Genomic DNA, 57,671 nt, shown 5'->3' on the forward strand with positions numbered 1-57,671 from the left:
CACCACATTGACCTTACCAAAACGTGAGGCTTCCTTGATAGCCAGCTTGGACCAGTGCCCGGTATTCACGTAATCGGCCGAGGCTTTGCCCGCCAGCAGATTCATCGGCACCATGGCAAACTGCTGCGAGGCCCCGCCTTGTAAAAACAGCACCTTATAACCCGCCGGCACCGCCATCAACTGCCTGAGATCCTGCTCGGCATCATGGATGATTTCCATGAATTCGCGTCCGCGATGGCTCATTTCCATCACCGACATGCCAGAGCCATGCCAGTCCAGCATATCGGCCTGCGCCTCGGCCAGTACCGCATGCGGCAGCACCGCAGGACCTGCAGAAAAGTTGAACAGCTTTGTCATGAACCGCTTCCTTTGTCTTGTCGGTTTAGCCGGTCGCGAGCAAGAAGTGCGCGCGCGCAACGGCCACAGGTTGGGCCCGGTCTTCCTGCCAGGCTTCAATCAGTACATGGGCAACCCGTTTGCCCTGCTTGGTAATTTCACAACTGGCATACAGCGTCTGCGCCCGCCCCGAGCGCAGATAGTCCAGCGAAAAGTCGACGATTTTCGGCGCCTCCAGCGAGTCCCGATTCCACATCAGATGGATCAACGCCGCATTTTCCAGAAAGCCGCCAATCAAGCCGCCATGCAAGGCCGGCAACATGGTGTTACCGATATTGCGTTCATGAAAAGGCAAGGAAAACAGCAATCCATCTTCGCCAGACTCGCTGAACTCAACCCCCATCAACCGGGCATAGGGAATGGCATCAATCACACCAACACAATCGCCGGCATCACGCAAAGCAGCAAAACGCTGCATAAACGCGCTCATGACTTATCCCCCTCGTCCACCATCGGCACCCGGCTGGAGCCTCGCATAAAAGTCGCCACACCGTGGGCGATAGGCAGATCGATACTGTCCTGATAACAGATGGCGCGGGTAAAGGCGATCTGTCCGGCCAGGCGGTAACACTCGGCCGAACAAAAAATAGGCTGCCCAGGTTTGGCAGCCGTCAGATAGTCGATACGCAGATCCAGCGTGGCGATGGTTTCATAGTCAGACAGATTGGCGGTCACGGCCATCGCGCTGGTGGTGTCCACCAGCGAGGTAATCACCCCGCCGTGGATCACGCCACTGGCCGGATTACCGACCAGATCTTCACGCCAGTCTATCCTGAGTGTGGGTTTGCGCCCTTCGACACCCACCCACTCCATGCCCAGTGTCTGGCAATGCGGCAAGGACACGAAGAGTTGCCCCATCGTCTCCAGTACTTGCGGATTGACGGGGCCGAGACTCATTCCTTAGCGCCTTCTTCGGTGCTGTCGCCTGCCACGGTCGCATCAGGCGCATCCACACCGTCTTCCAGTTCGGCATCCGCCTCTACATCTGCCTCGGCGACCTTCTCCAGACCGATCAGCGTTTCACCTTCGTCCAGATTGATCAGACGCACACCCTGCGCTGCCCGGCCGGTTTCGCGCACCTGCGACACCTTGGTACGAATCAGTACACCGCCGGTGGTGATCAGCATCACGTCGTCGGATTCTTCCACCAGTGTCGCAGCCACCAGCTTGCCGTTACGCTCGCCGGTATCGATGGCGATTACGCCTTGCGTGCCGCGGCTGGTCAGGCGGTAATCGCCGACCGGCGTACGCTTGCCGTAACCGTTCTCGGTGGCGGTCAGCACCTGCTGCTCTTCAGCCGTGGTCACCAGCAGCGAAATCACCTGCTGGCCATCCTGCAAGGCCATGCCACGGACACCGGTCGCGTTACGCCCCATGGCGCGCACGGCATTTTCGTTGAAGCGCACCGATTTGCCGGCGTCGGAGAACAACATCACCTCGTCGTCACCGCCAGTCAGCGCCACACCGATCAGCTTGTCGCCTTCGTCCAGATTCACCGCGATGATGCCGGAAGTCCGCGGTCGGGAGAAATCGGTCAGCGGTGTCTTCTTCACGGTACCGTTGCCGGTCGCCATAAAGACATACTGGTCTTCGCGGAACTCTTTCACCGGCAGCACCGCATTGATGCGCTCACCCTCGGCCAGCGCCAATACGTTGACCATAGGCTTGCCGCGGCTGGTACGCCCACCCTGCGGTACGTTGTACACCTTGATCCAGTAACAGCGCCCCAGACTGGAGTAGCACAACAGGAAGTCATGGGTATTGGCAACAAACAGGGTTTCAACGAAGTCGGCATCCTTGGTGGCTGCCGCCAGCTTGCCGCGGCCACCGCGACGCTGACTCTGGTAATCACCGACCGGCTGCGCCTTGATGTAACCGGTGTGCGAAATCGTGACCACCATATCCTGCGGCGTAATCAGGTCTTCGATATTGATATCGGCACCGAAAGGCTCGATCTCGGAGCGGCGCGCATCCCCAAACTGGGTTTTGATCGCGTTCATCTCGTCGGCAATAATCTGATTCACCCGCTCCGGATGCGCCAGAATATCGATCAGATCCAGAATCACGTCCATGATTTCGCGATACTCGCCAACGATCTTGTCCTGCTCAAGCCCGGTCAGACGCTGCAAACGCAGCTCCAGAATGGCCTGTGCCTGGATATCGGACAGATGGTAGCCATCGTCTTTCAAGCCGTATTCCGGCGACAAGGTTTCCGGACGCGCCATAGTCTGATCGACACGCGCCAGCATGTCCTCGACCAGCGACGAGCGCCATGGACGTGCCATCAGGCCGGCTTTCGCCAGAGGCGGCGCCTCCGAGGCCTTGATCAGCGCAATGATTTCATCAACATTGGACAGGGCAACGGCCAGGCCTTCGAGAATATGCCCCCGGTCACGCGCTTTTTTCAGCTCGAAAATGGTACGGCGGGTGATCACTTCACGGCGATGGCGCAGGAACTCGTCCAGCATCTGCTTGAGGTTCAACAGGCGTGGCTGGCCATCGACCAGTGCCACCATATTCATCCCGAAGCTGTCCTGCAGCTGGGTCAGCTTGTACAGCTGGTTGAGCACCACCTCGGGCATTTCGCCACGCTTAAGCTCGATCACCATGCGCATGCCGGATTTGTCCGACTCGTCACGCAGATCGGAAATGCCTTCGATCAGTTTTTCACGCACCAGCTCGCTGATACGCTCCAGCAGACGCGCCTTGTTGACCTGGTACGGCAGCTCGTCGACGATAATCGCCTGACGGTCGCCCTTGCCGATGTCTTCGAAGTGCGCGCGGGCACGCATAATCACGCGGCCACGACCGGTGCGGTAGCCTTCCTTGACGCCGGCCACACCATAGATAATGCCGGCCGTCGGAAAGTCCGGCGCAGGAATGATGTCGATCAGCTCGTCGATGGTGATCTCGGCATTGCCAAGCAAAGCCAGGCAGCCGTCAATGACTTCATTCAGGTTATGCGGCGGGATATTAGTTGCCATGCCGACCGCGATACCCGAACTGCCGTTAATCAGCAGGTTGGGGATCTTGGCCGGCATGACCAGCGGCTCGTGTTCCGAGCCGTCGTAGTTGGGGCCGAAATCGACGGTTTCTTTTTCGAGATCGGACAAGAGTTCATGCGCGATGCGCGCCATACGGATTTCGGTATATCGCATGGCCGCAGCGTTATCGCCGTCGACCGAACCGAAGTTGCCCTGACCATCGACCAAGGGATAACGCAGCGAAAAATCCTGCGCCATACGGACGATGGTGTCGTATACAGCGGTGTCACCGTGCGGGTGATATTTACCGATCACATCGCCGACAATACGGGCGGACTTTTTGTAGGCACGGTTCCAGTCATTGGAAAGCTCGTGCATGGCAAAAAGCACCCGGCGGTGCACCGGCTTGAGGCCGTCACGGACATCCGGAAGCGCGCGCCCCACGATCACGCTCATGGCGTAATCGAGATAGGAGCGACGCATTTCTTCTTCCAGGCTGACCGGGATCGTTTCCTTGGCGAAAAGCTGATCTGTCATGGGTTAGCGCACTGTCTTCTTTTGATGGCAATAGAGGGTCATTCTACCATGGCAACGCCCCTGACGCATGCCACAGCCAAGCAAAAGGCCAGCGCAAGGCCGGCCCGGGTGCAACAATGACGCAGTTAACTCAGCGCGAGGCGAGCTGATAGTGCTTTTCCAGCCGGGACAAGCCCCAGGCCATCAACATGGTCAGCGCCAAATACATAAACGAGATGGTCAGATACGGCTCCCAATAGCGCGAGTACACCCCTGCCACCGTACGCGCAGCAAAAGCCAGCTCAGCCAGACCAATGGCAGACACCAGCGACGAATCCTTAAGCAGCATGATCGCCTCATTCCCCAAAGGCGGCAACATACGGCGAAACGCCTGCGGCACAACCACAAAGCGCATAGCCTGACCATAAGTCAGCCCCAGCGAACGCGCAGCCTCGACCTGCCCTTTGTCTATGGACTGGATACCTGCACGGAAAATCTCGGTAATGTACGCACCCGCGTTCAGCGTCAACGCCAGCAAACCGGAAATGAAAGCGCCGTAATTCTGACGGATTTCGCGCGCCAGATCTCCATCAATCAGCAGACCATCAACCGGATGGATCAAGGCCGGCATTAAAGCGAAATGTGCCAGCAGGATCTGGACAAACAAGGGTGTACCACGGAAAAAGGTCACATAAGCCGTGGCCGGCCATTTGACAAAGTACTCAAGGAAAAACCGGGCAAAACCGTGCGGCGCCGATGCCAGGCGCGCCATTCCCATAAACAAGCCGATCAGGCTACCAAATACCACCGCAATCAAGGTGATAACCAGAGTCATCACAGCGCCGTCGATAAACAGCGGTGCGTACTCAACAATCATTCCCCAACGCATTTCCATACTCTTCTCCGAGAGTGTACAGGCCGGCACAAACACCATACCGGCCCTCAAACCTAATTACTTGGCACCAAAGTACTTGGCGTGAATCTTGTCGTACGTCCCGTCAGCCTTGATAGCCTGAATGCCTGCATTCAGCTTGTCCAGCAAGGCCTGATTACCCTTCTTCACCGCCATACCGTAAAACTCCGGCTGGAAGCTCTGGGTATCCTCAACCATACGCAGATTGCTGCTCGGGTTATTGGACACATAGTTTTGCACCACGCCATTGTCACCGACTACAGCCTGCACACCACCGTTCTCAAGCTCCTTCAGTGCTAGCGGCGTACTCTCGAAGCGCTTGATATCGACACTGGTCTTACCCAGCAGGTTCTGCACCACCTCGTCGCCGGTCGTACCCGTCTGCACGGCAACCTTCTTGCCCTTCAGATCCTGAAAGGACTTGATCGTTTCCCCGCCCTTGCCGGTTGCAATCAACTGGCGCGCCTCAAAATAAGGCGAAGAAAAATCCATCGACTGCTTGCGCTCATCGGTAATCGTCACAGAGGACACAATAATGTCGCGATCTCCCTGCTCCAGCGTGGCAAAAATACCCTCCCATGGCGTATTGATGACCTTAACCTTGAATCCGCCTTTTTCAGCAACCGCATTCAGCACATCCATATCAAAACCGACCACCTCACCCTTATCGTTCTGGAACTCGAAGGGCGCATACGCCGCATCGGACCCCACCACATAGGTTTTCACTTCGGTGCTCGCTTGTGGCGCGCTTGCGCCACCTTGGGTTTGAGCATCCTGCTTCTGACCACACCCCACCAGAAACAGCGACCCCATCAACAAGGTTGCCAGAACACTTCTTCTTGTTTGCTTCATCTTCTATGCCCCCTCAGGTTTGGTAACATAACAGAGCGCAACGGCCCTGCGTGTTACTATAACAACGTGTCCATCACATAACAATGCATTGGCATAACATTCCAACATTCACTCAAATATCACCATTTCCATGCTTCTCCGTACTTTTTTTACTGCCCTTATATCGCTCGCCCTACTCAGCCCCTTTACCACCCTAGCAGAAGACCTCCCTCTGCCGGGCGATACACAAATGACGTACAGCACAAAACGTGCCACTACCCCGCAAAAAAAGCCCACCCCCTCCCTAACTCGCAAGGCTACTGACAAGCACAAAGCCAGTAAAACCCGCAGTATCAACACGCGCAAAGCCAAAGCAAAAAAGCCTGCCCAGCAACGTACAGGCAAGCGTGTAAGCAGCAAAAAACGTGCTACGACAACAAAAGCAAGTAGCAGGACGCAGCTTTCTCCACACAAAAAAAGCACGCTCAAAAAAACCCGGGCATCAAGCAAACGTAAGCTCGCCGGCGCGGCCAAGGGCAGCAAAAAACAGCTGGCACACGCCAAAGCGCGCAAAAAAACAAACACCAGAAAAAAATAAAACAATTATCGGGCTTGCCAAATAAAAAAAATCAGGGCATAATTCTTCACCTAAGCCGACTTAGCTCAGTTGGTAGAGCAACTGCCTTGTAATCAGTAGGTCACCAGTTCGATTCCGGTAGTCGGCACCACCGTATGTAAGTTGTTGAATAGTAACAATAGTTCAACGACTCTAAGGCTCCCATGCCCAGAGTGCTCCAAAATGATCCAACCGAAAGGCGATCATCAAGGAGTCCACGATGGAACCATGGGAGCCTTTTCATTTGGTCAAAACAGTAGCGCTAGCAGCACCAACGACCTCCCCTCCCTCAGCTTCAAGCCCGATGAGTTCGCCCAGCACCTGAGGCTTCGCGGTTCAACCTACTATTTCCGACAGGTCTTTCCGAGACTTGGAGAAGTCACCCTGAGCCTTCGCACAGGCGACCGTAGGACTGCCAAGGGTCTTTCCAGTAAAATAAGCAGATCCTTATCCGCAAGATTCATTACCGCAACGACCATGCCCGCCAGCAGAAATACCCAGCAACGACTAGAAGAAATCCTTAGGGAGCTTCGGGAAGATGCCAAAGACACCCTTCGCACCTGCATAACGGATGAGCACGAAGACCCGCACTCCGTCCAAGAAGTCTATACGTCAGTCCTTCAGCGCATACAACATGGCACTGGGGAACCTGAAGACTTCATCAAGTGGCACGCACAACTGGAATACCTCAAGGCCATGAAAGCCAAGATGGACGGGAACGCCATACCCATGGTCAAACTCGCCACCCAAGGGGCATCAGGGCAACTTCAGGAGCTTCTTGAAGCCTATACACCAGCAGCACCACAGCAAGCACCAGCGCCAGTTACAACCCCTGCATCAAGCCCTAGCAGCGACCACGCAGACGGCTATACCTTTGCCCAACTGACCGAGCAATATATAGGCGAGCAAAAGCTGAAGGGTAAATGGTCTGACAAGAGCGAGCTTGAAGCCGAAGCAGCCATTCGGGTACTGATTGCCCTCGTCCCTCCCCAGCCGGTCGATACATTGACCCGCAAGGACTTTGTGCGTGTATCGGAGTTAATCAGCAACTTCCCTGCTCAGGCCAGCAAGCGATTCCCAGATGTAAGCGACCTCATGCAGCTTGCACTAATGGAACACGCCCCCAGTGCCCTGATGAGCATCACCACACAGAACAAGCACACGAACCGACTATCGACCATTCTCAAGTGGGCAGAGATAAACGGCCTCATCAAGAAGAACCTTGCAGAAGGATTAGGCAAGGCAGATACCGGCAGAGCCTCCGAAGAACGGGATGCCTTCACCAATGATGACCTGCGCTTGATCTTCAAATGCATAGCTGACAAACGCACCCCGAAGCCCGTCAAGCGAGGCACAGCAACCTTGCAGGAATTCCACTATTGGATTCCCCTACTGGGCTACTACACAGGCGCAAGGGTCAATGAGATAGCCTCACTACGCCCTCAGGACATTCGAAAGATGGATGACGTGTGGTGCATAGACATTTGCCAGCAGAACGATGGCACCAAGAAAACAAAGTCCAAGGCCGGAGACCGTATCGTCCCAATCCACCCTGAGCTATTGCGCCTCGGACTGGTCGAGTACGCCCTTGAAGCAGCCATGCAGGGAAACTCCAGGCTGTTTATGGAGCTGAAGATGACCCACAACGGGTACGGGGGCATGGTCTCCAACTGGTTTAACGGCCATCCCGATAAATCGCACAGCATGTACCTACGCGCAGGCGTAAAGGGTGACAACCTGTCCTTCCATTCCCTCCGACACTCGTTCACCACGAACATGGAAAGAGCCAAAGTGGAACCGATCACGCTCAAGCGCCTTGTAGGACACAGCATGGATGACATGACCTATGGCCGCTACAGCAAGGGCATTGACCCCATGATGGCCTTCGAAGAACTCGCCAAGTTACCCAGCCTCAGTAGCGACATCTTGGAACCTTTCGAAGCATGGCGAACACGCGCATAACCTGAGGGCGCAGGTGCGCTGATTTGAATGTTTGTGGTCTACCACCCGAGAAAACCACGAAGATTCATTTTGAAGCGCACCAAGATCAACCACATGCAAAACCTCAAGACCATTACCGTAAACGCCGTGACCTTGCCCCAAGTGACCTACAAGGGGCTGCCTGTAGTGACCGCTGGCGCGATTGCAGCTATCCACCACTTGCGGGACGCTAGTAACGTTCGAACAGCCTTTAACCTTAACAGGGCGCGTTTTACGGAGGGTCGAGACTACTTCAAGCTATCCCCTGCTGAAGCTAAGGAACTGGGCTTTGTACATACCTCTACAAAACTTGAGGGAGTAAAACTAACCCAAGATTTTACATTCTTCAGGTATGCAAGCGCGGGTATGGTCTTGTTTACGAAGGCTGGGTATCTGATGCTGACCAAGACCTTCAGGGATGATACCGCGTGGGCTATTCAGCGCCAGTTGGTCGATTACTTCACCCTAGAAGCCTCTACAAAGCATTCTGATGTACGCAGTAGAGTCTACCAATCACCGGCACTAGCTGGGATCGCCCTACAGGATACCCCTAGCTTGCCCGATGGTGACCATCTACGCACTGCTATGGCCTTGCCGGTAAACCGCATGGCGACCCTACAAGAAGCCACTACAGGCGCTTATCAGAAAGCTGATGCCCTGCTGCATAGCTTGACCCTAGTTAATTACGCGCACCTACAGATTAAGGGATGACTTGAAATCGACTCATGGCCTTTCCAGTCTGTCAAGTTTTTATGGGTGGTTATTAGAGGGGATTTGAGACGGATTGAATTAAGTAACACATGAGGCAGAAGGAACTCACTCATCACTTACTTAAGGGAACTCATACCAATGACTGCAACCACTATCACCGTAGCCGCAACGACCACCACCAAGAATCCTAAGGGCGCAGGCCGCAAACCGATCATCTTCAACAATACATATACGGCTAAGGCCATACGAATCATTAAAACTAGCGGAGCAAATCATACCCTCTGCCGCATTGATGACGTAATCACTGGCGCGTGCAATCTCGACCTTAGAGGAAATACCCGGCCAATTCGCAAAAATACCCTACTGACAATCCTTATGCGTCTTGACTTTATCACCTCAGAAAGCGTTGCCGAACTTCTCCAAGTATCACCTGCACATGCTAGAGATTTGGCAGCACTTGCACGAGTTTCATCCGTTGCCATTCGAAACACATTAGATAAATGTCAATGGGTCATACCCGAAGATGATGAGTTCGACTATCTCGCCCCTATGGATCGCTTCGATAGAGAACTACATTAGCCCTAGAAGCCGCATCGGCCAGCCTTTTTAATTACGCGCACCTATATAAAAGGGCAACAAAAAGATATTCAGAATTCCCTTGGATTGTCAAGCACATACAAGTACCTCCAAGGGCTTCGAAGAAATTTAATTAAGTAACACATAAGGGAGAAGACCCATCAAGTCATACCCTTAAGGAAACCTTCAAGGCACTATAAGGCACTAGGAAGCAGGTATAAGGATAAAGATACGAATGATAATGAGAAAAGAGAATACTAGAAATAACCTTTAAGTAAACTAAACACACCTATAGGGTGATTGTTTTCTTACCACATACCAAAGACCAGCACAATAGAAACCGATAATAATTATTGCATAGACCAGATAGTAGGGTCTTCAAATGAATCCCTTATCAGGGGGATGATTTCATCATTATATCCCCTCGCCTTAGAGCAGCCTTCAATAAGCGTCAGAGAGTAATATAACGAGGTCTCCTGAATTACTCGGATCACACATGCCTCCTGCATGTCACCTTGAAAATACTAGGGAAAAATCTTTGAACCCATATCTAGTAGAAAGACCGCAGGACTCCCCCCTGTACCCCTAGCCGTAGACCAGTAGCAGGCATCAGATCACCCCAAGGCCGCTAAGACACTCTTGCAGGGTCATGGAAGCATGGCATCACAGGGCGCTACAGGGTCAGCCATAAGGCCACGACAGGGCACTCTTGCAGGGTCATGGAGGTGAACCAATGCTTACACGGCAGTCGCCCTTCAAGGTGTATCAAAAGGTTCTCCTTACGGACACCCCACTAAGCAGCCTCCTATGCATGCACTAAAGTATCTTTGCAAATTATGTACATGTACGTTATTGTGCAGCCACCTTATGCAACATCTTGGAGGCACTTCACATGACGACCATCGCTTACCTTCGCGTTTCCACAGATGATCAGACCGTAGCTAACCAGCGCCTACAGATCGAGGCGAAGGGCTACAAGATCGACAGGGAGTTCTCGGACGATGCCATCAGCGGGTCTACAAGTGCCTCTGAGCGCCCACAGTTCAAAGCCATGCTGGACTACCTCCGTGATGGAGATACGCTTGTAGTGGCCGCTATTGACCGTCTAGGACGCAACACGATTGATGTACTGCAAACCGTAGAGACTCTAAGGAACAAAGGCGTGTCTGTGATAAGCCTTCGGGAGTCATTCGACCTGACCACGCCAACAGGCCAGATGATGCTAACTATGCTTGCGGGACTAGCTCAGATGGAAAAGGCGATTATTGCCGAGCGTAGGGAAGCCGGTATGGCACGCGCTAGGGCAGAAGGTAAGCACATGGGCAGACCAAGGGAAACGCCTGTAAAGGCCATCCTTGATGCACTACATAGCAACGGGGGGAATGTATCGGCAACGGCAAGGGAACTCGGAGTATCTCGGGCAACAATAATTCGCGCTAAAAGTACAGGAGGCGCTCTGATGCTTTGATAAAGCTCAAGGCTCAGACTGGAAGGCAGGAGAATATCTTCGATCCACTTGCGAGGCTTTATCTCCTCAACGCATGAACACGCTTGAACAACTTTGAAACGACCGCTAGAAGCAGGAAGTATATCGACAGCTTGATTAGCGGTATCCCATAGAAGCAGTGACAACCTATCCCTATGCTCAACTAACCCTTGTCTACCCTTAATCGCCTCTAGTGCTAGCTCTAAGTAAGCTAACATATGATTATCATGATCGTAGTCGCCAAATAAGTTCAAGTAAAAAAATCCTCTTTGGACGTGCCAGGGATGCTCTATGTCTGCTTCAAGCATCCTTTTTACGAGGGAGGACTACCCCTCAATCAATAAACTTAGGTCAAACAGCAGCGCTACAAGTCTTTACATTTGTCAACTTTTTTCATCCCTTTCCGTGAAAACTTGTTTTTGACAATGCTTGCAACAGTAACAACAAAAAATGCAGTTCTGCACAGCGCTTCCTCGTACCGTTCGGAGTGTATCGCCTCCAATATGTAAATAAGTTGTATTCGTTTAGAGCGTGCAGCCTCAATAACAGCCACAACAAGACTCCAGAGATTCAGCAAAACAGTTTTCAAACACCCTCCTAGAAAGAAGCAGGAGGGGAAGACCGTTTCGTTTATTCAGTGGCTGATGGCACGTCACCCTATCAACCACTACATGTATGGTAACACAAGCGAATCACACACCACATATGCGAGACAAAAACATCATGGCCGTTGTTGCGGAAATACAAATTTACAAGAAAAGTGCGATACGGCAGATGCCTATTTATTAAGCAGATTCACATCTGTACTTCCCCGCTTTCGGCAGGGCTTTGCTACGAGCCGTCAGTTGTTAAAACACATCAACACAAAAGCCTGATGCCCCTTCTTGACGCATGCTCCAAAGCAATACAAAATCACCCAATCGCATAACATTTACCAATAAAATCATATGCTTAAGTCGTCTCCGGTAGTCGGCACCAGCATTCACAGGCCTTACAGCAATGTAAGGCCTGTTTCATTTTCTATACGACCTACACATCTAAACCCTCTTATCTCTACAACGTAAATACACCACCGCTCGTTTTTATACACTACGACACAGACGCAGGCTGCGATGAAATAGCTCTGCTCATTTCCTTAGTCTGCATATGCTCAAGCCAAGCCTGAAACATCAAAACATTCCACAACTGCAAGGGCCAATGACGGCGTCCGGAAAGATGTTCTTGCCACGCAGTACGCACCAACTCCACATTAAAATACCCTTCAGCCCGCAAGCGCTGCTCATCCAGCAAAGCTTCTGCCCAAGCACGCAAAGGCCCACGCAACCAGGCTCCAACAGGAACACTAAAACCTTGCTTAGGCCTATCTATCAGTGACGCGGGGACATGGCGATACAATATCTGACGCAGTATCCACTTGCCTTTCCCTTCTCGGATTTTCATGGACAAGGGCAGTCTCCAAGCAAACTCAGCTACTCGATGATCCAGCATCGGCACGCGAGTCTCTAGGCCAACCGCCATTGCAGCACGGTCTACCTTGACCAACATGTCATCTTGCAGATAAGTCTGACTATCTATTGCCATCATCCAATCGACGAATACCCGATCGCTGCTCGGCTTATTACCAAATAAAGTTGAAGGCTCTTCAGATTGCAACACAAGCTGTGATGGATTCTTCCATATAGACATCACACCACAGTACAGATCCTGAGGACTTGACGCCTCAAAGGAGTCTGCCATTTTGTGAAGCTTGTCCCCCAAGTGCGCCATCTTGAGCGAACTTGGCAATATCGGTTTTAACCAGTCATTCAAACCATCCCACCTGGCAACAGGTATGCCAACCATACCACGTGCCAACCAATGCCGGGTTGAAACAGGTAGCTTTTGCAGCTTCTGCTCGACCTTCTGTACCCATTGATAACGGTTATAACCACCAAACAATTCATCCCCTCCGTCTCCTGACAACGAAACCGTCACCTTTTGTCGCGCAAGCTGGGCAACCAGAAACGTCGGTATCTGCGATGGATCTGCAAATGGCTCATCGAATATTTCTGGCAACTTGGGAATGATTTGCAAGGCAGTTTCTGGCTTTACATAAAGCTCAGTGTGATCCGTACCTAAATGCAGTGCAACATTCTTCGCATAAACTGCCTCATCAAACTCGTTCTCCGCAAAACCGATAGCAAATGTTTTGACCGGCCGTTGACTCTGAGCCTGCATCAAAGCCACCACCGTCGAGGAATCAACACCACCAGAAAGAAAAGCGCCAACAGGTACATCCGCCAGTTGTTGTTGACTGATAGCTCGCGTAAGCACCAACTCCAGCTCATCGATAGCTTCGGCCTCATTGCCGATAAATGGATTACGCACCCCTGCAGCCATTGCTTCATTTACCGTCCAATATGGCTGCGAACGTGAAGACCCTGCATGCTCATTATTTTGATTTGGCGAAATGGTCAACATATGACCTGAGGACAGCTTTGCCATACCACGGTATATAGCGTAAGGAGCAGGAACATGACCGAAGCGCATCATCAACGCTAATGCATCCCTATCAATTTCAGATCTAAAACCTGGAAATACAACACACGATTTCAGCTCAGACGCAAAAATTAGACTATGACCTTGCCAACCATAGTAAAGAGGTTTTTCACCATAGCGATCACGCGCCAATATCAGCTCATGCTGCTGTCGATCCCATACCGCCAAGGCAAACATACCGACACACTGGCACAGCATGTCTTTAATTCCCCACCTTTCAAATCCTGCCAGCAGCGTTTCAGTATCGGAGTGCCCCCGCCATGGTAAAGAGCACCCGGCAAGCTTCTCAATCCTCTCCCTTAGATCAAGATGGTTGTAAATCTCACCATTGAATACCATTACATATCGACCACTTGGCGACGCCATGGGCTGATGCCCTGCCGGGGATAAATCAAGAATAGATAAACGCGTATGTCCCAACGCGATACCCTGCCTTGCATCCATCCAGTGTCCGCGGTCATCCGGGCCACGATGTTTTAACTGCGCGGTCATCACATCAATACATACCTCACCCGTACCGATCTCAAAGCCGCCTTGCGTAAAAAATCCAGCAATTCCGCACATAGTTTTTACCCAACCTTTGTGATTCGATGCCTAGCAATGAATGACGACACACCCAACTGGCGCCCCTTCTATTCCCAAGAACACTACAGGCGCCATACCATCAAACCGGCTTCATACAACGCAGCCGAATCAAACATAGACTTGACATCAATTACCACACCTCCTTTGACGACGCGACCAGACAGCACCTCCAAGGCCAACTCGGCATACTGAGCATGGGCAACGGCAGCAACCAATACATCTGCACATGGCAATTCGTCCCAGCATGTGAGCTGTAATCCATATTCAGCCTGCACCTCAAGTGGATTTGCGTATGGGTCATGAACATGTACCTCCATCCCATAACTTTGCAACTCATGAATTATATCAATGACTTTTGTATTTCTAACATCTGCACAATTCTCTTTGAACGTTAATCCAAGTATCACTGCACGAGCACCTTTTACATAGCGCCCTGATGCAATTAATTTTTTTACGGCCTGTTCTGCAATATACTTACCCATACCATCATTGATACGGCGCCCAGCCAAAATGACCTGAGGGTGATAACCCATCATTTCCGCCTTATGTGTCAGATAATATGGGTCTACACCGATGCAATGCCCACCAACTAACCCTGGGCTGAATCGCAAAAAATTCCACTTAGAACCGGCAGCCTGCAATACCTCATGCGTATCAATCCCTATTTTGTCAAAAATAATAGCCAATTCATTCATTAATGCAATATTCAAATCACGCTGGGTATTCTCTATCACCTTGCAAGCCTCTGCAGTTTTTATGGAGCTACAACGATGCACGCCTGGCAGCACGATAGACTCATATAAATATGCAACTTTTTCCAGCGTTTCTGGACTATCACCAGATACTACTTTAACGACAGTGGTTAGCCTATGCTCACGATCACCGGGATTGATACGCTCAGGCGAGTAAGCTACATTAAAGTCAACCAACCAGCGCTTTCCCGATGCCTTCTCGAGAATTGGGATACAAACTTCTTCAGTCGCACCAGGATAGACAGTAGACTCATAAATAATGATTGCACTATTTTTCATATGAGTGCCAACCAGTAGGCTGGCACCAGAGAGCGGAGAAAAATCGGGAATATGTGCCGCATCCACAGGCGTAGGAACGGCAATAATAATAAAGTCCGCCTCAGATAATATGCGAGGATCACTCGCATATTCCGCATATACAGCCGAATCCATCTCAGCATCGGATAGTTCGCGAGATGGATCCTGACCACGTCGACAGCTGGCAACTTTTGACTCGGAAATATCAAATCCAATGGTACGCATATGTTTGCCAAATGCCACCACCAGAGGCAAGCCAACATAGCCAAGCCCAATAACAGCAACGACAGCCATAAACCCTCCTTATTGAAACCATGAGAATCATAAAGAATGCGCGCTATCTTCACCAAGAAGACAGGCTCACATACGGCAACTCATTGCTATCAAAAGACAGCAATAAAATTAAACACCAGCTTAACTATATAAAAAAGGCACGACAGACAGCTCTAAATGCATAGTAGAAAAAATCACCATGACATTCAAGAAAATAACTTCCCTATCAATGAAATTAAGTTATTAAATTCTATTTAACTAGTTAAAATATAAGTGATTTTGTATATAAAAGCACTAGAACTAATGCATGCCAGATGAAATTGGATCAGGAACAAAGTACCAATAGAAAAAACTATAAAAATTGCATGCATAAAGAATTTTTTATTTCGCATTAAAAATGCAATGCGGACTTCACCCCAACGTAAAGCCTTGCCAGGCCTAGTATTCGGTAGATAACCCACTCCACCAGCACCCCCCCATTTTTTTGAAGGGCTAGCACCACCGTATTAACATCATGAATTTAAACGTATAATCTTCGCATTCAAGAGTGGATGTAGCTGCTTTTGTTCTTGAAAAATCAAGCTCATATTCCCTTACGAGAAGATCAACTTATGAAATTACCCAAAATCACTATCGCAATTTTATTAAGCACCCTCCTGGGAGCTTGTGGTGGCGGCGGTAGTTCAAGCAATCAAACAGAACAGCCACCAGTCAACCCGGAAAAACCTGAGATACCGGAACCCCCAGTTGACCCTGACAAACCTGTCATACCAGAAATACCAGTCGACCCTGAAAAGCCACAACCTCCCATCATCCCAGACCCTAGTACTAATGTTTTTGTCGCCAAAGCTCCTTATGCACCAACAATAGGAAATACCAAAGTTGGCGTTGACATTGGAGCATCTCATATCACCTATGACTTTAGCGGCCATTTACCATTCTACAACACCGCTATTAATCGTTCGGATATTCATACGGTTAACACATGGAACCCTAGCACGAATAGCTCACAAGTTGTACAAGGACATTCACTGTCAAATAGCGGGGTTGCTGGTCGACTATTCCGTCAAGGCGGATATATGGGGATAGGGGTTATCGCAGGCGATGGTATTGTCGAAGAAAAATTACGCACTCAAGTCAATGCCTTTCCTATTCCAACACGCAGGCACTTCCTTTGGGAACTTAAATTTAAAGTTGGTGGCCGCACTCTTGGTTCACCATGGCATATGGCACCAGCAGGTGAGTCACCTGCCACAATTTGGCAGTTAAAAACACCTAGCTATGGTCCAACACTACTGATGGGGCTAGATACAGACCCGAAAAATCCAAGCAAGCTGTCCATCAGTTTTGATGCCCGAGTCAATCCTGCACAAGGCGGTGTCTCTATCGGAGGACTGGGTGGAATTGACCCATCAGGAGAAAATGATGTCAAGATCGAAGCTTTTCTAGATGAACGAGAATCCTCGCAAGGAGGGAAAGGTTTTCTTAAAATAACAGTCAATGGTGTCGTGGTAGTCAACAAAAATGGGCCTGTCGTTCAAGCAGGTGCAAACTATCCATACAACTGGTCAATGGGTATGTATCTATGGAAAAACACCCAACCTCTTTCCTATGATCGTTTTATTTATTACAAGACAGCAAGATTGGTCGCACTCAACTAGAGCTACATTTTCTCGCCACCAGTAGCTATAAAATGTTCCCGAAAATAAAGCATCATAGAAATAATTTCACTACGAATAACAAACTAGGTTTGCTCTACATTGCGCCACGGTCTTGCCTGCAGAACAAGGCCGTGGCGTTATTTATTCCCAATAAAGGGACAATAAGCATATAGCCTGAAATATTTCCCACTAAACATCGTGATAAAAATATGGCTTCCTCACTCACCAACAAAGACCAAGAGCAATTTTAATTATTTTATACTTATTAATACTTACCAGACAAACACTCTAAACTTAAATAAATCATTAATCATAACATTCTCTTCACGACTGAATGGCTTACAAAGCCAAGCCACAAAAAGAAAGCCGCAAAATACTAATAATGATATTATGCCTATCTCAAAAATACCTTGCCCGACTGGCAATATCCAGCCCAAAATAAGTGCGCACATGAATGAAAAAATCAATCGCACGCCACCATGCACATCTAATGGATAAGCATACTTAATCCGCAGCTGAAATATTATATAAACTGCAAAAATAGCCTGTCCGATCACCATGGGAATAATAGCGGCCCAGATACCAAGCCCCCAAAAAAACAAAAACATACTCAACGGAACCACCCATAATCCAGACAAGGCAGCACGCACACAGAATCTTTCTTCTGTAAGAATCTGCGCCATCACCTCCAGTAGTGCACGTTGAGACAGAGGAACCAACATCAGCATGCATGAAGCTAGCAGATATCCATCTCCGGTAAACTTTCCACCGGAGATGGTAAAAAGTAATTCACTGCTATGTGTTGCAACGAGGGCAAGCAGAGGCAACAAAAAAAACAGATTTAATTTTGAAGCTATATTTACATTACGAAATAAACTACTGCAATCGGTTGTGTTGGCATAAGCTGCGACCAGCTTGGGCTGGATCAGGCTAAAAAACATGGTAACCGGCAGATAACGCCGTATTTGACTGATAAGATTCAATATAAAGCCAAAAACTGCTACTGCCTCCAGACCCAAAAACCGCTTGACCAAGAGGATAAAAACCGTCTCACCATAAAGCATCGAAACCAGCATAGACGTATACAGCCGAAAACTTGAACGCCACATGTCCCACCACTTAGGCTCATGCCACTCTGCAGCCTGCGCTCTACTACGTAATGTGAGCAGAAAACGAACTAGGCCTACAGACGACACCAGTAAACCTGCTAGCGAAGCAAACAATTCAAGCAGCACTACTTGCATCAAGTCCAGATTGCCTATCGTATCCAGCAGCAAAATTCCTCCGACCAAGACAGATAACCTGCTAACCAGGCTTACCCGCACCAGAGACTGCATCATCATCGACGATAGCGTCTGATCACGCAGCAACCTGGCAGTTCCTTCGATCACCCCCACCAATAAATATACTTTGGCGGCGGCCAAATGAGACCCTAGGCCAAAATCAACACCTGAAAACTGCAACACAGCCAACATTAACAGTGCAACAAGTGTGGCCATACCAGCATAACAACCAACCTGACGGGCAACCAGCAGGCTCAGCCTTTTCCCCGATGCCTTGAGCATGAACTCCGGCAGGAAACGGATACCCAATGCATGCAACCCCACATCGGAAAAGCTTAACAATAACTCCATAGCTGCCACAAAGGTGACATAGACGCCGTACTCAATCAGTTCCAGCTTCCGCACCAATAGCAACAGCAAAAAAAAAGTCAGGCCAGCAGAGATTGTCTTGCCCGCCAGAAAATGAGCAGCATTGCGCTTAAGATTGGCAACTGAATAGACATCCACCATCTTTATGCCGCGACTAAAGGAAGGTGCAAGCCACGCAATAAATGCTCAGCCGTCACGGCTGGCGCGTGACGTTTACTGACAGTCTGTCGTCCAGACTGGGCCAGTTGCTGCCACAAGGTTGCGTCGGTGCGCAAGCACCGTACTTGCTGAAGAAAGCTGGTAACATCGGCAGCAACCAGGCAGTTGCGCCCAGCCTTCAGGTCGTAATGGCTCGCTACGGCAATCACGGGAGTCCCGCAGCCCCAAGCATCACCGATTAAACCCCAATTGCTCAGTTTACCCGGCGACAAGACAAAGCAGCCCGAACCAATCAACTCCAGGGCGCGATCACGCGAACAACTTTTCTGCCAACTGACCCGCTCGCCACCTACTGCCATAATCCTGTCCAGTGCCTGTTGCCCTGCTGCATCCGTCGCCGGGCCAACCAGTGCTATGTGCATATCGGATTCGGTCTGCAACAGGCTACACAGATACTCACCTAATGCACTTGCGCCTTTGACCTTGCTGACTGAGCCAATATAGACAGCCAGATGCGAGTCATGCGTTTCTAAACCAAGGGGGGATTCGGCTGCGGGATGTGGCCAAGGCAGATAGAGTAACTTACCTTCCCTTTGGTCGTTGCCTGCCACATCAAACTCGGCAGGATTGGAGCAAAACGCACGATCGGTACATGACAGTAGTTGTCGGGCACGATATCTGATCATCCATGGCCGTAAAGGCTCGAGACCAAGATAAAAACGGCGCTTGAGTTCCATGCGGCTATCAGAAAGAAATTCTTCATGCAGCAATATGGGCGCACCGGTCTGTTTCTTGACGGCCAATGCAGCGGGCAGGTTGTGTGCAATGGCACAAAACACCCAATCTGGCCGGTTTTTCTTGGCAAAATGCACAATACGCTCAATGGCAGCCTCCGAATCCAGCGCAACATTCAGCCGGATAATATCCAGATTTGGATGCTGCTCATCCAACGCAATGCCTACCCCCCCCTTAAGTACATCGCGTGCACCGGCAAAAACCGTACATCTAACTTTACCTTGCTCGCACAAACGACTCCACACCATTGCCATTTCATTCAGCGCGATATCAAACGCGGGATAAATAGCCAGCACATTCATCATGTAGAACTCCTTCTATCTGCAGCAGGTATTACACGCGATGATGACATTAAGCAGATCAATGCTGACTTTTCATTATATTTTCAGAAAAATAAACATACTGACCCTCCCCCTGCAATTACGCATATGGCTGCAATAACAACGCGTTATGGTAACATCAGACCCCGTATCAACTTGGACGTACAAGTATGGGCCTGCTACTTATATCGACAGATACCGGTGCGGCAGGAGGTGACCATAAACGCTCTACCAAATTGCGGGTCGAGCGGATATTGCCGCGGCTAGATGCGCCGAACACCATGGACTGGATATTTGGCTGTTGGCTGACCCACTCTATGGCCTCCTCAGGCGCTATAGCGCCCGAGGCAAACACCGACATGGCCACAGCCCGAAATGGCTGGTCGCGCAAATTCTGCTGGTAGGCTTCCAGTCCACCACTCATGCGGAATCCAAGCTTGTTGATATTGGCGCAGACGATAGGAGTGTCTACTCCTATTTCTTGCAGTACAGGCAGCAGTCGAGGCAAATTCATCGTGATAAATCCGGGCTCAGCCTGATAACGCTGACGGACATGATCGGCGAAAATACGGAACGCATCCTTGAAACCCAGACCCAATAGCAGATCAACGACCACATTTTGCAGAAAGATGACCGGCGTATTCAGGCCAGAAAACATTTTCATCTCGGCGTCCACCAGTAAGGTGGTGATCCCTTCAATATCTTTCTTGGCCAGCGACATCCCGCCGCGCAGCGCTGCATTGAATAGCCCCTCATTCGGCAAGAAGCGCTTGAGCGCACCGATCATGCCGTCTTCTGTCACAGCATTGGCGTATTTGTGCGCATAAGGCATGCAGGGATAAAACTTGAAACCACTATAGCGTGTCGGATTCGCACGCATATGCTCGGCGACCAACGCAATACGATCATGTGTCGTGCACATGAAAGTCCGGATACCCTCATCATAGGCATCATCCAGTACATCCATCACCGCCTGAATATGCTGGAAACGCATGGCTTGGGCGCGGGCCTTTTCTTCCGACATATGGTTAACGCCAAAAAACTGATTATCCCCAAACAACAATTTGTCCATTTACGCGACCCCTTTGATGGTAATGGGCGTTAGCCGCCGAAAATAGCCCAGCGCTTTTTGACCTTGGCCTCGCGGGCGGCTACCGGCATTGGACCTTGTTCGGCATCGGCAATCAGCATCGATATCACGCGATCTGTTGCCTGCGCTTCGGCAAAACTATTGATATTCTCACTTGCTGTACCCAAGCGGATACACTGAATGAAATAATCCAGTTGGGCTGAATACTCCTCACCGCGCACATAAAACCATACCGGTGCAGTCAGTTCGGTGGTGTACCTCACATTCCAGCCATACTGATAACCCGCAGGCAGCTTAGCCGTGTCTCGCAAATAAACCTGGCACTCCTGCCTGTCTGCGCGAATACGGCCCTGAGTGCCGAGCACGGTGACTGCTGTACTCATTTTGCGAAAAGACTCGTCGCTCCAACTCACCGAAATCTGAGCACTTTTCCCGTCCGGATAAAACAAGGTTGCAAACACCTCGTCATCGGTCTGGGCTGAAAACACGGAGTTAAGCACTGTGCCGCCCACAGCAAATGGCATGCCGAAATACCAGGTCACCAGATTCAGCGGGTGGGCAGCGTAGTCATACAAGCAGCCCCCGCCCTCGGCACGTTGTGTACGCCACGAACTTCCCTTGGGTTTAAGCACAACCGGGCCGTAAGCTTCAGCCTGAATATGCGTCACCTCTCCAATGGCACCTGCCTCCAGCAGTCGCTTGACCTCCTGGAATGCACCGACAAAACGGCAGTGATAACCAACTTGGTTGACCCGGTCAGTCGCTTGCGCCATTTGCGTCAGCATCTCGCCATCAGCTGTATCCAGACAGAATGGCTTTTCACAAAAAACATGCAACCCCCGTTCCAGCGCAGCCTTGACCATGGGAGCATGCATGCCCGAGGGGGTGGCAATAATGACCGCATCCAGCTTGGCCTCGCGCAACATGGTGTCAAAATCAGTGTATGCAGCCAGCCCGGTATACTTCTCCAGCACATCCAGTACATAACCGCTGGCATCACAAATAGCCGTCACACAGACATCGGGATGCGCATTGATCATGGCTAAATGCGACAAGCCCATCTTTCCCAGTCCGACGACAGCAAGATTAACCATACGATCCATCACAACCCCCCCGGTGCGAGTAAAACAGCTTTGCATTAGTCGTGGGATACGACTGCACTGGCAAAACGAGTTTCAGTACATTTAGTTTTTTATAGTAAATAAAACTATCAAATTGCAATGCATATATATTTTTCACCCAACAAATACCCATTTTTCCATCATGCAAAGCGCCATGATGGGATGCCAAAGTTATGCTTTCGTACCTGAAGTCTGCAAGGGGAGGCTTGCCAGTAGTTGGCTATAACGATTGGCCAGCATGGCAGCCAGCACCGGATAACTGCGTAACAACGCAATCCGGCTGCGGCCCTGCTCCCCCATCTGCCGCGCCCGCACCGGATCACGTAATAGCGCCAGAATGGCGGTTGAAAAACCGTCGGCAGTCAGAGGAACACACAGCCCGCCAGCACAAGCATCGAGGAGAATTTCCTGATCAGGCAAGTCGTTGGCAATAACCGGCACACCATAGGCCAGATACTCCGCGACCTTGGTCGGCGAGCTAACATCGAATACACGCGAGCGCGGTATCGGCGACAAGCCAAGCCGGGCTTCTTTCAGATAACAGCGTGCCTCATGTGCGGGCAACCAGCCTGTAATATGGACATATTTAGTCAGCCCCAAACGCACAATTTCCCGATCCAGCCATTGGCGATCTCCCGGCAATTCGGCATCGCCAACTAATACCAGATAAGCATCCGGCTCTTCCTGTACGACCTGCACCATGGCCTCCAGCATCAGCTCGGGATGGCGGCGACGTTCCAGCGCACCTAGATAAACCAGCAGTTTTCGGCCACATAGACGCCTATCTGCCGGAGGTTCCAGTTGATCTAGCGTAGCGGGGAGGCTTACGCCCATAGGAACCGGCGTCATCCGCTCTGACAGCACCCCCTTGTCTGTCAGCATGTATTTCATGGCATCACTCTGCACAAACACATGATCGGCTCTGGGCAAAACCCAGCGATATAGCACCCACGCTGATATCCGCCCTCGAATCCGCCAGAACAGGCGGCGCCATACTGAAACTTCGGCATGAATCCGCCCCTTGCCTACATCCTGCATTTCCTCGGCCAGAGGAAACGACATCCAGTAAAAAAAAGGCAAACCATGCCAGCGCGCAGCCAGCAGGCCAATCAAGGCACCTATCGCGCGATCGCGAACCTGAATAGCGCAATATTGTTGACGCGATGGCAAGGTAAACAGGCTCAAAGCCGCACGTAAAGAGGCCATCACCCGCCCCCCAGTACCTCCGGCATGCTGTAAAAAAACATCACCAGCTAGCCAGCCCCCCCCGGCACTCGCATCCTCTACGGCGGCAATATCACAGAGCCATCCCAGCTTAGGCAGCTCAACACCAAACAATTGCGCCAGATCAGGCCGAAAACTGGGACACTTCTCGCGTGTCAGGTATAGCAGGCGTTGCGACATGAGACCTCCTTGCCAGCCAGGCAAGATAACCGAAGGTAAAGGCCAGCAAGGCCTCGTGACTCATACTGGACAGCATCGAGTTGGAGTAAAAAACCATGAAGAAATTGAAAATCAACGAGACGCGTAGCACATTGAGAATGACTTTGTCCCGCCCAACACCAGCCTGTCTAAGCAAGCGGGAAGATGTACGCCAAGCAAAGAAGAAAGCGCCTATCAGTAAGCTTACGGCCAGTAATCCACCATCCCACAGCAAGGTGGAAAGCGTTGTAAGGTTGATATCCAGCCCGCCATAAAACCTGTTGAGATGCCCCGGCACCAGCGAACCATCGCCACTGTATGAACTCCCCAGGCCATGCCCAAATAACGTAGTGACCGGATTGCGCCAGCCATGTTCATTCATCCAGAATGTCACAACCGATGTTCGGTTCAGACTATAACGCCCGCTGTAACCCACAGCACCGAAGTTGTAATCCAGCGTTTGCTGCAACCGTTCGGCAGGTGTCATAAAATCGGTGGCAAGCATTTTGAAGTACAGCCAAGCCAGCGTCGTGGTTAGCAAAACACCGAGCAACACGGCCAATAGGGCTGCGACTGGATGTTTGCGGATATCGGTCACAAAAACGATCAGCAGCATCAACGGCAACAACACCAAAACCAGTTTTGTTTCACCAATAAACAATGGTGCGCCCAGCCAGCACGAGAGCAACAAAGCATGCCGGCTTTTGAGCAAGCCTTCTTTCCATGAAGCCAGCACAAAAGCCAGCACCAGAATCAAAAACATGGCCATCGTGCTACTGGATCCACCGCCAGTCATACTGGCTTCGAATGTACCGACGACGACATCAATAGGAACCACACCATGCCCCATGCCCATGCGCTGAGGTACCAGTACCCAGTACTGGTAAAGTGCAAACGGCAGTTGCAACAAGGCGATAAAAAAAAGCAGCTTGAGCCAGCCTTGATACAAGGCTTCTCCGCGGTCATTTAGCGGCATCATGGCCAGCGCCAACATCAGGCCCCACAACTGCCATGCACGTTTGACTCCGGCACTGACCTCGGCAACACCACCACCGCCGAAGAATGAAATCACCGTACTCACACACATCAGAGACAGAAGAAGAACCATAAATGCAGGTAGCGGCACTTGGCCTTGCCGTGCGCTTAAGCCGATCAGTATCATGCTGGCCAATAAAAAAAAGCCCAACAGCGAAAATAACCATGCAAGTTTGGTTAACGCAGGAAAAAAAAGGCCAACCGGCCCCATTAATAGCAAAGTGCCAACCAGCACCAGGCTGATGGCAAGATCCGAACGCTTAAAAAAAAGCCCGCCAAACAACACACCCACAGCCATCGCACTGGGCAGTACGGCACCCTTGGCCGCAACCCAACCAAACAGCACGGCCAGCACCATGGCGCCTACAACGACAGCCAGATCCGCCAGACGCCGCCCTTCCGGCAGACGGTAGGCATCGCTACTCACCCACATGCTCCCGCTTTTGCCTGCTACTTTCATGGATGAATTGCCGCACATGAGCAATCAGTTCGGTACTAGCACTACGCGAGCCCACTTCGGGCGACACCGAGAGTTGCCCCGCACAAAAGGCATCCAGCAAACCCAACAATGCCGTTTCATCATCGGCCACCCAGACTCCAGGCCTGCCTCGCAACCAATCGGCCGCCTGCCTTTGGTGGTCGGAAGTGATCTCGCCCAAGGCAAACGAGCGGGGAAACAAAATAACCGGTTTACCTGCCTGCATGGCAGTAATAAAAGACCCCATTCCCAAATGGGCAACCATCAACTCACAAGACTCAACCGACTGGTTAAACTCCAAAGGCCGCATCATGCGAACCCACTCGGCATGCTTTGGCAAATACTGCCCTTGCCCTAGCTGAATCAATATCTTCTGTGCCGGATGCTCACCACTCCAGCGGTCAACTGCTTGTACCAAACGGTCAAAAGGCAGCATGGATCCGATTGTGGTAAAAATCACAATGCGCCCCCCCAGTATTCGATGCCGTTGCTACGTGCGACTTCTGGCCACTGGCTGACACAGCGATGGGCAATGCGCAGTGCTTTTTTACCTGAATGCGACAACTGCTGGCAGTTGGCGATACTGTCTATCCACAAGGTCTGTGCGCCACATAAGCGTCCGAAAAACACACAAAACAAAGCTGGCGCCGAGCCTGTTGTCACTACGACGTCCGGCCGTTCACGCAATATGATCCACAGCATGCGAAACACCACGCGCACAAAAGCCAGTTTGTTTTTTCGCGATGCGTCACGAAATGCATAATAACGATGACCGGGCACCTCATCCTGCGAGGCGGGGTGCACACTGGCATAGGCAACTTCGCACCCGTCAAAAGCTGCGCGTAAGCGCAACAATTGCACCCAATGCCCCCCGCCAGAGGCGATAGCCAAAACCTTGGTCCGATTGCGATTCATGGTCTTCCTTTCAAACTTCAGGCAGACTGGCGCTGCGCCTCAAGATGAGGCTTACCGGTCAACTCGCCATACAAAGCTTCAAGCACTGGCAACACGGCACTACGAGAAAAGGTCGAGGCCACCCGCAAGCGCCCTGCCTGCCCCATACTTTTTCTCAAGGCAGCATCCGAGGCCAAACACAGCAAGGCATCACGCAAGCCGTCAATATCACCGGCATCGAGCAGCAAGCCATTCACACCCTCACTCACCAGTTCGGGAATACCACCAACCCGAGTCGAGATAACAGGCAACGACCAAGCCATCGCCTCCAGCAGACTGACCGGCAGGCCTTCGTTATATGAAGGCAAGACCATTAAATCAGCCTCGGCCAACAATTTGTCACGCTCAGCGCCCCCGACCCAACCCAGAAAATCGACGTCTGCCGCCAGACCCAAAGCTTCGGCTTGGCGGCGAGCCTGTTCAAGCTCGCCATTACCACCGATTTGCAAACGCATAAAAGGATAGATTGCCCGTGCCTGCGCGAAAGCCGGCAACAGGTCAAACACGCCTTTGCGTTCGCCAATGATGCCAAGAAATAACACGTTCACCATTTGCTGTGCCTGCCGACTTAACGCTGCCGAAGGGAGCTCGACATAATTGGGCAATACAAGAACGCGGGCAGTCGGTGCGAGCGTATGAATAAAATCGGCCCAGCTATCCGACAGGACTAAAACTGCTGAGCAATGCTCCAGCGTGCTGCGAATACGTTTTTGCAAGAAAGGAGACTGCGCCGCATACCAAGGTTTCAGGTCTGAGCCATGCAAATGGAAAATAACCGGCACGCGACAGGCAAACGCCAGCCAGGCAAAAACCGACTTGCGCCAGAAACTACCCGCCATGGCAACATGGCAATGCAACAGGCTGACCCGGCGCAATAGCAGCTCGCGACAAAAAATCAGCAAGGCACGCAGTGCCACCCACAACCTGCGGCCAAGCGAACCTTCTTCATGCGGCGAAAGCAGGCGGACATTCCAGCGGGAAAAAAGTCCATCCGCCCGATAGCGCTCCACTACAGACAACATGCCACCACGCCCTGCGGTGCATAACATAACCGGCTGTTTAGCCATAGCGCCCTCTCGTACACAAAAACCACTCAGCGATTGATCACACAGCCAACCCGAGGTATTTGCGCCTGTTCCAGATCTTTGGCCAGGGCAGATAAAGCAGACGCTGAGCTTTGGTTGCGCTGAGCTACGATCAGTGCACCAGCGGCCCAGCGCGCGATAATGCCGGCATCCGCCATGCCGGATGCCGGCGGCGTATCCAGCAAAATCACATCAAAATATTGACGCAACAGAATCAACAACTCACCCATGCGCGGGCGACTCAGCAACTCCTGCGGATTGGGAGGCACCATGCCGGCAGGCATGACACTCAGGTGCGGCAATGTCGCAACATGATCAATAGCATCATCCAGTTCACAGCGTCCTGCCAATAAATTGGCCAGCCCAGCCCGATTCCCCAGGCGAAATAAGCTGTGCTGGCAGGGCCCACGCAAGTTGGCATCAATCAACAAGGTGCGCTCGCCCAATTGGGCAAAAAGAACCGCCAGATTTGCACTGATAAAGCTACGCCCTTCACCGGGGCCGGGACTGACCAGCGCCAAAGTCTTGTGCTTTTTCTCTCCGAACCAGCGAACCAGTAACTGGCTGCGCAAACCACGTAATTGCTCGACAACAGGAGAAAAAGGATCAAATGCGGCAACTACTTCAGCACTGATACTGTCATCCCCCCTGTCTAAATAGGGATAGTCATATTGACGCGACAGCGCCTGCATTAATCCGGCCTCGCTGACCAGCCCCAAGCGTACGGCGGCCTCGCCAAAACGTATGCCCTGCTCCTCCTGAAACCGGGTTATCAAAACAATGTCACTGGCACTGATTAGACCATCACGCACCAGAATGTCACCTAAACTGCGCAGATTCGAGCCTTTTTCACTCGCCAATACAACTTCACTCAGCTTAGGGGGAGACAAATCGGACATAATTAATACCTCGCGCTAAACCCTGGAGGAAAGATAACGACTCTGGCGCAGACGGGGTGAAGCGGCGGAATATGTAGCATCCTGCACCACGCCCAGCAAAGGTGCCCCGCTAAGTAGCACCAGGTCTTCCACGCTACGCACACGCCTATCCATCATTTCGCGCAGCAGCATAGCGGCGATAGCCAGCACACTACCAAGAAAAATGGCAACCAATAAATTCAGAATTATTTTGGGGCGTGTCGGCAATAAGGGCTCGACGGCTGGGTTTAATATGCTAACGTTGGTTTGCACCATCTGCGACTCCAGCTTGCTCTGAGAGGCGCGCTGATTAACCCCATCAAATGCACGCTGGGCATTCTGCACCTCCATCTGCAACACACTGATAGCATCACGCTGTTTCTTTAATTCAAGAATTTTTTGCTTCTGGGCTTCAATTGCATCTTTCAGATCTGCCTCTTTATATAAGCTAACCTGCCCGCTGGTACCTAAAGCAATACGTACCTTGCGTGTTTCTTCTGCCAGACTTTGTCTAAGATTAGTCAATTGGGCCGCCAGGCTGCGTACTTGCGGGTGATTAACACCTGTTTTTGCCGACAGTTCGCGCAACTGCGATTCACTACGAGCAATATCTGTTTTTAGCTGGATAATCAGCGGACTTTGCATTACCTCAGGCAAAGTATCATTCCCACCACGCTGCTTGTTTTTTGCATCCTGCGTCTGAGACTGAACTTGCGTCAATTGACTGGATAGCTCATTCAACCGGGTCGTTTCATAATCGAGACGTTCATCCCCGGCTACAATACCGCTTTTTTGCTGAAAATCAGACAAAGCTTTTTGTGCAGCTTGTAACTGCCGCCGTTGAATAACGGTCTGACTGTCAAACCACTGTGCATATTGCTGAGCCGGCTCTGCCCGTAAACCAATATTAGTATCAATGTAAGCCCGGGCAAAGGCATTGGCGACGGTTGCTGAAAACTGCGGGTCAGTTGCCGAAAACTCGATACTGATAACATTACTTTCCCTGGATGGAACAACGGTCAAGCCTTTCTTTAACGAAGTGGATAACCACTCTATCAATTGCCCACGACCCTGTGTCTCTTCACGCCATTGCTCGCGTATCGCCGGGTTTTTTTCCAATCCCAAGAGGTGAACAACCTGACGCGCCACTCGCTCACTATTGATAATATCAACCTGAGTTGCCATATAACCCGGTGCCATCATGCCTGGCAACACCATACCCGCAACAGGATCTGGCGACTTCACATCTAGAACCACTGAGGTTTCCGCAGTGTATTCCTTAGGTAAAAGCAAGCTCACGATCAGGGCTGTCAAAACCGTAAGACCAAGAACCAGAAAACCCAAATGGCGCCTAGCCTTCAAGACTTGCAGTAGCTGATATAAATTCATAATGTGCCCTTGTCCTTGCAACTTGTCTTGTCTGTTCCGACCACCACCAGATAAAGCACACTACAACTGGCGCAGCCAAAACTTTATAAAGCGCTAACCAACCTCATTAAATATGGCACAATTATTGAATTTAGATACCAAAAAATTGGCCTCTATGGGCAGGTGCAATGTGCTTAGCCAGTTGACGGATAAAATCATCTTGCAAATGATAAGCTGCCACGCTATCGCGTCCAATGGACGATACACGAACTAACAAACCATCAGGAATCAGTTGGTGACGCAAGCTGTAATTCAATTCAGCCGGCTTTTTTTTCCAGCTATCCGCTAAAGGATAATTGCCAACAGTAAACCAGTACGTCAGCGGCTCGTAACGCTGCTCGCGCAATGTCGTTTCTAAGCGCCTGACTGGAATTTTTTTACCTAGCAACATGACATCCTGCCTCACATTGCTATGAATCACAAAACCTTGGGCGGGATAACAGACTTCTGGGTAATGCAGCTGCATCCCATCACGCTGATCAGCACCATAAGCTATAGAGAGCATCACACGCTCACCCTTACGATTTACGTAAGTCCGAGCTAATGTCTGGGTATATATTTTCTCTATTATGGCTTGTTGCTGCGGATTAAGAACAACCATTGGGCCGTTTACATCCTCTTTCCAGTCCCCCACACGGGAAGGAATAACAACAGCCAGATCAAATCCACCTCTCACCCGAGATAAATACTGCGTAGGTGCCAGGGCTATAGCTAAAAGTGCAGCGAGCGACATCAGAATAAAAGCCAGCATAGCCACACGAATATCACGCGACATGCGACGATCCCTTATTTCCAGTAAAACGCAACAAGCTATCCGTACCGATGATCAACAACAAGGCAACGACAAAAAGCACCATACCAGAAAAACCATGTAAAAAACCTTGACCGGCGGCATCGCCAAAATGGTAGGTAACCAAAATCAAAACACAAACTCGAACCACGTTGGCGACAAAACTAATAGGTATAATCAAAATCGCCAAGCCGACATTACGCAGCAAGGAACTATGCCGGACAATGTTGAGATAAAGCAAACCCATCGCTTCAAGCGTAAACAGTGTCTGCAACCCGGCACAGGCATCGGCAACCAGTAATTGATAAGAACCTATCTGCAACATGACGCCAGAGCGGGCAATCGGATAACCAGCATGAAACAATAAAAACTCGGCAACCCATGAAACAGCCATTTTCATGGGTTGCGTCAAAGCATCAACCACACTGACAGGCAAAGGTAAAAGAAACAACATGAAAAAGATAGGGAACCAGAGCAAGCGTAGCGCAGCAGAACCACGTAGCAAGAGCACGGAGCCCGCCACCATCGGGAGGCTGGAACCAACCTCAAGAATCAAGATACCCTGTGAACGCCCAAGCGCATAGATCAAGCAGCCCGCAAACAATAAAGCCCAGGACATGATTTGGCCACTGGACACTTCAGCGCTAGCAACCTCAATCCTTTTTCTCCAAAACAACCAAATACATACCGCCAATACAATAGGACCATGCCCTTGCTGTTCACTTCCCCACAGCCCGTGCATCAGCGTCCATACCGTAGGTATGTACAATAGGCAAAACCCTGAACCCAATAACAACCATGGTAAAAAAATCGCAACTTTTTTACTGTGATAGTTTGCAAGGATTTCCATGATTAAGCCACCTACTTAGCTACATATTATCATTGAATGGTATAAATACAAAAACACTAAGTGCGCACACAACACATAATATGTGCAAAATCAGATTATCGTCTTTTATTTTTTGACATCAACAGCTGAAGAGGCAGGTCGAACAGATGTATCATTATTAATTAATTTATACTCAAGCTTTGCATCCTTTTTTAGCTGTGAAATCAGCTTTCCCATTAATTCGTTACGTTGCTCAGCAATGAGAATTCCCTGTATCTGAGGCAAGGCAACCTCTTCAGATACCGGCGAATGCTGCGAAGCAACTACCTGAATAATAGTCACAACATTTTTCCCGTCCAACAAAATCAATTCACCATCATTCAAAATGGCTAACTTTTTCAATACATCCATGGGAAGCGCTTCTGCCCCAACGGTGGCACTCTCCACATTGGCAGATATCTTTTCACCATTCAACCAGGCGACAATATCTGAAATCGATTTACCAGAATCAATCTCGGACTGCAAATCAGAAACCAAACCAGGCTGGTTAGCCAATGACACATTGTACAAACGATAAATCTTGCGCTCGGAAAAAAGCTCGGGCCGACTATTGTAATAACGAATAGCAGCTCGACCATCTGGCTTTACCTGTTGATCCAAAGCACTATTTAGCCATGCTTTAGCCAGCACATCTAAACGTGCGTTCTCCATTGCCATCATGACCTGAGGATCTCGATCCAATTTTTCAGCTATCGCCTTATCACTGAGCAAACGCTGTTCAATCAGATGCTCTAGCGCCTTTTTTTGCACTGCATTTTTATCACTCACCGGCAAGGGATTGACAGACTGCAAAGCGGCATTTAACTGATGAACCGTAATTTCATTACCATTAACAATGGCAGCAACCTGAGTAGCAGGTTTGGCCTGTTGCTCTCCACAGGCGACAAGCACCAGAAGGAACGGCATGCCAAACAGGCTCCAGCGGCTAGCAAGTATTTTTCTTTTCATCAAGAAATACTCCAGCATTGTGCAAACCGTTAAAATAGGCTCTCGCGCACATAAATCACATCATCTGCCTGGACCAGATCGGAAAGAGCCGGACTAACCTGAACCAGGTTGCCATCCGCGCCTTTGCGGTTAATGCTCAAACGCCACTCGGTACCACGCGGCGTAGGCCCCCCACCTTGTGCCAGAGCCTGCTGAACCGTCATGCCACGCTCTATACGAAATGCCCCTGGGCGCTGAGCCTCGCCATAGATGTAATATACCGGCGCCCGATGAACAAAGAGCACATCTCCACCTTGCACAACTGGATCATCACTGGCGGCGTTCTGCCCCAGAAATAGTGCAGGCATGTCGACTTCCCAATGGAAAGGCTTCCCGCTGCGTAACCCGCTGACCACGACCGTATCGCTACCCGTAGCTGCTGTTCCGCCGGCGAGCGCCAACAAATCTGATACCCGGGTATTGCCTGTTTCCAGCGGAAAACGGCCAGGGCGATTAACCTGACCAAGTACCGACACCTGATTACCACGCACCTGCAACAGCGAAATATTGACCTGAGGTTGCTCGACAAACCCGCCTTTTTTCAGCGCACGAGCAATTACGGCCTCGGCATTGGCTGGGGACAGACCGCCGACCTTCACCTGACCAATCAAGGGGTAAGTAATCATGCCACTCTCCCCCACCCGGGTTTCGAGTGTCAGATCCGGATTCTGGAATACCTGCAGGCGGATAGTATCTCCCGCTGCCAACTGATAATCGACAGGCTCGGCCAATGCTGGAGTGCCAGACATAGCCAGGGTCAACAACAGTATGGCCTTGAGTTTACCGGTCAAGAACTTAGGCATCAGCTTATCCTCCAGCGGGGATCACCATTAAGAAGTTCACAGCTTGCAGCAAACCGCATCTCAGATGCATCGAGGATGCTTGAGCATACCCAGTCAAAGCTGGAAAACATTAACTCCACCTACGCTGCCTGCAACTTGCGTGACTTGTATATTTTTGATTTATAGCATCGCAAATTCATTTTTGCTAAATAAGTTTATTTACAAGTATAAAAATAAAATATATGCGAATTGTTGTGATTGCCGTCAGAATGCAAACCGTGCGCCCAGCCAGAATTGCATCCGACGATAACTAGGGTAAGGGTTTGTTGAGTCACGCCTTTCGTGCGAAAGCTCGGTGCTAATTCTAAGCGGATCAAGTATCTGCCAGTCGGCCCCCAAACGCAGGATATCCGTCGTTTCCTTAAACTGGGGGGTATTAGCAGGCGCCCCCTTATAATCCGTGTCCGCGCGCGACAGTCCAGCGCTCAGGCGCACTTTATGGCTGACTTGCCACACGGGCTCCAGCGCCCAGGTCGTCGTTTGTTTGGAGGTGAAAAACTGCTGTGCCTCAACATCATTGCGCCCGCTTAAACTGATCTGCAGCTTGGCCGTAGGCGCCCAGCGCAGGGTAACGTAACCGTTCTTACCCGAATAATCCCGCCCAGGATTCGAGTCATAACTACGCTCAAGCCGTCCCAGCCCAGCCTCTAACCGGGTCTTGTCCGCCAATTGCCAGTTAGTGCTAACCAGATAGCTGCGCTGGTCAAAGTCGAACCGTCCCTGCTCCTCGCCACGACCATCGCGCATGATAAGCTGCAAATCATTCCCCGCCGGCGTTTGATAGCGCAATCCCAGTTCGGCACTTTTTAACTCCTCACTGACGGAAAAGCTTGGCTGACTGTAATCGGTCTTGCTGTGATCGAAACCACCCAGCAGATATAGACGCTGCATGACCTGCCACTGCAAGCTGGCACGCTGAAAGTCTGTAGTTTTTATATTCACACTATCAGCAAGAAAAGCCGGATCAATCAGATCCTGCGTTTCATCGTGCTGCAACAAAAAATCGCCGCTCAGACGTGAACCCAGTACCCATTGCCAGCTAGCTGCATAGGGGTAGGCTGTGAAATCGTTGTCATCGTATTCACGGTAACGGTAATCAACCAGAGACACGTCCAGCTTCAATCGCTGCAAACCATAACGCTTATCCAGCATTACGCCCGCTTCGGTGCGTGCCAGCCAATCAGACTTGGCATTGCTCTCACTACCAAACAAATTGGAGTCATGCGTCAAGCGGATGCCGGCAAAAAATTGCACGGCATCCAGCTCATCTGCCTGAGCACCGTGTCCGATAGCAAGCAGGGCACTCAGGATACTGATATGCAAAAGATGCACTCGGCTTGGCTGCTTCATATGACCCCCCATACCTGAAGTAGCCATGAGTGGGCTCGATTCAACCACAACCCACATCATGACAAACGTTAATTTTGTTATAAGGCCACAAGACAAGCAGCAACTCAAACTAAACGACTATCGCTATCCAGGCATAAACCAATTACGCAACACTGCCACACAGACATTGCAAGGCTATCGCAGCCACCCGCGAGTCAGGCAAATCCACGTCATCCAACCCAAGCATCTGCCCAGGCTCCACCCGGCGACGCATACGCGCACCACTCATCAAGCCGATAGGGACATGTTGCAAATATTCACCTACCATCACCGCCTCGCCACGCACATCGAAGCCACCGCTCCCCTGACCGATAAAATCTCCGGGTAAAAGCACATGCTTGGCAACCGCCCCCACACCCATGCGGGGCCGACTGCCGTTGTTCAATAACACCTTGCCGCCTGCAAGCAGGCGGCGTACGGTTTTGGCGACTTCAAGCGAACACAGGTGATACGGTTTTACTAGCAGGTAGTCCGGGCCGGCCCCCAGCTTGAAGTAATTAAGCAGGGGGGCGAGATCCGCATCATGGCGCGCAACGATAAATACGCCGGTAGGTGCCCAGCCTTCGGCCAGCACATAGTCGGCAATGACCATGCCTTTCTCTTGAGCCTGACGTGCCAAAGCGGCTGCGCCCTCGGCCAGGCTGGCACAGGCGGGGCCGGCCAAACCCTGAAGCAAAATGCCGGCGCCCAAGCCATTAGCCACCAATACCTGTTCGATCTGCACCTTGGTGCCATCGGTCGCACCGGTAGTATTGGCCAGACTGATACCCTGACGTTCGGCCCAGTAAGCCATACTGGCCCGCGACGGATTATGGTCGAGAAAGCCTTTCATATTGCCGTACACCATAGGGGTAAAACCCATGGCCAAGGCATCCTCATGCAGCGCGGCAATAGATCCTGGTTGGTCTCCCTCGGCCTCACTGAATACCCCCAGGCCGGCTAGATATGAACCTGTGGTCACATGCAGTTCGGCATTGAGTGTCGCTACCGGCAAGCCGGCTTTTAGTGCGGCCTCGGCGACCAGAGAACCATGAAACACATCCCCGCTCATCTCGACGACGATATCGGAGTTGTCCAGCAAGGCCGACAGCGAAACAGTCAGACAAGCCGGATCAAAACCGGACACGCTATCCGGATCACGCCGGGTCAGCACCGCTCCCAGCGATAAATCCGGGCAGTGGCGCTGTATTAGTTTGGCAAAGCTCTGTGCCATGGGCCCGGTACCGACAATACCGACCCGTGCAGGTGAAGATAATTCGTTCATATAACCCTGCCGCCAGCGGCCTTTTTAGATTGACTTAAACTGGCAAGACCCGCTTATACGACGACCCCCTGCCCATAAGACAGTGGCCGACATACAAACGGGTCAACCGTTTTGCTGCCTTTAATCCAGCACCTTGACTTCAGGACAGAACACGACAAACTTGCCGCCCCACTCGCGAATGCCAGCAAATTTCTGCATCAATTCCTCGCTCCAGTTCCACGGCAGGATGACCAGATAATCCGGCTTGTCGATAAAAATCTGCTCCGGTGCCTTGACCGGCAGGTGCGAACCGGGCAAATACATACCCTGTTTGGCCGGGGTGTGGTCGACGGTGTAGCGGATAAAGTCGCTGCGTACCCCGAGATAATTGAGCAGGGTATTACCCTTGGCCGGCGCACCCACAGCACACATCACCTTGCCGGCACGCTTGGCATCGATCAGAAACTGCAGGATTTCCTGTTTGCGCGCGACAACCCGGCTATTGAAGCCCATATAGGTCGAGAGTTGATCCAGCCCTGCCGCATGCTCGACATCCAGCAGACGCTGCACACGCTCACTGACCGGATGGACGCAAGTATCGGCACGCTGGGCAAATACCCGCAGAGAACCACCATGGGTGGGCAACTCTTCCACATCAAAAAGCGCCAGTCCGTTGTGCTCAAGTATTTTCTTGAAGGTAGTCAGCGAGTGGTAATAAAAATGTTCGTGGTAAATCGTGTCGAACTGCAGATTGTCCAACAGATGCAAGGCATGATGAAACTCGAAGGTGGCGACCCCTGCCGGCTTGAGCAGTACGGCAAAGCCACCGACAAAGTCATTGATATCCGGCACATGCGCGACGACATTATTGGCAGGCATCAAATCGGCAGACAAACCGCGCGCAACCAGACTGGCCGCATAGTCGCGGCCAAAAAACTCGGTCTCGACAGGAATGCCCAGCGCCTTGGCCACATTTGCCGTATCCGCCGTGGGTTCCACGCCAAAAACCGGAATGCCTGTCTCCTGAAACCAGCGTAACAAATAGCCATCATTACAGGCGATCTCGACCACCAGACTGTCTTTATTCAGACCGAAGCGCTCGGTCATGGCCGTGCTATACGCCTTGGCATGGGCAAGCCAAGTATCGGAGCAAGACGAAAAATACGGATAGTGCTCGGAAAAAATCTCGCTGGCTTCCTCGCTGCCCGGGGCTTGTACCAGCAGGCAATTCTCGCAGACCAAAGCCCCTAAGGGATAGTAACGTTCCATATCATTGGCTTGGCCCTCCTTGCGCAAAGCATTGGACAAGGGCTGCATTCCCAGATCCGCCAGCACATGGTGTGCAGAGTGGCCACAAAAACGGCAATTTGTATGCATAGACTTTCTCCATTGTTTATATTTGTGACACTCCACACCAGACAAGACAAAACACACTGCCTTGCCAAACTAAAAAACATCTTAATAAGCTTGCTTATCGCCTTTAACCAAAGTTGTTACTGTCCGAAAAATAATCTGCAAATCCAGACCTAAAGACCATCTACGCAAATATTCAATATCGTACTCAATACGCTGCCGCATTTTTTCCAAGGTATCAGTTTCCCCTCGGCAACCAGACACTTGCGCCAAACCGGTAATTCCCGGCTTTACCTTATGCCGCACCATATAACCCTTGATCAGTTTACGGTATTGCTCGTTATGGGCCACAGCATGCGGACGTGGCCCGACAATACTCATGCGACCCTGTAAAACATTGATAAATTGCGGCAACTCATCCAGCGAAGACTTACGGATAAAAGCACCAAACTTAGTAATTCGACTATCGTACTTTTTAGCCTGATTTATTACATTACCATCTTCGCATACCGTCATCGAACGGAATTTATAGATATATATTTCCTCCCCGTTCAACCCATAACGGCGCTGAACAAAGATAACAGGGCCGGGTGAACTCAACTTCACGCCAAGTGCCACAAGCAGCATAAGCGGGCTGATCAATAGCAGAATAATGATAGACAATACAATATCGCTTCCCCTCTTGATAAAAGAATGGCTACCACTAAATGGCGAATCACATACTGCAATCACCGGCATATTGCATAGACTGTCGACCCGGCCCTGTATCAGGTCGGTCACAAACACGTCCGGCACAAAGTAGATGGAAACCGTGGTATCGCGCAGTTCATCCAGCATCTGCAAAATACGCGGCTGGCTGGTCATCGCCAGCGTGACATAAATCACGTCAATTTTATGGAGCTTTATATAGTCTGCCAAAGCGTCAACCTTGCCCAACAAAGTAAATTCTTCATTGGAAACTCGCTCGCCGACTCTATCATCAAAAAATCCCAGTATTTTAATATCGGACAAATGCGCATGCCGCACGCGCCGCGCCATAATCAAACCATGTGATGTCATGCCTACACACACGGCTTTTTTTTGCTTTAATAAAAACCGCGGTGCAATAAGGCGAAATATCGCATGACCGGAGAGTGCAATAAGTGGTGGCGACCACAACCACAGGCTTAACATGTGCTCATTAAATAAATAGCTGGCATGCACCAGATAGGAAACAACCAGCAAAACGGCACATACCAATAGCCAGGTTTTAGCTACGCCAAACATAACGCCCCAAAAACTGGACTCAAGTCGGGCTTTACCGGGGAAAGTCAATAAAAACACAGCCAAGGCACACAATAAATATGATGGCGTGACACTGCCTTGCAACAAAAAAGGAATGACAAGTGTCATCACGGTGAAGACAAATGGGTCTATTAGCGAGGAAATGGTGACGATAATCGGGTTGGTCGCAGGCTGGCCAAGTTTATGGCTATCTGGTTGCAACATCAGCTTGCTCAAAGATTTTATATTATTGTCCATGGGCATCAACCATCCACTGCCGGCGACATGCCAGACTTCACCCTACCCGTTGTAGGAAACGGATCAAACCATGTCAATTTGGATAAATAAAATCACAAAAAAATATCAGACAGATACTTCTAGCAAGTCTGGATACACGAGATGGTGAGTGCGCGATCAGGTCAAGGACGGGGGGCGACAACAAGCAAGAAAATGCACAAAGAGGTTGCCCGCAACATGCAGTCGGACAGGCGCGCATGGCCCAAAGGCAGGAACTAAAACAGGTCATGACCTGTGTAGCTAAAAAAGAAAACCGGCCAGCAATATCAGGCTTGCTGGCCGGTTGAGCAGGGATGCTGATGCTGGGGCGAGTTCTTACCAGCAGCGCTTGATCAGCGCCGCCAGCTGAATCAGCCGGCCATGAAAAAAGTGGCCGGCACCGGGCAATACCACGACCGGCAAAGCTTGCGGGCGCGCCCAGTTAAAAACATCGGAGAGCGGAATCACTTCATCTTCTTCCCCGTGTATGACCAGCGTATCCGCCGGCACGACCGGCGTTTCAATCGGATATTTACCCACCGCAACGCCCATCAGCAGCAGCTTGTCGGCCTCTATACGCGCCCGCGTTCTGGCCGCGACAAAACCGCCAAAAGAAAAACCGGCCAGCACCAGGGGAACATCCCCATGCTCGGCGCGAGCATACCCTGCCACGGCGATGACATCGTCGACCTCGCCCACACCATAATCATGCTGACCGGCACTGTCGCCCACACCCCGCAAATTGGGCAAATAGCAGGCGTAACCCATCTGGGACAGGGCGCGTGCCGCGGTTTGTACCACCTTATTGCTATGTGTGCCGCCTTGCAGCGGATTAGGATGGCAGATAACGGCCACGCCCTGCACCGCCCCTACGGCAGGCACATACAGCGTGTCCAAAGCACCGACCGGGCCGGCTACCACCAATTTATTCAACGCCTTGAGCATCAGATCTTCAGCCTTTGCACTACACGGCCGGCCACCATATGCTCGGTCACGATCTCGTCGATGTCTTGCTGATCGATAAAGGTGTACCAGGTTTCCTCGGGGTAGACCACCATCACCGGGCCGGCATCACAACGGCCGAGGCAGCCTGCCTTGTTGACGCGGATCTGCCCTTCGCCTGCCAGACCCAGCGTCTTGACCTTGTCCTTCATATAGCCAAGCAGCTCGCTGGCGCCATGATTGTTGCAGCAATCGTCGCCGGCGGCACGCTGGTTGCAACAGATGAACACATGCTTGTCGTAAAAACTCATACGGCTTTCTCTCTGGTTTAACCGTCGCTGTCGGCCCAGCCACTGGCACCGTGCAGGGCGGCATTCTCGAACTTGGCGTAATGACCGACAAAGGCCAGCCGCACCGTGCCGGTCGGGCCGTTACGGTGTTTGGCGATAATGGCTTCGGCCAGACCCTTGTCCGGCGAATCCGGGTTGTAGTATTCGTCACGGTACATAAACAGGATGATATCGGCGTCCTGCTCGATGGCGCCGGATTCGCGCAGGTCGGACATCATCGGGCGCTTGTTCGGGCGCTGCTCGACTGCACGCGACAACTGCGACAGCGCGATAATCGGCACCTCCAGCTCCCGCGCCAGCCCCTTGATGCCGCGCGAGATCTCGCCCAGTTCGGCGGTCCGGTTGTCGCCACGCCCCGAGCCCGACATCAGCTGCAAATAGTCGATCACGATCAGGCCCAGCTTGCCGCCGTGCTGACGCGCCAGGCGACGCGCGCGCGCGCGCACTTCCAGCGCAGTCAAGGCTGGCGTCTCATCGATATACATCGGCGCATCCGACAGCTTGCCGATGGCGAATGTCAGCTTGCTCCAGTCTTCGTCCTGCAACTTGCCGGTTCGCAGCACATGCTGATCCAGCCGCCCGACCGAGCCCAGCATACGCATCACCAGCTGGGTGCCGCCCATTTCCATGGAGAACACGGCCACCGGCAGATGGTGCTCGACCGCTACATGCTCGGCAATATTCATCGAAAACGCCGTCTTACCCATGGACGGACGACCCGCCACAATCACCAGATCCCCCGGCTGCAAGCCGGATGTTTTGGCATCCAGATCAGTAAAGCCGGTCGGCACGCCGGTGACCTCATCCGGATTATCGCGGCTGTACAGCATATCGATGCGTTCGACCACTTCTTTCAGCAGGCCGGGCATTTCCAGAAAGCCCTTTTTGCCCTTGGCCGTCGACTCGGCAATCTTGAAGACTTTGCCTTCAGCTTCGTCCAGCAGTTGCGAAGCGTCCCGCCCCTGCGGGCTGTATGCCGACTCGGTGATTTCGGCCCCGATAATGGCCAGCTGGCGCATCACCGAGCGCTCGCGCACGATTTCGGCATAGCGGCGGATATTGGCGGCCGACGGCGTGTTCTGCGCCAATTGCGCCAGATAAGCCAGGCCGCCTACATTGCCAAGCTCGGCATTCTTGTCCAGGCTCTCGGAGACGGTCACCACGTCGGCCGGGCGTGCCACTTCGACCAGACGCAGAATATGTTTGAAGATGATCTTGTGGTCGTGACGATAGAAGTCCGACTCGCTGACAACATCGGCGATCTTGTCGAACGCACTGTTATCCAGCAACAGGCCGCCCAGCACCGACTGCTCGGCCTCGACGGATTGCGGCGGCGTGCGTACGGCCGCAGCCTCGCTGTCAAAATTCTCGGTGGATTCGGTCATGTGGACACTTGAAGTGTGCAGCCGGCTGCAGCCGGCCGCGAAATAACAAAGCGGGATTCTAGCAGTTTTTGCCGGCAACAAAGCCAGACGACCAGGCCCACTGGAAATTATACCCACCCAGATGGCCGGTCACATCGACCACCTCGCCGATGAAATAGAGGCCGGGCACAGCATTGGCCTGCATGGTCTTGGACGACAAGGCACGGGTCGACACCCCGCCCAGCGTCACCTCGGCTTTTTTATAGCCTTGCGTGCCGTTAGGCTTGAGCCGCCAGTGATGTATCGCTTCGGCCAGTTGCTTGCGCGTCTTGGGGGAGAGTTCACGCAGACGCACATCCATGCCCTGTGCCAACAGCCAGGCATCGGCAAAGCGTCGCGGCCAGCCCCACTCTACCAGCGCATTGGCCACGCGCTGCTCGCTGTTGGCGCGCGCAAGCAACAAGTCCTCGGCATCCTGCCCCGGCAGCAAATCGATGCTGATTTCCATGCCCGGTGCCCAATAGGACGACACCTGCAAAATGGCAGGTCCGGATACACCCTTATGGGTAAACAGCACATTCTCGCGAAAACACCCCTTGCCTGCCTTGACCTCCACCTCCAGCGACACGCCGGCCAGTTCGGCAAAGCGGGCGGCATCATCTACATGGAAGGTCAGCGGCACCAGCGCCGGCGCCAAGGGGGTCAGCGCCACACCGAACTGCTCGGCCAGACGGTAACCGAAAGGACTGGCACCGATTTGCGGAATCGACAGGCCACCGGTGGCCACCACCAGTGACTCACAAGCAAATACGCCGTCAGCCGTTTGCAGGGTAAACCCCCCGGCCGGATCGCGCGCCACCTCGCCAATAGTCACGCCCATGCGCCGCTCTACACCGCCCAGGCCGCATTCGGCATCCAGCATGGCAATAATCTGTTCGCTGGACTCATCACAAAACAGTTGGCCCAGCTTTTTCTCGTGCCAGGCGATGTTGTAGCGCGCCAGCAGATCGATAAAATCCTGCGCCGTATATTGCGCCAGCGCCGAGCGGCAAAAATTCGGGTTCTCCGACAGATAGCAGTCATAACGCACACCGCTATTGGTGAAATTGCAACGCCCGCCGCCCGAGATGCGGATTTTCTCCGCCAGTTTTTGCGCATGATCCAGCAATAAAACACGGCGGCCACGCTGTCCGGCCGTTGCCGCACACATCAGCCCAGCGGCACCGGCACCAATCACGATTACATCAAAATGCGTCATGCAAGCCTTTACTTTACTTATCTGGTCAACTATTGGCGGGACACGCCCAAATCCAGTAAACTGCCAATGTATGATTAGGTGATGTTACTGTCTAAATAGCAACAAGGAGAGCATAAATGGAACACAAACTGCCCGAACTGCCGTACGCCCTGGACGCCCTGGCTCCGACCATTTCCAAGGAAACGCTGGAGTACCACTACGGCAAGCATCACCAGACCTATATCACCAACCTGAATAACCTGATCAAGGGCGGCGAATTCGAAGACGCAAGCCTGGAAGAAATCGTCAAGAAATCCAGCGGCGGCATCTTCAATAACGCAGCCCAGGTTTGGAACCACACTTTCTACTGGTTCGGCCTGACCCCGAACGGCAAGGGCGCACCGGAAGGCGCACTGGCTGATGCCATCAATGCCAAGTGGGGCTCGTTCGACGAATTCAAGAAGGCTTTCAATGCCGTCGCTGCCGGCACCTTCGGCTCCGGCTGGGCTTGGCTTGTCAAGAATCCGGATGGCTCGCTCGAACTGGTCTCCACCAGCAATGCCGCCACCCCGCTGACGACCGACAAGAAGGCGCTGCTGACTTGCGACGTTTGGGAGCACGCCTACTACATCGACTACCGCAACAGCCGCCCGAACTATCTGGAAGGCTTCTGGAAGCTGGTGGACTGGGACTACGTAGCCAAGAACTTCGCCTGATTCAGGCCTCTGGTCAACAAAGGACTCTGCGGAGTCCTTTTTTCATGCCTGCCCTCTCTCCACCCGGCATTAAATGCCCAGATAAGGCAGCAAAGCCCGCCACGCGGCCAGCTTATCGGCAAACGGCACGGTATAAGCCGGGCTGGTAGATGGCAAGGCCAAAGCCGGCACATGCACCCCCGGCTCGCGCAGCGCGGTTTTGTACGCCAGCGCACCATTAAATGCCAGCACTTCCAGCGCAGGCAGCGAGGCAAGCAAACTTGCCAGGTCGTTGCGCTGCACATCCCGCACCGCCGCATCCAGACTGCCGCGCCGCTGCGCCTTGCCCACTACATCCCACAAACCGATACCGCAGGCCAGCAAACCCTGCAGGCGTTCGCCATAAGGCAAGGTATCCAGCGGCTTGCCGGTCAGCGCGGCGACTATCGGCCAGAAGGCATTGCGCGGGTGGGCATAATACTGGCTAACCGCCAGCGAAGCATCCCCCGGTAAAGAGCCCAGCACCAAAATACGGGTCTGGGCATTCACAACAGGGGCAAAGCAATGCTTGAATTCGCTCATAAAAGATCGTGCAAACAGGGTGCGAACAAATACACACAAAACAAACAGGCCATGAGCGCAAGGGGCCGAAAAAAACCGCACGCATAAGCACTGCGTGCGGTGATCGGCTTCAGGCATGCTGGCTACAGCTCAGGATGACTGCGCCGAGGCATCCGTCTGCGACAGGCTACTACGCACCGCGTGGATCAGCTTACGGTAAATGCCGCCACGACCCAGCATATGGGCGATACCGGACTTGACCAGCGCATGGCGCACATCCGGACAGGCATCACACAACATGATCCGTATCCCGCGCGAGTGCAGACTCCGGCAAACCTCTTCCAGCGAGCGCAAGCCGGTACCGTCAATAAAAGGCACACGCTTCAGGCGCAGGATCAGCACGCGCGGCTCGGTGTGGGTAACGCCCAGCACACGGGCAAAATTCTCCACTGCACCATAGAAAAACGGCCCTTCCACTTCGTACACCAGCACATCATCCGGCAAGCGCTCAATGCCGTGATGCTTGAGCTCCATCGTCAGATCCTCGCCCTTGACTTCATGCACATCGACCGAGGCGGCCATACGGCGCAAAAAGTGCAGGGTTGCCAGAATCACCCCGATATTCACCGCCACCACCAGATCGGTAAACACGGTCAACACGAAGGTAATCAGCAAGATGGCCACATCGGCACGCGGCGCATGGCGCAGCATATGTTTGAAGTGGCGGATTTCGCTCATATTGTAAGCGACGACAAACAGAATGGCCGCCAATGCCGCCAGCGGAATATTGGCGGCGGCCGGCGCCAGAAACAGCACAATCAATAGCAATAACAGACAGTGCACCACACCGGCCAGCGGGCTGCTGCCGCCATTGCGGATATTGGTCGCCGTACGCGCGATGGCGCCGGTCGCGGCAAAACCGCCGAATAGCGGCGTCACGATATTGGCCAGTCCCTGCCCCACCAGCTCCTGATTGGAGTTGTGTTTGGTACCGGTCATGCCGTCCGCTACCACTGCCGACAGCAAGGATTCGATCGCGCCCAGCATGGCGATGGTGAATGCAGGCCCCACCAGTTCAACCAGCAAAGCTGGCGTCACCGAAGGGATGGAAAAGCCGGGCAAGCCCTGCGGAATGCCGCCAAAGGCACTGCCTATGGTGGCAACTCCGTCAAAATGAAAGACAGACTGGATCAGCGTCGCCACCACCATCGCAACCAGTGGCCCGGGCAGACGCTTGAGATAAGGCAGCTTGGGGGTGAAGATCACCAGGCACAAAGCCAGCAGCGCCAACGCGGTGGTGGCCGGATGCAGTTCGGGCAAGGCCTGGATCAGATGCCAGGTCTTTTCGTGGAAGTGCTCGCCCGCCACCTTGGGCAAACCGAAAAAGTCGCGCCACTGCCCGACCCAGATGATCACGCCAATACCGGCAGTGAACCCCACAATCACCGGCGCCGGTATGAACTTGATCACCGCGCCCATGCGCGCCAGCCCCATGCACAGCAGCATCACCCCGGCCATCATGGTCGCGATCTGCAGGCCGACAATGCCGTACTTGGCGGTAATCGCCGCCAGAATCACGATAAAGGCGCCGGTCGGACCGGAAATCTGTACCCGACTGCCGCCGAACACGGAAATCAGCGCACCCGCCACAATAGAGGTGTACAGACCCTGCTCGGGCTTGGCACCGGAGGCAATGGCGAAAGCCATGCCCAGCGGTAAAGCGACAACGCCGACGATAACGCCGGCGATAATATTGTTGATCCACTGTGCACGGGTTTTAAACAAGCCGGCACGGTGGGCTTCCATCAGGGCGATCATGGCACACATTCAATATGAGAAAAATATAATGATAGTATAAGCATTTCGCCCAAACCTATGTGGGTAATCTCCGGGCTGTTTTTGCCATGCTTTTTTCACACATCAAACGCTACGCGAGCCCGATCACACCATGCCCCTTCCTCCGATAGGCAGCTGGCTTTGCTGGCTGGCCATGCTAGCGCTGGTTACAACACTGGGCCTTGCCAGTCGCGGCGCCTATAGCGACACGGCCATACTGGCGCTTCTGGCCCAGCAGCGCTCCCCGGCGCTCGACCTGTTCTGGCGCGTCATCACCCATCTGGGTTCGCTCTGGCTGCTCTTGCCGGCCAGCGGCCTGTTGCTGGCATTGCCGGCTACGCGTACCACCGGCACCCTGACGCTGGCCTCTCTCGTCGGTGCCAGCCTATGGTGCAATGCGCTGAAATGGCTATTTGACCGGCCACGGCCACCGTTTGCCATCGTCGAATCAATGCCGGTCGGCGCGTCTTTCCCCAGCGCACACAGCGCCCAGATTTTTGCTTTCGTACTTGCCCTGCTATGGAGTACGCGCCATCATCCGGCCTCTCCGCTTCTGGCCATCGCATTGCTAGCGATGGCCAGTCTGGTTGCCGTTTCCCGCCTTTACCTGCAAGTACACTACCCCAGCGATGTGCTGGCAGGGTCTTTACTGGCCTTGCTCTGGTGCGCCGGGCTTATTCACTGGATAGGAAAAACAATATGAGAAACAAATTCCTCGGCACCGGCACACCCGGCTACAGCCCGCTACGCAAGATACGCACCGTGCTGGAGGGTCTGAGCTATGCCGTACGCTACGACTTCAGCGTGGCCTACAAGCTCGTGCTGTCCGCCATCGTCCTACTGCTGTCCATTGTTTTGCGTGACTGGATGGACAGCGTATTCGTCATTGCCGCCACCGCTTTTGTCTTGACGGCCGAGCTGCTCAATAGCGCCATCGAGGCACTGTGCGACTTTATCGAAACTGAACATAACGAAAAGATCAAAGCCATCAAAGATATTGCCGCCGCTGCGGTTGGTGTAGCCATCTTTACCTGGTTTATCGTGCTGGGAGTCGAATGCTGGGAGATGTGGCGCGCCTGGTATTAGACAAAAAAAACGGGGTACCTCCTGCAGGAGGCACCCCGACAAAAGCGCCGTTACCAGCGCTGGAGGGAATTAAACGTTTTGCGGATCGTTGCGTGTTTTCCACAAGGAGAACACGACACCGCCAGTCAGAAGTGCCAGCGTCACACCCAGCGACAGCGGGGTCGGAATCTTCATCGCGATCAGGCCGATCTGGTTGAAATACACCAGCGCAACCTTCACACCGATAAACACCAGCACCAGCGACAACGCGTATTTCAGATAATGGAAGCGGTGCACCATCGCCGACAGGGCGAAATACAGCGCACGCAGACCCAGAATCGCGAAAATATTCGAGGTGTAGACAATGAACGGGTCTTGCGTAATCGCGAAGATGGCCGGGATGCTGTCTACCGCAAACACCAGGTCTGCACTTTCCACCAGAATCAGGGTCAGAAACAGCGGCGTCGCCCACCAGCCCTTGCTCATCCCATGCTCTTCACCACGCACCCAGAACTTCTCGCCGTGCAGGGTCGGGGTAAAGCGCATATGGCGGCGCAACCACTGGTACAGCTTGTTGTCGTCAATATGCGGGTGCGCATCATCGGATACCAGCATCTTGATGCCGGTAAAGATCAGGAAGACGCCAAACACCACCAGTACCCACTGATACTGCGCCACCAGCACGGCACCCAGACCAATCATGATCGCGCGCAGGATCAGAACCCCCAGAATCCCCCAGAACAGCACGCGGTGCTGATAGATGCGCGGCACGGCCAAACTGGTAAAGATCAGCGAGATCACGAACACGTTGTCCATGGACAGCGATTTTTCCACCAGATAGCCGGTGATATACGCCATACCGGCATCGCTACCCTTGTACCACCAGATCCAGGCACCGAAGGCCAGCCCCATGGCGATGTAGAACGCCGACAGCTTCAGGCTTTCGGCCACGCCGATTTCCTGCTGGTCCTTGTGCAGGACACCAAGGTCAAACGCCAGCAGCGCCGCAACCACGCCCATAAACATCAACCACACCCAGATGGGGTAGCCTACAAACAACATCGAAAACCATTCCACAGCAAGCATCCTTATTGGTGATTGTTATTGCTTAGCGTGCACCCAGTGCAGCCAGTCGCGCTTCAATACTAGGGTGGGAAGCAAACATCGCCATCAGGCCACCACCACCGCCGGCGATGCCGGAAGCCGCCATATTCTGCGGCAAGGCACCGGCCTCCACTCCGCCCAGACGGCGCAGCGCAGCCGCCATCGGAGCCGGACTGCCCATCAGGCGGGCGGCGCCGGCATCGGCGCGGAATTCGCGCTGGCGCGAGAACCAGGCCACAATCACCGAGGCCAGAATGCCGAACACGATCTCGCACACGATAACGGTGACGAAGTAGCCAATGCCGGTACCGGACGACTCTTCATCGTTCTTGCGCAGAAAACTATCGACCAGATAGCCGACGACGCGGGCAAGGAAGAACACGAAAGTGTTGACCACGCCCTGGATCAGCGTCAGCGTCACCATGTCGCCATTGGCAATGTGGGCGACCTCGTGCGCCAGCACCGCCTCGACTTCCTCGTGCGTCATGCTGGACAACAGGCCGGTGGACACCGCCACCAGCGAACTGTTTTTGGTCGCGCCGGTGGCGAAGGCATTCGGTGCGCCTTCGTAAATGGCTACTTCCGGCATGGCAATGCCGGCGCGGTCGGCCAGCGATGCTATCTTGCCCACCAGCCAGCGCTCGGTTTCATTGGCCGGCTGGGTAATCACCTGAGCACGGGTCGACCATTTGGCGATGGTCTTGGACATGGCCAGCGAGATAAAGGCACCACCAAAACCCATCAGCGCGGAAAAGCCGAGCAAGGTGGTCAGGTTCAGGCCGTTGCCGGTCATAAAGCGGTTCAGTCCCAGCAGCTGTGCCGCGACACTCAACACCAGCATCACGGCAATGTTGGTGGCGATCAGCAAGAACACGCGTTTCATGTTTTTTCCCTCTTGTTTTTTTGTCAGAACAGCGACTGGCCCAAAGCGACAGCACACTCACTGTCGTCATAGTAGCGCATTCTATTTAATGATAAAATCGGACAATTACTGATTGATCATCCTGTTTTTTCGAAGCATATGCGAGCAGAACTGAACTACAAGCATCTGCGCTACTTCTGGGCAGTGGCGCGTGAAGGCAGCGTCACCCGCGCCGCCGAACGCCTGGGCATGAGCGTACAAACGGTCAGCGGCCAGATCTCGCGCCTGGAACAGGCCTTTGGTCAGGCGCTATTCAACCAGCAGGGGCGCAATCTGGTGCTAACCGAAGCCGGCCGTGCTGCGCTGTCCTACGCCGAACGTATTTTCCTGCTCGGCGAAGAGCTCAGCGACATCTTGCGTGACGATGCGCTGGACAAGACCATACGCCTGACCGCCGGCATCTCCGATGTGGTACCCAAGACCGTCAGCTATCATCTGCTGGAGCCGGCGCTGCATATGGAGGAGCGGGTACGTCTGGTATGCCGTGAAGCGGGCTTTGACGAACTATTGACCGAACTGACCCTGCACCGGCTCGATGTGGTGCTGGCCGACCGGCCGGCCATGAGCACCCAGTCGCAATTCGAGTCTCATCTGCTGTCGCGCTGCCCGGTCAATATCTACGGCACATACGATTTATGCGGGCAATACCGCGAAGGCTTTCCGCACAGCCTGGCCGGCGCCCCCCTGCTCTTGCCAACGCGCGACAATATCCTGCGCGGGCAAGTGGAAAACTGGCTGGAAACGCTGAATATCCGCGTGCGGGTGGTGGGCGAGTTTGAAGACGGCGCCCTGCTCAAGACCTTTGGCGGCCAGGGTTTCGGCCTGTTTCCGGCGCCCTCTTTTGCCAGCGCCGACATCACTGGCCACTTCGCTGTCGACATTGTCGGAGCCGTCGATGGTGTATTCGAACACTACTGGGCTATCGCCAACCGTAAAAAACTGCAACACCGGGCGGTCGAGGCCATTTGCAGCGCCGCCCGCCACGTATCGTGAAAGAAAACCAGTGCTGAATATTCTCCATAGAGACGAGCGCATGATCGTTATCGACAAGCCCTCAGGCCTGATTGTGCACCGCTCGGTGCTCGACTGGCACGAAACGCGCTTTGCCCTGCAACTCTTGCGCGACCAGATCGGCCAGCATGTCTATGCCGTACACCGGCTGGACAAGGGCACCTCCGGCGTACTGGTGTTTGCGCTGGACAAGGACGCCGCACGCAGCCTGTCGCAAGCCTTCGAAGCGCAAAACATGGACAAGCGCTATCTGGCCGTCGTGCGCGGCTGGCCGGCCGAATCCGGCCGCATCGACCATGCGCTGTCGCGCCGTTACGACGATGCGGAAAAACGCCATGATCTGGCGCGCGGTGAAGCGCAGGCGGCGGTAACCGATTTTCAGCGTCTGGCAAGCATAGAGTTACCGGTTATGGTCGAGCGTTATCCGGTGAGCCGCTATGCGCTGATGCAGCTCACGCCGCACAGCGGGCGCCGCCACCAGTTGCGCCGCCATATGAAGCATATCGCCCACCCCATCATCGGCGACTCGACCTTCGGCAAGGGGGTACACAACCGCTACTTTGCCGAACACCTGGGCGCTGCACGCATGCTGCTGCATTGCAGTACGCTGACCCTGCCCCACCCCGACGATGGCCATCTGCTGCAATTGCACGCCCCGCTTAGCGGCGAATTTGCCCACATCGTCAAGCGCATGGACTGGCAAGACAGTCTGGACGCAGGCAGCATCCAGCCTGCTGCGCTACAATCCGAACCCTGAAAATACAAGACATCCGCCATGCTCAGTTACCGCCACGGCTTTCACGCCGGCAACCACGCCGATGTGCTCAAGCATCTGATAGAAGTTGCCCTGATAGATTACCTGGGGCAAAAAGGCACGCCCTTCTGGTATATCGACACCCATGCCGGTGCCGGCGTCTACTCGCTGACCGAAGGCTTTGCCGCCAAGAATGCCGAATACCAGAGCGGCATCGCCCGCCTGTGGGAACGCACCGATCTGCCCGAGGCGCTGGCACGCTATGTCGACCTAGTGCGCGTGCTTAACCCCGACGGCAAGCTTGCGCTCTATCCCGGCTCGCCGTGGTTTGCCGCCGAAGCCATGAGCCGCAGCGACAAACTGCGCCTGTTCGAACTGCATCCAACTGATGCGCCGATACTGGCGGAAAACTTTGCCGAGCAGGGGCGCCGCGTGCATGTAAAGCAAGGCGACGGTTTTGAAGGCATCAAGGCCATCCTGCCGCCGCCACCACGCCGTGCGCTGATGCTGATCGATCCACCTTATGAAGACAAGCGCGACTACCAGCATGTGGTGGGTGCCCTCAAGGAAGCCCTGAAGCGCTTTTCGACCGGGGTCTACGCGGTGTGGTATCCCTGTTTGTCGCGGCGCGAAATCGGCGACATGCTGGAGGCGATGAAAAAACTGCCGGCCAAGAACTGGCTGCATGTGCGTCTGGACGTACAAAAGCCGTCCAGCGACGGCTTCGGCATGCACGGCAGCGGCATGTTCATCCTCAATGCCCCATGGACACTACCGGCTATGCTCAAAGACGTCATGCCCTATCTGGTGGCGAACCTGGGGCAAGACGCAGGCGCCCGCTTCACACTGGAACAAGGCGGCGACTTATAAGGCCATGCCCCGGTTAGATGCTGGCAACAGCCCGACCCGGGGTTCATGTGATGGCCAGCCAGAATTCAACAGCCCAGCAGGCTACGCTTGCTGGGCTGTTTTCTATACGAACGGGCAAAGAGTCAGTGGGGATAAGCCCCTTGCAAATCCAAGCCCCTCCGAAGTCCCGCGAAACCTGATGTGGAGTGACGGCTGGGGTATGTGCTACTTGCAGCACCAAGCATAAGTAGCAACACACCATTGGGACATAACCTTTTTATTGCAGTGGCGGAAATGCCGCACCCTTGCGCCAGTCATCGTCGAAATATGCGCAAAAATTCTTACAGGTTAAATAATGTAACCACCGTGTGGCAAACAACTAACCAGATGGCTCGAATCGCTTGCTCTTAAAGTGGGCAGGCTGCAGCGTCATTCAGTTCTACGCTGAGGACGCGCCGGTGCCGGCTTGGATGACGCAGTAAAATTAGTGCTCGATCAAGGAGTCAAGAGTCATGGCAAACGATGAACAACCTGTCCAGGACGAAGCGCGTCGGGACCTCCTGAAGACCGCGGGTGCAGGCGCACTGGCGACGGCTTTGGGCGGCAATTTGCTTGGAAACCCTGCGCTCGCAGCGACGCCTGCAGCCGGCCCCAAACAGCGCAAGGCGACGGGCGGGCCCTACAACATCGTATTCATCCTGACCGACCAAGAGCGCTATTTCCGCCCGGATGAATTCCCCCGCGGCTACCGTCTGCCGGCCCACGAGCGGCTGTCAAAGCAGGGCATCGTGTTCGAGAACCACCGCATCAACTCCTGCGTGTGCACGTCCTCGCGCTCGGTGATCTATACCGGCCGCCACATCCAGCAGACCAGGATGTTCGACAACACGAACTTCCCCTGGATCGACAGCATGTCGACCGAGATTGACACGCTCGGGGATCTCCTGCGTAAGGCCGGCTACTACACCGCCTACAAGGGCAAGTGGCACCTCACCCGGGAGTTCGAGACCGCCAACAAGCTCGAGGCACCCGAGAAAATCTTTACCAAGGAGATGGAGGCCTACGGTTTTTCCGACTACCTAGGCGTCGGCGACATCATCGCGCACACTCAGGGCGGCTACCTGCACGACGGCATGATCGCTGCCGCCGCGGCGAGCTGGCTGCGCGGCAAGGCGGCCGATCTCGCGAAGGAGAACAAACCGTGGTTTCTCGCCGTGAACCTGATCAACCCGCACGACGTGATGTTCTACAACACCGACCAACCGGGCGAGTCCTTCCAGGACAAGAACAATCTCTCCCACATCGCGGGCGATCCGGCACATGAGATGTACGCGAAGCAGTGGGACGTCAAACTGCCGGTCAGTTTTTCGCAGTCGGTCGACGCGCCCGGACGCCCCGCCGCACACACCGACCACACCCTTGGAAACGACGCGATGACCGGACCGATCCCGGTGAACGAGACATGGCGCTGGCGCAAGCGGCAGAACTTCTATCTCAACGCGCTGCGCGATATGGACCGCCACATCATGACGGTGCTCGACGAGCTCGAGGATCGCGGCCTCGCCGCCAACACCATCGTCATCCTGACCTCGGACCACGGCGAACTCGGCGGCGCGCACCAGATGACTGGCAAGGGTGCCACGACCTACCGAGAGCAAAACAACGTGCCACTAATCGTGGCCCACCCGGCCTTTGCCGGCGGCAAACGCTGCAAGGCCGTGACGACGCATCTGGACCTCGCGCCGACCCTGGTCGCGCTCACCAACGCGAGCCCCGAGCAGAAGGCGGCAATCACCAAGGATCTTCCGGGCAAGGACTTCTCCCCGGTGCTCGCCGCCCCTGAGCAAGCCGGCCATGACGCAGTGCGCGACGGCCAACTGTACTGCTTCAACATGTTCGCCTCGCTGGACGGCAATTTCCTGCTGAAGGCGCGCGACTTGTTGAAGGCGGGCGGGCCGGCGAAACTCAAGGAAGCCGGCCTGCGCCCGGACATGATGAAGCGCGGCGCCATCCGCGGCGTGTTCGACGGCCGCTACCAGTTCACGCGCTATTTTTCCCCCAAGCAGCACAACCGCCCCACTTCGATCGAGGCGCTTTTCAAACTGAACGATGTCGAACTGTTCGACCTGCAGAACGACCCGCACGAACTCGTCAACCTCGCGCAGGACCCGAAGAAGAACGCCAATCTCCTCATGACCATGAATGCCAAGCTGAACAAGCTAATCGACGCGGAAGTCGGCGAGGACATCGGACAGATGCTGCCAGGCAGCGTGGATGGCGGCTGGGTGGCGACACCTGCCGTGAACGACCTGTGATTTTGGGAATGGAGTATCCAGCGCGCTTCCCCAATTTGAAGCGGCTTTAGGCTTTGTTAATGGAATGGACGCTCCCTTCCTGAACCGGCATCCAAGCGGTGGAACCGGCGCTGACCCCGACCCACTTTATTCCGGTCAAGGCCATCTTCAATGCCGGACGCGCCGCCGCCGGCTTGTCGTCGCACGTGATGGAAATCACCGGCGAGATGGAAATCCTCGCCCCGAACAACCGCCAGATTGCTGCGAGCTTGGCGTCCCGCAAAGCGGATGAAAGCCTGCCCCAAGGCAAGAACATCACTTGGGACGATATGGATAAATTGATCAATAACTGGGCCAAGCGCTTTCACAATGCCCTGCTGGATGGCAAGCGCGGCAGCTAAGCTAACGGCTAGGCGTTGACTTGTCAGGATGGCAGAGCCGGGTGTGGCCAGTCAGGCACCGGCGCCTGAGTACAGGGTGCCTTGACCAGCGCGCCCTGCAAGGCCGCGATTGCACGCGGCATCGCCTCGGAGCTTTCGCCCAGTCCACGCACCACGCACACCGCGGCCGGCCCCGCGCTTGCCGCCCAGCGCATATCTTGCGGTGTGAGCAGTCCGCCGATGGCAACGACCGGCGCTGGGGCGTGCGCCACCCACCAGGCCAGATTGTCCAGACCCTGCGCCTGCCACGGCATGGCCTTGGTGGTAGTGGGCTTGACCGGGCCGCAGGCGATATAGCTGGCGCCGCAGCCGGCGGCGCGCGCCAGCTCCCACGGGCAATGGCTGGACAAGCCCAGCAACAGGCTTGCACCTTGTGCGCGCAGCGCGGCAAGCGCGGCCGATGGCAGCGTCGCCAGATCCTCCTGCCCCAGATGCAGTCCTATCCCATGCCCATCCTGCGCGCAGGCGAGCACCGCTCGCCAGTCATCGTTGATCAATAATTGCGCGCCATGGCGCGCCGCCAAAGCCTGCGCCTGCACGGCTTCATCCGGATGCAGCGGGCGCTTGGCGCGCAGTTGCACCAGACGCAAGCCGCAAGACAGTGCCATCGCCAGCCTAGCCAGATCCGGCACGATGCCGTACAGCCCGTCCGGCGCCGCAAACGGCGCAAAGCGCGTGCCTTCACACACCCAGGGCAGCGCCTCTCCCAGCCCCAGCAGCGGCAAGCGCCCGCGCACCGTCAGCGAGGCCAGCACTGCCGCATCGGCCGCGCCATGTCCGGCCTGCTGCGCCAGCTTGAACGCGTCCCGCAGCGCCGCCAGCTGCCCACCCGTACCGCAGGCCAGATAGCCGCTGACCTCGGGCGTCTGCAGCCAGTCCATGCCTTCTGCGGTATCTATCAGCCACAGCGTACCACCCTGGCGCCGGGCCCATGCTGGCAGCGCCTCCCCGGCCGCCTGCTGCCGGGCCTCGTTCATCTCCAGTAGTTGCATGTTTATCCGATCAGAAAGGGCCGGCCGGTGACCGGGGTACTGGCCACCGCCATGGCTTGCGCTGCCATGATGCCGGCGCGGTAGCCGGCGCGCGCACCGGTCACCACCTGGCCAAAGGCCTGCGCCATCAGTACCGGGTCACCGGCATGGGCGACCGCCGAATTGAGTAGTACCGCATCGAATCCCAGCTCCATTGCCGCGGCGGCATGCGAGGGCGCACCAATGCCGGCATCCACAATCAGCACCGCGTCCGGCAGGCGCTCACGCAGGGTGCGCAAGGCCCAGGGGTTGAGCAGGCCCTGCCCCGAACCGATCGGCGCGCCCCATGGCATCAGCACTTCGCAGCCGGCATCCAGCAGGCGCTGACAGGACACCAGATCATCGGTGCAGTAGGGAAACACCTGAAAACCTTCCGCGATCAGGGTGGTCGCCGCTTCCAGCAGCTGCCACGGGTCGGGCTGCAGCGTGTATTCGTCGCCGACCACCTCCAGCTTGATCCAGCGCGTGTCGTAAAGCTCGCGTGCCATGCGCGCAAGCTGGATCGCTTCGCGTGCGCTGCGGCAGCCGGCGGTATTGGGCAGCAGATGCGCGCCCTGCGCGCGCAGCGTCTGCAGCACACCTTGCAAAAAGCCGTTGTCGCCGTCGCCAGCCAGGGTGCGCTTGAGTCCGACCGTTACGACCTGAGTGCCGGAGGCGACAATCGCCGCAGCCAGCACGCTGGGCGAAGGGTAGCCGGCGGTGCCGAGCAAAAGCCGGCTATCAAGGGGCGTGCCGTACAGGTTCAGGGTATCCATTCAGCCTCCGACGATGGGCATAAACAGGGTGATTTCGTCGCCTTCGGCCAGCTGGCAGGCGCGGCGTGCCGAGCGGGCGACAAATTCGCCATTGCGCGCGCAGGCGATGCTGTCGGCGGCGATATCACGGGATTCCAGCAATGCCGCCAGCGAGCTACTGCTGGCGACTTCGAGCGCCTCGCCATTGAGACGCACGGTGATGTGATCGGGTTTCATCATGTCCTTTGTGTTTACAGTCCGGCCGCCGCGATCGCGTCGTCGACCAGAGCCGGCGCCATCAGCCAGCCATGGCGAAACAGGCCGTTTAGCCGGATCAGGCCCGGCTCGATATGGGTCTGCGGCAGGTTGTCGGGCAAGGCCGGGCGCAGATTGGTTTCCAGATGCAGGATGCGCGCCTCGGCCAATGCCGGCATGGCGCTATGCGCGGCGGCCATCAGCTCGACCGCGCTTCTAAGGCTGACTGGCGAGCGGTCGGCGCTTTCGATTTCGCTGGCGCCCACCACGATCACATCGCCCGGGCGCGGCACCATATACACGCGGTGGCGCGGATGCATCAGGCGTAGCGGCCGCTGAAGAGCCACGCCGGGCGCGTGCAGCCACAACACCTCGCCGCGCACGCCGCGTAGCGGCAGCGCGTTCTGCGCCCCCAGACCACGGGCGTCGACCACCCAGTCAAACGCAAGCTTGTCACCATCAGCCAGCGTCAGCCGGCCCGGCGCCAGATGGCTGACCCGCGAGTTCCAGCACCAGGCAGCCTCGCTTGCCGCCACCAGCGCCGGCAGCAGCGCATAGGGAAACACCTGCCCTTCGCCGGCCAGCAGCCAGCCGCGCAGGCCCGGCGCGAGCTCAGGCTCCAACGCGCCAAGATCGGCCGCACTCAGCGCCTGCGGCGTGGCCAGATCCGCGGCCAGCTGCGGAGCAAGCTGGAGCCTGGCCAGCACACGCGCAGCCGACCCCGCATCCGAGGGGTGTGCCAGCAGCAAGGAGCCCGCACAGCGCAGATAGTCGTCCGGCCGCGTTCCCAATTGCGCCGCCAGCGCTGCCGCCACTTGCTGCCACAAAGGCAGCGAGCGCACCCCCAGTTGTGCCACTTCGGCCGGTGCATGTTCCAGCTCGGCCAGCGGGCTAAGCATCCCTGCTGCGGTAAAGCCGGCGGCGCCTTGCCCGTCGCCCGCAGGCTCGAGGCCGCTGGCCGGATCGAATACCGTCACCCTGTGCCCGCGCAAAGCTAACTGGTAGGCCAGCAGCCGGCCGGCAACGCCGGCGCCGGCAATGCCTATGCTTGCCATGGCTCAGGCCTTTTCAATCGGGATGTACAGCTGGCGCCCCGCGTCCTCGTAACGCTGCGACTCGCCTTCCATGCCGCGCGCCAGCGCCTCTTCGTCACTGACGCCCAGCGTGGCGGCGTAGTCGCGTACTTCCTGCGTGATCTTCATCGAGCAGAATTTAGGCCCGCACATGCTGCAAAAGTGCGCGGTCTTGGCGCCTTCGGCCGGCAAGGTGGCGTCGTGGTAGGCGCGCGCGGTATCCGGGTCGAGCGCCAGCGCGAACTGGTCTTCCCAGCGGAACTCGAAGCGGGCGCGGCTCATCGCGTCGTCGTGCGCGCGCGCGCCGGGGTGGCCCTTGGCTACATCGGCCGCGTGCGCGGCGATGCGGTAGGCGATCAGACCCTGCTTCACGTCGTCGCGGTCGGGCAGGCCCAGGTGTTCCTTGGGCGTCACATAACACAGCATGGAAGTGCCCATCCAGCCTATCATCGCCGCGCCTATGCCCGAGGCAATATGGTCGTAGCCGGGCGACACGTCTATGGTCAGCGGCCCCAGCGTATAGAACGGCGCCTCGGCGCAGACTTTAAGCT

54 protein-coding genes and 1 tRNA gene (1 of these 55 running past the window's edge) are annotated in these 57,671 nt (G+C 54.1%); 15 read left to right on the forward strand and 40 right to left on the reverse strand.

Going from position 1 to position 57,671, the window contains the following annotated elements; translation table 11 throughout:
* The 6 genes from EGI20_RS00780 to EGI20_RS00805 all read right to left on the reverse strand — a co-directional run.
* A partial coding sequence (locus EGI20_RS00780; protein WP_498628836.1) for an aminotransferase class V-fold PLP-dependent enzyme occupies positions 1–357 on the reverse strand: 357 nt, incomplete at its 3' end.
* Between the two features lie 25 nt (positions 358–382).
* Positions 383–826 (reverse strand): PaaI family thioesterase, encoded by a 444-nt coding sequence (locus EGI20_RS00785; RefSeq protein ID WP_124735838.1) that lies wholly within the window; start codon positions 824–826, stop codon positions 383–385.
* Complete coding sequence (locus EGI20_RS00790) at positions 823–1,293, reverse strand: PaaI family thioesterase (protein WP_498628837.1); 471 nt, start codon at positions 1,291–1,293, stop codon at positions 823–825. The genes EGI20_RS00785 and EGI20_RS00790 overlap by 4 nt, the downstream gene beginning before the upstream one ends.
* Positions 1,290–3,917: a DNA gyrase subunit A gene (gyrA, locus tag EGI20_RS00795; RefSeq protein ID WP_498628839.1), complete on the reverse strand. Its 2,628-nt coding sequence runs from the start codon at positions 3,915–3,917 to the stop codon at positions 1,290–1,292. Before gyrA ends, EGI20_RS00790 begins: the two co-directional genes overlap by 4 nt.
* A gap of 130 nt (positions 3,918–4,047) precedes the next feature.
* A complete protein-coding gene (locus tag EGI20_RS00800) occupies positions 4,048–4,791 on the reverse strand; it encodes an amino acid ABC transporter permease (RefSeq protein ID WP_124735835.1) in 744 nt (247 codons plus the stop codon).
* A 57-nt stretch (positions 4,792–4,848) separates the two neighbouring features.
* A complete protein-coding gene (locus tag EGI20_RS00805) occupies positions 4,849–5,661 on the reverse strand; it encodes a basic amino acid ABC transporter substrate-binding protein (protein ID WP_498628841.1) in 813 nt (270 codons plus the stop codon).
* Between the two features lie 130 nt (positions 5,662–5,791).
* On the opposite strand from EGI20_RS00805, the gene EGI20_RS00810 reads away from it, so the two are divergent.
* The 6 genes from EGI20_RS00810 to EGI20_RS00835 all read left to right on the forward strand — a co-directional run bounded on the left by EGI20_RS00810 (position 5,792) and on the right by EGI20_RS00835 (position 10,991).
* The gene (locus EGI20_RS00810; protein ID WP_498628843.1) at positions 5,792–6,238 is read left to right on the forward strand and encodes a hypothetical protein; all 447 of its coding nucleotides are present in this window, start codon (positions 5,792–5,794) and stop codon (positions 6,236–6,238) included.
* A gap of 54 nt (positions 6,239–6,292) precedes the next feature.
* Positions 6,293–6,368: transfer RNA gene (locus tag EGI20_RS00815), tRNA-Thr, on the forward strand.
* Between the two features lie 71 nt (positions 6,369–6,439).
* On the forward strand, positions 6,440–8,218 hold the full coding sequence (locus EGI20_RS00820) for a tyrosine-type recombinase/integrase (protein ID WP_498628845.1): 1,779 nt from the start codon (positions 6,440–6,442) through the stop codon (positions 8,216–8,218).
* A gap of 93 nt (positions 8,219–8,311) precedes the next feature.
* Entirely contained in the window at positions 8,312–8,947 is a 636-nt protein-coding gene (locus EGI20_RS00825; RefSeq protein WP_498628847.1) for an ORF6N domain-containing protein, read from the forward strand.
* Between the two features lie 138 nt (positions 8,948–9,085).
* Positions 9,086–9,526: a hypothetical protein gene (locus tag EGI20_RS00830; protein ID WP_498628849.1), complete on the forward strand. Its 441-nt coding sequence runs from the start codon at positions 9,086–9,088 to the stop codon at positions 9,524–9,526.
* An 889-nt stretch (positions 9,527–10,415) separates the two neighbouring features.
* Complete coding sequence (locus tag EGI20_RS00835; protein ID WP_498628851.1) at positions 10,416–10,991, forward strand: recombinase family protein; 576 nt, start codon at positions 10,416–10,418, stop codon at positions 10,989–10,991.
* Positions 10,992–12,098: 1,107 nt separating this feature from the next.
* Here the strand turns inward: EGI20_RS00835 and asnB are convergent.
* Positions 12,099–14,111, reverse strand: a complete 2,013-nt coding sequence (asnB, locus tag EGI20_RS00840; RefSeq protein ID WP_498628853.1) for an asparagine synthase (glutamine-hydrolyzing) — start codon at positions 14,109–14,111, stop codon at positions 12,099–12,101.
* An 83-nt stretch (positions 14,112–14,194) separates the two neighbouring features.
* Positions 14,195–15,475 (reverse strand): nucleotide sugar dehydrogenase, encoded by a 1,281-nt coding sequence (locus EGI20_RS00845; protein ID WP_498628854.1) that lies wholly within the window; start codon positions 15,473–15,475, stop codon positions 14,195–14,197.
* Positions 15,476–16,023: 548 nt separating this feature from the next.
* On the opposite strand from EGI20_RS00845, the gene EGI20_RS00850 reads away from it, so the two are divergent.
* Positions 16,024–17,115, forward strand: coding sequence for a hypothetical protein (locus tag EGI20_RS00850; RefSeq protein WP_498628856.1), 1,092 nt, complete (start codon positions 16,024–16,026; stop codon positions 17,113–17,115).
* A 272-nt stretch (positions 17,116–17,387) separates the two neighbouring features.
* Here EGI20_RS00850 and EGI20_RS00855 read toward each other — a convergent pair whose 3' ends face one another.
* The 23 genes from EGI20_RS00855 to EGI20_RS00965 all read right to left on the reverse strand — a co-directional run bounded on the left by EGI20_RS00855 (position 17,388) and on the right by EGI20_RS00965 (position 42,517).
* Positions 17,388–18,908: an oligosaccharide flippase family protein gene (locus EGI20_RS00855; protein ID WP_498628858.1), complete on the reverse strand. Its 1,521-nt coding sequence runs from the start codon at positions 18,906–18,908 to the stop codon at positions 17,388–17,390.
* A gap of 2 nt (positions 18,909–18,910) precedes the next feature.
* Positions 18,911–20,026, reverse strand: coding sequence for a glycosyltransferase family protein (locus tag EGI20_RS00860; RefSeq protein ID WP_498628860.1), 1,116 nt, complete (start codon positions 20,024–20,026; stop codon positions 18,911–18,913).
* 166 nt (positions 20,027–20,192) lie between these two features.
* Positions 20,193–21,113, reverse strand: a complete 921-nt coding sequence (locus EGI20_RS00865) for a hypothetical protein (RefSeq protein ID WP_498628862.1) — start codon at positions 21,111–21,113, stop codon at positions 20,193–20,195.
* Positions 21,114–21,142: 29 nt separating this feature from the next.
* Positions 21,143–22,234 (reverse strand): Gfo/Idh/MocA family protein, encoded by a 1,092-nt coding sequence (locus EGI20_RS00870; protein ID WP_498628864.1) that lies wholly within the window; start codon positions 22,232–22,234, stop codon positions 21,143–21,145.
* Positions 22,235–22,423: 189 nt separating this feature from the next.
* Positions 22,424–23,437 carry a glycosyltransferase gene (locus tag EGI20_RS00875; protein ID WP_498628866.1) on the reverse strand — a complete coding sequence of 338 codons (1,014 nt, stop codon included), beginning with the start codon at positions 23,435–23,437 and terminating at the stop codon, positions 22,424–22,426.
* 163 nt (positions 23,438–23,600) lie between these two features.
* Complete coding sequence (locus EGI20_RS00880; protein WP_498628867.1) at positions 23,601–25,187, reverse strand: hypothetical protein; 1,587 nt, start codon at positions 25,185–25,187, stop codon at positions 23,601–23,603.
* A complete protein-coding gene (locus EGI20_RS00885) occupies positions 25,129–25,647 on the reverse strand; it encodes a glycosyltransferase (protein WP_498628868.1) in 519 nt (172 codons plus the stop codon). The genes EGI20_RS00880 and EGI20_RS00885 overlap by 59 nt, the downstream gene beginning before the upstream one ends.
* Complete coding sequence (locus EGI20_RS00890) at positions 25,644–26,102, reverse strand: hypothetical protein (RefSeq protein WP_498628870.1); 459 nt, start codon at positions 26,100–26,102, stop codon at positions 25,644–25,646. The genes EGI20_RS00885 and EGI20_RS00890 overlap by 4 nt, the downstream gene beginning before the upstream one ends.
* Before the next feature lie 17 nt (positions 26,103–26,119).
* Positions 26,120–27,208 carry a glycosyltransferase family 4 protein gene (locus EGI20_RS00895; protein WP_498628872.1) on the reverse strand — a complete coding sequence of 363 codons (1,089 nt, stop codon included), beginning with the start codon at positions 27,206–27,208 and terminating at the stop codon, positions 26,120–26,122.
* Positions 27,209–27,234: 26 nt separating this feature from the next.
* Entirely contained in the window at positions 27,235–28,125 is an 891-nt protein-coding gene (gene epsG / locus EGI20_RS00900) for a chain length determinant protein tyrosine kinase EpsG (RefSeq protein WP_498628874.1), read from the reverse strand.
* A 15-nt stretch (positions 28,126–28,140) separates the two neighbouring features.
* Positions 28,141–29,532, reverse strand: a complete 1,392-nt coding sequence (gene epsF, locus EGI20_RS00905) for a chain length determinant protein EpsF (RefSeq protein ID WP_498628876.1) — start codon at positions 29,530–29,532, stop codon at positions 28,141–28,143.
* A gap of 130 nt (positions 29,533–29,662) precedes the next feature.
* A complete protein-coding gene (gene epsI / locus EGI20_RS00910) occupies positions 29,663–30,346 on the reverse strand; it encodes an exosortase-associated protein EpsI, B-type (protein WP_498628878.1) in 684 nt (227 codons plus the stop codon).
* A complete protein-coding gene (xrtB, locus tag EGI20_RS00915) occupies positions 30,336–31,211 on the reverse strand; it encodes an exosortase B (RefSeq protein ID WP_498628880.1) in 876 nt (291 codons plus the stop codon). Before xrtB ends, epsI begins: the two co-directional genes overlap by 11 nt.
* Before the next feature lie 105 nt (positions 31,212–31,316).
* Complete coding sequence (locus EGI20_RS00920) at positions 31,317–32,198, reverse strand: EpsD family peptidyl-prolyl cis-trans isomerase (RefSeq protein ID WP_498628945.1); 882 nt, start codon at positions 32,196–32,198, stop codon at positions 31,317–31,319.
* 29 nt (positions 32,199–32,227) lie between these two features.
* Positions 32,228–33,040 carry a polysaccharide export protein EpsE gene (gene epsE / locus EGI20_RS00925; protein ID WP_498628882.1) on the reverse strand — a complete coding sequence of 271 codons (813 nt, stop codon included), beginning with the start codon at positions 33,038–33,040 and terminating at the stop codon, positions 32,228–32,230.
* A gap of 243 nt (positions 33,041–33,283) precedes the next feature.
* Positions 33,284–34,429, reverse strand: a complete 1,146-nt coding sequence (locus EGI20_RS00930) for an outer membrane beta-barrel protein (protein WP_498628884.1) — start codon at positions 34,427–34,429, stop codon at positions 33,284–33,286.
* A gap of 142 nt (positions 34,430–34,571) precedes the next feature.
* Positions 34,572–35,732, reverse strand: a complete 1,161-nt coding sequence (locus EGI20_RS00935; RefSeq protein WP_498628885.1) for a hypothetical protein — start codon at positions 35,730–35,732, stop codon at positions 34,572–34,574.
* Positions 35,733–35,852: 120 nt separating this feature from the next.
* Complete coding sequence (locus EGI20_RS00940) at positions 35,853–37,088, reverse strand: class I SAM-dependent methyltransferase (protein ID WP_498628887.1); 1,236 nt, start codon at positions 37,086–37,088, stop codon at positions 35,853–35,855.
* A gap of 81 nt (positions 37,089–37,169) precedes the next feature.
* The gene (locus tag EGI20_RS00945; protein ID WP_498628889.1) at positions 37,170–38,585 is read right to left on the reverse strand and encodes an undecaprenyl-phosphate glucose phosphotransferase; all 1,416 of its coding nucleotides are present in this window, start codon (positions 38,583–38,585) and stop codon (positions 37,170–37,172) included.
* Between the two features lie 354 nt (positions 38,586–38,939).
* A complete protein-coding gene (locus EGI20_RS00950) occupies positions 38,940–39,548 on the reverse strand; it encodes an alpha/beta hydrolase (RefSeq protein ID WP_498628891.1) in 609 nt (202 codons plus the stop codon).
* Positions 39,548–39,856: a (2Fe-2S) ferredoxin domain-containing protein gene (locus tag EGI20_RS00955; RefSeq protein WP_498628893.1), complete on the reverse strand. Its 309-nt coding sequence runs from the start codon at positions 39,854–39,856 to the stop codon at positions 39,548–39,550. Before EGI20_RS00955 ends, EGI20_RS00950 begins: the two co-directional genes overlap by 1 nt.
* A gap of 17 nt (positions 39,857–39,873) precedes the next feature.
* A complete protein-coding gene (gene dnaB, locus EGI20_RS00960; RefSeq protein ID WP_124735830.1) occupies positions 39,874–41,280 on the reverse strand; it encodes a replicative DNA helicase in 1,407 nt (468 codons plus the stop codon).
* Between the two features lie 58 nt (positions 41,281–41,338).
* Positions 41,339–42,517: a BaiN/RdsA family NAD(P)/FAD-dependent oxidoreductase gene (locus EGI20_RS00965; RefSeq protein ID WP_498628896.1), complete on the reverse strand. Its 1,179-nt coding sequence runs from the start codon at positions 42,515–42,517 to the stop codon at positions 41,339–41,341.
* Positions 42,518–42,633: 116 nt separating this feature from the next.
* Here EGI20_RS00965 and EGI20_RS00970 point away from each other — a divergent pair, with 116 nt between their 5' ends.
* Positions 42,634–43,212: a superoxide dismutase gene (locus tag EGI20_RS00970; protein ID WP_124735828.1), complete on the forward strand. Its 579-nt coding sequence runs from the start codon at positions 42,634–42,636 to the stop codon at positions 43,210–43,212.
* A gap of 69 nt (positions 43,213–43,281) precedes the next feature.
* Here EGI20_RS00970 and EGI20_RS00975 read toward each other — a convergent pair whose 3' ends face one another.
* Both EGI20_RS00975 and EGI20_RS00980 read right to left on the reverse strand, forming a co-directional pair.
* Positions 43,282–43,773 carry a DNA-deoxyinosine glycosylase gene (locus EGI20_RS00975; RefSeq protein WP_498628898.1) on the reverse strand — a complete coding sequence of 164 codons (492 nt, stop codon included), beginning with the start codon at positions 43,771–43,773 and terminating at the stop codon, positions 43,282–43,284.
* Positions 43,774–43,902: 129 nt separating this feature from the next.
* The gene (locus EGI20_RS00980; protein ID WP_498628900.1) at positions 43,903–45,570 is read right to left on the reverse strand and encodes a SulP family inorganic anion transporter; all 1,668 of its coding nucleotides are present in this window, start codon (positions 45,568–45,570) and stop codon (positions 43,903–43,905) included.
* A gap of 130 nt (positions 45,571–45,700) precedes the next feature.
* Between EGI20_RS00980 and EGI20_RS00985 the strand changes: the two genes are divergently transcribed.
* Together EGI20_RS00985 and EGI20_RS00990 are read left to right on the forward strand one after the other, a co-directional pair.
* The gene (locus EGI20_RS00985; RefSeq protein WP_498628902.1) at positions 45,701–46,291 is read left to right on the forward strand and encodes a phosphatase PAP2 family protein; all 591 of its coding nucleotides are present in this window, start codon (positions 45,701–45,703) and stop codon (positions 46,289–46,291) included.
* Complete coding sequence (locus tag EGI20_RS00990) at positions 46,288–46,674, forward strand: diacylglycerol kinase (RefSeq protein WP_498628904.1); 387 nt, start codon at positions 46,288–46,290, stop codon at positions 46,672–46,674. Before EGI20_RS00985 ends, EGI20_RS00990 begins: the two co-directional genes overlap by 4 nt.
* A 69-nt stretch (positions 46,675–46,743) precedes the next feature.
* Here the strand turns inward: EGI20_RS00990 and EGI20_RS00995 are convergent, their stop codons facing one another.
* Positions 46,744–47,730, reverse strand: a complete 987-nt coding sequence (locus EGI20_RS00995; RefSeq protein ID WP_498628906.1) for a TerC family protein — start codon at positions 47,728–47,730, stop codon at positions 46,744–46,746.
* A 31-nt stretch (positions 47,731–47,761) separates the two neighbouring features.
* The gene (htpX, locus tag EGI20_RS01000; RefSeq protein WP_498628908.1) at positions 47,762–48,640 is read right to left on the reverse strand and encodes a protease HtpX; all 879 of its coding nucleotides are present in this window, start codon (positions 48,638–48,640) and stop codon (positions 47,762–47,764) included.
* A gap of 138 nt (positions 48,641–48,778) precedes the next feature.
* Here htpX and EGI20_RS01005 point away from each other — a divergent pair, with 138 nt between their 5' ends.
* The 5 genes from EGI20_RS01005 to EGI20_RS01025 all read left to right on the forward strand — a co-directional run bounded on the left by EGI20_RS01005 (position 48,779) and on the right by EGI20_RS01025 (position 53,988).
* Positions 48,779–49,672 carry a LysR family transcriptional regulator gene (locus EGI20_RS01005; protein ID WP_498628910.1) on the forward strand — a complete coding sequence of 298 codons (894 nt, stop codon included), beginning with the start codon at positions 48,779–48,781 and terminating at the stop codon, positions 49,670–49,672.
* Positions 49,673–49,682: 10 nt separating this feature from the next.
* Positions 49,683–50,447: a pseudouridine synthase gene (locus EGI20_RS01010; protein WP_498628912.1), complete on the forward strand. Its 765-nt coding sequence runs from the start codon at positions 49,683–49,685 to the stop codon at positions 50,445–50,447.
* A gap of 18 nt (positions 50,448–50,465) precedes the next feature.
* Complete coding sequence (locus tag EGI20_RS01015; protein WP_498628914.1) at positions 50,466–51,314, forward strand: 23S rRNA (adenine(2030)-N(6))-methyltransferase RlmJ; 849 nt, start codon at positions 50,466–50,468, stop codon at positions 51,312–51,314.
* Between the two features lie 491 nt (positions 51,315–51,805).
* Positions 51,806–53,608: a sulfatase family protein gene (locus tag EGI20_RS01020; protein ID WP_498628916.1), complete on the forward strand. Its 1,803-nt coding sequence runs from the start codon at positions 51,806–51,808 to the stop codon at positions 53,606–53,608.
* 89 nt (positions 53,609–53,697) lie between these two features.
* Positions 53,698–53,988, forward strand: coding sequence for a DUF3313 family protein (locus tag EGI20_RS01025; RefSeq protein ID WP_498628947.1), 291 nt, complete (start codon positions 53,698–53,700; stop codon positions 53,986–53,988).
* 23 nt (positions 53,989–54,011) lie between these two features.
* On the opposite strand, the gene EGI20_RS01030 is transcribed toward EGI20_RS01025, so the two are convergent.
* The 5 genes in view from EGI20_RS01030 to thiC are tightly spaced (at most 11 nt apart) and all read right to left on the reverse strand, a layout consistent with a single transcriptional unit that may run on beyond the window.
* Positions 54,012–55,019: a thiamine phosphate synthase gene (locus EGI20_RS01030; protein WP_498628918.1), complete on the reverse strand. Its 1,008-nt coding sequence runs from the start codon at positions 55,017–55,019 to the stop codon at positions 54,012–54,014.
* 2 nt (positions 55,020–55,021) lie between these two features.
* Positions 55,022–55,813 carry a thiazole synthase gene (locus EGI20_RS01035; protein WP_498628920.1) on the reverse strand — a complete coding sequence of 264 codons (792 nt, stop codon included), beginning with the start codon at positions 55,811–55,813 and terminating at the stop codon, positions 55,022–55,024.
* Entirely contained in the window at positions 55,814–56,032 is a 219-nt protein-coding gene (gene thiS / locus EGI20_RS01040) for a sulfur carrier protein ThiS (RefSeq protein ID WP_498628922.1), read from the reverse strand. It abuts the gene before it with no gap.
* Between the two features lie 11 nt (positions 56,033–56,043).
* A complete protein-coding gene (locus EGI20_RS01045) occupies positions 56,044–57,102 on the reverse strand; it encodes an FAD-dependent oxidoreductase (protein WP_498628924.1) in 1,059 nt (352 codons plus the stop codon).
* 3 nt (positions 57,103–57,105) lie between these two features.
* On the reverse strand, positions 57,106–57,671 hold the 3' portion of the coding sequence (gene thiC / locus EGI20_RS01050) for a phosphomethylpyrimidine synthase ThiC (RefSeq protein WP_498628926.1). 1,303 nt of this gene lie beyond the right edge of the window; 566 of the gene's 1,869 nt are visible here — the last part of the coding sequence; its start codon lies beyond the right edge, outside the window — the gene reads right to left on this strand; it ends in the stop codon at positions 57,106–57,108.

The sequence above is a fragment of the Aquitalea sp. S1-19 genome (assembly GCF_024343515.1).

What these genes read in the sequence shown, in the direction of transcription:
- EGI20_RS00785 (WP_124735838.1), bottom strand. Translation starts at nt 826, where the DNA reads ATGAGCGCGTTTATGCAGCGTTTTGCTGCTTTGCGTGATGCCGGCGAT.
- EGI20_RS00790 (WP_498628837.1), bottom strand. Translation starts at nt 1,293, where the DNA reads ATGAGTCTCGGCCCCGTCAATCCGCAAGTACTGGAGACGATGGGGCAA.
- gyrA (WP_498628839.1), bottom strand. Translation starts at nt 3,917, where the DNA reads ATGACAGATCAGCTTTTCGCCAAGGAAACGATCCCGGTCAGCCTGGAA.
- EGI20_RS00800 (WP_124735835.1), bottom strand. Translation starts at nt 4,791, where the DNA reads ATGGAAATGCGTTGGGGAATGATTGTTGAGTACGCACCGCTGTTTATC.
- EGI20_RS00805 (WP_498628841.1), bottom strand. Translation starts at nt 5,661, where the DNA reads ATGAAGCAAACAAGAAGAAGTGTTCTGGCAACCTTGTTGATGGGGTCG.
- EGI20_RS00810 (WP_498628843.1), top strand. Translation starts at nt 5,792, where the DNA reads ATGCTTCTCCGTACTTTTTTTACTGCCCTTATATCGCTCGCCCTACTC.
- EGI20_RS00820 (WP_498628845.1), top strand. Translation starts at nt 6,440, where the DNA reads ATGATCCAACCGAAAGGCGATCATCAAGGAGTCCACGATGGAACCATG.
- EGI20_RS00825 (WP_498628847.1), top strand. Translation starts at nt 8,312, where the DNA reads ATGCAAAACCTCAAGACCATTACCGTAAACGCCGTGACCTTGCCCCAA.
- EGI20_RS00830 (WP_498628849.1), top strand. Translation starts at nt 9,086, where the DNA reads ATGACTGCAACCACTATCACCGTAGCCGCAACGACCACCACCAAGAAT.
- EGI20_RS00835 (WP_498628851.1), top strand. Translation starts at nt 10,416, where the DNA reads ATGACGACCATCGCTTACCTTCGCGTTTCCACAGATGATCAGACCGTA.
- asnB (WP_498628853.1), bottom strand. Translation starts at nt 14,111, where the DNA reads ATGTGCGGAATTGCTGGATTTTTTACGCAAGGCGGCTTTGAGATCGGT.
- EGI20_RS00845 (WP_498628854.1), bottom strand. Translation starts at nt 15,475, where the DNA reads ATGGCTGTCGTTGCTGTTATTGGGCTTGGCTATGTTGGCTTGCCTCTG.
- EGI20_RS00855 (WP_498628858.1), bottom strand. Translation starts at nt 18,908, where the DNA reads ATGGTGGATGTCTATTCAGTTGCCAATCTTAAGCGCAATGCTGCTCAT.
- EGI20_RS00860 (WP_498628860.1), bottom strand. Translation starts at nt 20,026, where the DNA reads ATGATGAATGTGCTGGCTATTTATCCCGCGTTTGATATCGCGCTGAAT.
- EGI20_RS00865 (WP_498628862.1), bottom strand. Translation starts at nt 21,113, where the DNA reads ATGGACAAATTGTTGTTTGGGGATAATCAGTTTTTTGGCGTTAACCAT.
- EGI20_RS00870 (WP_498628864.1), bottom strand. Translation starts at nt 22,234, where the DNA reads ATGGATCGTATGGTTAATCTTGCTGTCGTCGGACTGGGAAAGATGGGC.
- EGI20_RS00880 (WP_498628867.1), bottom strand. Translation starts at nt 25,187, where the DNA reads ATGTGCGGCAATTCATCCATGAAAGTAGCAGGCAAAAGCGGGAGCATG.
- EGI20_RS00890 (WP_498628870.1), bottom strand. Translation starts at nt 26,102, where the DNA reads ATGAATCGCAATCGGACCAAGGTTTTGGCTATCGCCTCTGGCGGGGGG.
- EGI20_RS00895 (WP_498628872.1), bottom strand. Translation starts at nt 27,208, where the DNA reads ATGGCTAAACAGCCGGTTATGTTATGCACCGCAGGGCGTGGTGGCATG.
- epsG (WP_498628874.1), bottom strand. Translation starts at nt 28,125, where the DNA reads ATGTCCGATTTGTCTCCCCCTAAGCTGAGTGAAGTTGTATTGGCGAGT.
- epsF (WP_498628876.1), bottom strand. Translation starts at nt 29,532, where the DNA reads ATGAATTTATATCAGCTACTGCAAGTCTTGAAGGCTAGGCGCCATTTG.
- epsI (WP_498628878.1), bottom strand. Translation starts at nt 30,346, where the DNA reads ATGTCGCGTGATATTCGTGTGGCTATGCTGGCTTTTATTCTGATGTCG.
- xrtB (WP_498628880.1), bottom strand. Translation starts at nt 31,211, where the DNA reads ATGGAAATCCTTGCAAACTATCACAGTAAAAAAGTTGCGATTTTTTTA.
- EGI20_RS00920 (WP_498628945.1), bottom strand. Translation starts at nt 32,198, where the DNA reads ATGAAAAGAAAAATACTTGCTAGCCGCTGGAGCCTGTTTGGCATGCCG.
- epsE (WP_498628882.1), bottom strand. Translation starts at nt 33,040, where the DNA reads ATGCCTAAGTTCTTGACCGGTAAACTCAAGGCCATACTGTTGTTGACC.
- EGI20_RS00930 (WP_498628884.1), bottom strand. Translation starts at nt 34,429, where the DNA reads ATGAAGCAGCCAAGCCGAGTGCATCTTTTGCATATCAGTATCCTGAGT.
- EGI20_RS00935 (WP_498628885.1), bottom strand. Translation starts at nt 35,732, where the DNA reads ATGAACGAATTATCTTCACCTGCACGGGTCGGTATTGTCGGTACCGGG.
- EGI20_RS00940 (WP_498628887.1), bottom strand. Translation starts at nt 37,088, where the DNA reads ATGCATACAAATTGCCGTTTTTGTGGCCACTCTGCACACCATGTGCTG.
- EGI20_RS00945 (WP_498628889.1), bottom strand. Translation starts at nt 38,585, where the DNA reads ATGGACAATAATATAAAATCTTTGAGCAAGCTGATGTTGCAACCAGAT.
- EGI20_RS00950 (WP_498628891.1), bottom strand. Translation starts at nt 39,548, where the DNA reads ATGCTCAAGGCGTTGAATAAATTGGTGGTAGCCGGCCCGGTCGGTGCT.
- EGI20_RS00955 (WP_498628893.1), bottom strand. Translation starts at nt 39,856, where the DNA reads ATGAGTTTTTACGACAAGCATGTGTTCATCTGTTGCAACCAGCGTGCC.
- dnaB (WP_124735830.1), bottom strand. Translation starts at nt 41,280, where the DNA reads ATGACCGAATCCACCGAGAATTTTGACAGCGAGGCTGCGGCCGTACGC.
- EGI20_RS00965 (WP_498628896.1), bottom strand. Translation starts at nt 42,517, where the DNA reads ATGACGCATTTTGATGTAATCGTGATTGGTGCCGGTGCCGCTGGGCTG.
- EGI20_RS00970 (WP_124735828.1), top strand. Translation starts at nt 42,634, where the DNA reads ATGGAACACAAACTGCCCGAACTGCCGTACGCCCTGGACGCCCTGGCT.
- EGI20_RS00975 (WP_498628898.1), bottom strand. Translation starts at nt 43,773, where the DNA reads ATGAGCGAATTCAAGCATTGCTTTGCCCCTGTTGTGAATGCCCAGACC.
- EGI20_RS00980 (WP_498628900.1), bottom strand. Translation starts at nt 45,570, where the DNA reads ATGATCGCCCTGATGGAAGCCCACCGTGCCGGCTTGTTTAAAACCCGT.
- EGI20_RS00985 (WP_498628902.1), top strand. Translation starts at nt 45,701, where the DNA reads ATGCCCCTTCCTCCGATAGGCAGCTGGCTTTGCTGGCTGGCCATGCTA.
- EGI20_RS00990 (WP_498628904.1), top strand. Translation starts at nt 46,288, where the DNA reads ATGAGAAACAAATTCCTCGGCACCGGCACACCCGGCTACAGCCCGCTA.
- htpX (WP_498628908.1), bottom strand. Translation starts at nt 48,640, where the DNA reads ATGAAACGCGTGTTCTTGCTGATCGCCACCAACATTGCCGTGATGCTG.
- EGI20_RS01005 (WP_498628910.1), top strand. Translation starts at nt 48,779, where the DNA reads ATGCGAGCAGAACTGAACTACAAGCATCTGCGCTACTTCTGGGCAGTG.
- EGI20_RS01015 (WP_498628914.1), top strand. Translation starts at nt 50,466, where the DNA reads ATGCTCAGTTACCGCCACGGCTTTCACGCCGGCAACCACGCCGATGTG.
- EGI20_RS01020 (WP_498628916.1), top strand. Translation starts at nt 51,806, where the DNA reads ATGGCAAACGATGAACAACCTGTCCAGGACGAAGCGCGTCGGGACCTC.
- EGI20_RS01030 (WP_498628918.1), bottom strand. Translation starts at nt 55,019, where the DNA reads ATGCAACTACTGGAGATGAACGAGGCCCGGCAGCAGGCGGCCGGGGAG.
- EGI20_RS01035 (WP_498628920.1), bottom strand. Translation starts at nt 55,813, where the DNA reads ATGGATACCCTGAACCTGTACGGCACGCCCCTTGATAGCCGGCTTTTG.
- thiS (WP_498628922.1), bottom strand. Translation starts at nt 56,032, where the DNA reads ATGATGAAACCCGATCACATCACCGTGCGTCTCAATGGCGAGGCGCTC.
- EGI20_RS01045 (WP_498628924.1), bottom strand. Translation starts at nt 57,102, where the DNA reads ATGGCAAGCATAGGCATTGCCGGCGCCGGCGTTGCCGGCCGGCTGCTG.